Source organism: Ectothiorhodospira magna (assembly GCF_900110965.1).
Lineage (GTDB): Bacteria > Pseudomonadota > Gammaproteobacteria > Ectothiorhodospirales > Ectothiorhodospiraceae > Ectothiorhodospira > Ectothiorhodospira magna.
Window position 1 is genome coordinate 1 of record NZ_FOFO01000018.1, and the last position, 57,671, is coordinate 57,671.

Here is a 57,671-nt window from a genome sequence, read left to right on the forward strand (position 1 = left end):
CTGCCGCGATCACGGTGGCTTTATCGACGACCTTATGAACGGATTGAAAGACGATGTCGCGAATTTGCGCGTGGGTCTTATCCATTTGTCGGTTCTGGCGGTCGCTTAACCCAACGCCGCCAATCGAGCCAAAACACTGCCAAGTCTCGGAGCGCACCTGCCCGAGTCGTCGCGCCTGTTCGCGCAACGCCTCGACCTTGCCTTTGTTCAGGCGCTTGGCGTGCACAACCCGTGTCACCTTCATTCGGCGCTGGCCTCATCTTTGCCAAGTGCCTCGTTGAGCTTCTTGCGGTAGTTTCGCAATCCATACAACCGAGACGAAAAACAATGAACGATGGTCATCAAGTCCTGCACCAGTTCTTGCTCTGGCGAGAGCCGTTCTTGATTCAGCACCAAGATCTCGCAGCCATGCGTCTTGGCGTAATGCTCAAACCACTCAAAGCCTGTACTCATGATGTTTTCCATAAGTCAAGAGTACACTATCACGCATTTTTTGCAAGACTAGAGTCTAGTACCGTGCACCGGAAATACTCTGGATAATTTATGCCATCAGCGGTTTCCCGATATAGGTCCAGCGAAACGGCTTGGCGAGCGTCTGGTTAAAGAAGGCGATGAAGTCAAGGAGGCGTTGTTTGAGCTCCTTGGTGGAGGCGAAGCGCCCACGCCGGAGCAGTCGCCGGGTCAGGATACCGAACCAGATCTCGACCTGGTTGAGCCAAGAGCAGTGCTTGGGGGTATAGACGAAACGGATACGATGCGTGGGGTCCTGTAGAAAGGCGGCCCGGACTCCATGCTGGCGAGGATTCCCGTCTTTCCCTTGCGGCCGAGTTCGGTGTCGATGGCGCAGCGTTGAGCAACGAATTCCACCAGGCTGGCCGATTTATGGGTGTTGGGTGTTGAGTTGGTCACAGATGAAGATCCATTCGCCTTGTGGATCGGTGTCCACGGTGGTGGCGATGTGGGTCACGAAGTCAGCTTCGGTGCGGGTGTCGCCGATGGAGGGAGTGATCACGCGCCCGGTGGCGACCTCGAAATTGGCGATCAGGGCCTGGGTTCCGTGGCGTTTGTACTCGAACTCCATGGCCTCGGGATGGCCGGCCCGCATCGGGTGAGACGGGTGGATCGCCTCCAGAGCCTGGATGCCGGTTTTCTCGTCCACCGAGATGAGATGAACACCTTGTTCATGCAGCTGCGTTGCCTGATGGTACAGCGTACAGACCGTGCGAACCTCCTGACGGAAGGTGGCCTCATCGGTGATATGAGGATTGAGCCAGTAGCGGGTGCGATGGGGTTTGAGATCAGCCTGATTTTAAAAAACGGCCGATGCTGCTGGCCGAAATCGAGGTCACGATGCCGCGTGCGATGCTCTCGCGCGCCAGATCCTGGCGTGTCCAGTGGGTCAAAGGTGGCGGTGGCTTCTCACACGCCAGCGCGATGATCTGGCAAATCTGCTCGGACGTGAATTCACCCGGGCAGCCCGGCCGCGGCTGGTCGGACAAGACCCGTTCAACCTCGGCACGCAAACGCTTGGGTTGACCGGCCAAGGCGGCAAGCGCAGCGCTGGCCTGAGTCCAACGCCGCCGCCATTGACCGACAGCGTCCTCGCCCAGACCTACTGCGGCGGCGATCTGGGTGTTGGGTTCGCCATCGGCGGCGCGTAGCACGATCTGCGCCCGTTGAACCAGGCTGTGGGATGTTTCGCGACGGCGCGCCAAGCCTTCCAGCAGGGCACGTTGTTCGGCTGACAGATCAATCAAAGGGGCTGGGCGGGCGATCGTCTTCTACTCGTCTGAAAATGGATGGAAATCGGATCGATATTATCCATTATATTTTCAGCTTTGAGTACTAGGCAAGCACTGCAGACTTTTGTACAATTGTCAAAATGGATATCATTGCCGACACCAACATCTTCCTTGCGGTTGCTCTAAACGAGCCAGAAAGGGATCGAATCATCAGCCTCACGATCGACGCGTCAGCGTTGGCGCCTGAAATCTTGCCGTATGAGATCGGTAACGCGCTTTCTGCGATGGTTAAGCGCCGTCAACTTACGCGGCCAGAGGCTTTGGAGGCCGAGAAGGCGATTGGACGGATTCCCGTTCGGTTGATGTCCGTAGATATACATAGCTCGCTGCAGATTGCTCTGGAGCAAGAGATTTACGCCTATGACGCATATTTCTTGCGGTGCGCGCAGGAGCTGTCGTGTCCATTGCTGACCCTTGATCGTCGCATGAAGCAAGTGGCGACAGAACTCGGGATCAGGGTGCTGGAGTAAGCGTAATGAAGGTATTTACATACTCTGAGGCTCGGCAAAACTTGTCGAAAGTGCTAATCCTGGCTCAGCGCGAAGAGGTAGAAATCAGGAGAAAGGACGGCAGTATATTTTCGCTACGCGCGAAGCGTAGGGAGTCCAGGTCGCCGTTTGACGTACCTGGAGTCAGCGCGAGAGTCACAACCTCAAACATACTTGACGCGGTCCGGGACTCCCGCGAACGCTAACAAATACTATTGGCATGGGCAGACGAAGCGGAAGTAATCTGTCCGGTTCGAGCGGTTTACGGCCGGTGACTGCTCCCCGCCCTAAGCGCTGACGTGCCACGGGCGAGGCTTCCCACTTCTCAGGCAGCAGCCGGCGATGTGCCGGGCTTACGCAAGCCTCCATGGGCAGAGACGGACAGCCCTTCCGCCTTCAACTTTACTATGCCTTCATGCTTGATGTTCAGCGCCGCGTTGATATCCCGGTCATGTTGTGTGTGGCAGGCCGGGCATTCCCACGACCGGACGTTCAACGGCATGGCATGGCGTCCCTTTTGTGCTGGCAGACATGGCAGGTTTTGGAGCTGGCAAACCACGGGGCGATCTTGACCAGATGCTTGCCCTGCTCCTTGGTCTTGTAGTCCAGCTTGGTGATCAAGGCATACCAGGACGCATCGCCGATGTGCTTGGCGAGTCTGGCGTTTTTCATCATGTTGCCGACCTTCAGCGTCTCGACGATCACCGCTTGGTTGTCGTCAACGATCTGTCGAGAGAGCTTGTGCTGGAAGTCGTGGCGGGCATTGGCGACCCGCTCGTGGGCCTTGGCGACGAGTAACCGTGCCTTCGGGGATGATTCGGTCTTACCGCCCTCCACGCATCGGCCAGGTTCCCGACCGGATAACTGCTGCTTGGCCCAGTTCATCAATTCGAGGCAGGCAGGCCACGGCTCAGTGAGTGTTGGCCGCAAAAGCACCGAGAACGAGTGCTGGCAGGCGTGGTCAGCACTCATCGGCCATTTCGGCGCCGATGGAGAAGCTGTAAGCCTTTGATTTGATATGAAATGGCGCGCCCGACTGGATTCGAACCAGTGACCCCTGCCTTCGGAGGGCAGAAAATATTGGCACATATGGATGGGCACATATCGACGTTAATCGATTTCAGATCAGCCAAAAACCGACAAGCCATTGATATGCTTGAAACTTAAGGAAACAATTCCCGAATCCTGGCCTCACTCACGTAACGGCGGTTGTCGCCACCCTTGTGGTACGACAGGCGCCCCCGCTGCATCAGGCGATAGAGCGTCTTCACGCTACATCCCGCCTGTGCGGCAGCTTGCTGCAATGTCAGCGAGGCCGGGACACTGTCAGGGGGAGTCCCTACCTGTCCCATACCAGTGTCCTCCGCTGTCCTGGGACACCCCTGAACAATTGAGTGCCCTCTTCCTGAAAGTCCGCGTACCGTGTTGCACCGAGCATTCCATGCAGCTGGGACACTGGCCCACCGTGTCCCGGACAGACCCGGGACACGGTCATAACCTGTCCGGGACAGTCCAGGACCACTGCACGGTCATCGGGTGACAAAGGGATCAGAATGTTCATGCCAACCCGTCCCACCGACACATCCGCCGATGCAGTTGATCCGCCAGTTGCGGCATGCAACCGTTGACTGCCTCACGCTGGATACGGTGAACCTCCCGCGACACCCAGGTCCGCAACGCCTCGCTGTTGGAGGTCTCCGATCCATCTCCCAGCACCGCCACCAGATGATCTCCGGCTGGAATTCGGAAGGCGGATTCCAGGCAGGCCGCCAAGCGCTCAATCTGATGGCTATTTGGGTGTTTCTGGGGGAGCGGATCCACCCGTTTTCGCCCGGCGTGTGCACTACCGGTCATCGGACACCCCCTCAGGCAACTCAGGTGCAGACGGGCTGTATTCGCCATCAGCCGTTGCCCCCTCGGCATGGCCAAAGTTGGAACGCAGCAGCCGCTCCATGGCCGAGCCATCCTTGCGAGTCAGATTGGGCACATACCGCGAATAGACCCGAAACAGCATCTCGGTGGTGGTGTGGCCCATCTGCCTGGCGATCCATTCCGGACTCTCGCCGGCCGCCAGCCAGAGGGTTGCCGCGGTATGGCGGGTTTGATACGGGCGCCGCCGGCGCAAGCCCAGGTGCCTGAGCAACGGATGCCACACGCGGTAGGTCACGTTATTCGGGTTAAGGGGCGTGCCATCCCGGGAACAGAAAACAAAGGGATGCTTCCCGCTGACCTTGTGCTGTTCGCGCAGTGCGTTGCACACCATCTCCGACAGATCCACCGTCCGGAAGGACCCATCGTTCTTGGTGTAGACCAGTTCACCCTTCACCCAAGCGTTGCGCACCAGGATCTGACGGCGCTCGAAGTCCACGTATTGCCATTGCAGGCCATGAACCTCGCTGGTTCGCAGACCGGTGAAGAAACGCACGATGAAATACGCGCGATAGTCCGGCCGCACCGTGTCGATGATCGCCTTCACCTCTTCCAGCGTGAACGGCTCGACGTCGGTGCGGGGCACCTTGAGCGACTTGATCCCGTGATATGGCGAGGTAAACTCGTACCGGTTGGCCGCCTCATTGAGGATCATGCGCAATGGCGTCATGATGTGGTTGATGCGAGTCGCCGACAGACTCTCTTCTTTCCGGCCGGAGACTTTGGCGAGTGTCGACCGGAAACTGAGGATGTCTGCCTTCTTGATGCGGCCAACCTGCAGCTCCCCAAAGTTGGGCAGCAGGTACTTGTCCAGGGTGAGGCGTACCGTGTCGATGTGCGTCTTGCGCCACTGAATCCGCATCTCATCGAACCAGGTCTGGGCAAACTCCGAGAACAGAGGCGTTTCCAGAACTGCTCCGGTAGCGGTCTCCTCCTCCCTGAACTTCTCGGCATTCGAACTCCCTGGGAAATAACGGGCATACTCGAAGGTGCCCAAGGTGATCTCCGCCTCGATGCGCTCCAGGATCAGCCTGACCTTCTTGCGATTCGCCGGCGTGTCATCCAGGGCCGTCTGCTCCCTGCAGCGCTTCCCGCGAAAGCGGAAGTCCATGAACAGCTTCCCCGTCTGGGGACGTACCCTGACGCTACCCATTGCACACCTTCCCGTTGGCCATCGGCAGCGACATCCCGCTACTGCGTGAGTGCTTGACCATGTCCCGCTCGATGGCCTCCCAGACGTACAACGTCTTGCGGCCCCCGAAAGGCCGCACGTAATGCACACCCTCCAGCAGAACCGAGTCCTTCAGCCGCTCCCTGATGGTGCGGGGGTCATACTTGATGCGTTCGGCCAACTCGGCCGTGGTGAGGTATTCCTGTGACATCGCAGCTCTCCTATTGGTAAGATAAGCGCCTGAAGAGCAAGAAGCCCGCTCAAAGGGTCTTTTTGATCTCTTGGAGAGCAATATAGCGCCTAACAGAGCCTCCTGCAAGTTTTTTTGACCTGCAGGAGATCAATTTGTTTTTGGAGGGGTCGTGATCAAGTGCAACCTGTCCCGCCTGATGGGCGAGCGGAAGCTGAAAATCTCGGATGTAGCCCGCGATACTGGGATCAATCGAGGAACGATTACTCGGCTCTATCAAGAGACCGCCACCCGGGTGGAGCTGGAGGTGGTGGACGCGCTATGCCGGTACTTTGACTGCGAGGTGGGGGAGCTTTTCGAGTATCGGGCTTGAGAATGGGCCGGAGCTCCAAGTAGTTGGAGCGGTCAAAGAACCAAGTCAGCTACAGACGCTCCCTTCTCCCCCTCGGGGGAGAAGGGCTGGGGATGAGGGGCGGGGCAGGCACTGTGCTGGCCCTCGCCCCTCATCCTCTCCCCAGGGGAGAGGGGGTTGTGATGCATGAGCGTTGGCCCTGGGTTCCCGCCACCCCACCCAAGCCACGATGCCTCAGGGAGTAGTACCCGCACTCCCCGACGAATATCATCCCATCAGAAGCACACGGTGTACCTCGTCTCTGAAGTGGACCCCATCCACTGGACCACCACCTTTCTGGCTCTCCCATGCCCTGGAGTTTGCCAACACCGCACGCAGCAGCATTGCCCCCTTGTCTCGACACATGCGGTTCCCCGCCCTCAAGACTGCGACGCTGACGGGATCTCTTCACGGCGCCCGCGCTGGAGTTTTAAATAGCGCAATTCCAGGCCACCATTTCACCCAATATTTTCCAAGCTTTTAGCGCAAAAATACAGCGCAATTTTGTGGGGACGTCATGACCGCTCACCGCTATCCTTGTCAACAGATTGGGTGGTGTGTGCGAAGCAGCGCGCAGTCGGCGGTCGCGCGAGTAACACCGACAGGGTGGGCGGATGCAATACCTTCATCCGTGACCACTCCCCGAACGCGGGGTTAGGCGTGACAGCCCGGAGAGACGGGCCATCACTCACGAGTTGGAGGCCTTATCCATGCAGACCATTACCCGGGTTTTCCATGATGTAGCAAAATTGAAGCGCGACGACATATTCGCGGATCAGACCCTTACGCCGATAACCGCGTTGGATGATGCTCGGACACCAGCACCCGGCTGGGTTGGCCCCTCCTACCGGCCTGGCGGCATCGTCTTCATTGGGATCAATCCTGGTGGAGGTGGTGACGCTTACCGTCGAAACCCTACCGATGACCTTCTGTACGAAAAACTTCGTGCCTTCCGTGACGCTTCTCCATCATCGGTGAACCCCGCCTTCGAAGAAGCAAATAAAGCATGGATTTCAATACAGAAAACCCACTCGATCTGGCGAGTCATCAATGCAGCACTTCAAGCCGCCAGACTGGACGTGAATACAGTATCCTTCATCAACATGCTTCCATTCCGAACCAGGGAAGATAAATTACCTAATGTCTCAACGATGGAACGGGCTTGGCAGCTTGCAGCACGAAAACAGATCCAAGTATTAGAGCCGGGAGCAGTCGTTTGCCTTGGCTATAAGGCGACTCATGCCTTGGAGCGCTTCAGTCATCATGACCATATTCCACGGATTTTTTCTCTCAAACGAGCCAGGGGTGACACGCACATAACCGAAGAAGCCCGGCAAGTGCTTGCTGAATTTAGTGACTGGTGTGAGTCCCGCTATCATGGAGTCTAATATGGCAAAAGTCATCACACTACCCAGAAATGGAATACAAAAAAGAACTCAAAAACGCGGCCCAAAAAAATTACATGACACCAAAAACCCGGATGAAGAAAACTCGGAAAATAGAGACCCAATACTCGTAAAGCTCGAAGAATTAAAAGAGCGACATGGGGAGTGCTACGGACGTTGGAGAGTCAATAAGCGGGATCGAAATGACAGGGTTTTTCTTATCCAGATCGCACGAAACCTTTCGTCGATATTAGACTGGTTGCCGCGCGGCAAGCGGGGCGCCGTGCTTGAAAAAGCCAAGTCTGAAGGCTCAGCCAGAACAGGTGATGCCAACAAATATGTCACACGTGTCACAGTGAAGGATCCCGCAGGTAATCCGGAACTTTTAGTAAAACCATTAACGCCCGCAGTATCCAAATATATCGCCATAGCAAAAGCGGCGGGGGATGTCCTAAAGCATGTTCCCGGAAACACAAAAGGACCGAACGACTGCCTCAAGAGACTCTTTCGTGGTACCTATCTTGATGAACCCGGGCATGAGTCGCCCACCAAGGTACCAATCTGGGCAGATCATTTGGCGGAAATGCTGTCTGGCGTCTGCACAATGGTGGCCGAGGGACATAACGTAGGCCACCTTTTCGACAAAATGACCGAAGCAAATATTTTTGCAACAGACAATGGCAAGAGTCCTGAGTTCAAGATCAGCGATTGGCTATCGGAAACTTTCGACAAACATAGCCTGCGTTCCTATGAACCAATTGATGGCCATTTTTTGCTATTTGAAAGCACAGAAGAAGGGATGCCCTTGGCCGGATTACCTATTTTCGCCCCACGTACATTGCTTTTTACTGAAACACACGACATAGACCTAACATCATTAGAGCACGTTCACAATTCCAGTATTGGAGATTACGAGAACTCATGCCCAAAGACCATCACGGATGGCCGCCTGACTATGCGGCTCGAAACATGGCTTGGTATTGCGCCAGTAGCCAATGGCTACGACGAGCCTTGCGATATCTGGCCTGTCTTGATGCTCAAACCCTCACTGACACTGGAGCTGGAAGGATATACTTATGCGGTGGGACGACTGGGCGCTACAAATCACTCGCTCCACATCGAGGCGTCATGGAGTAATGACAGTACCAGTGCATGGAAAACCGAGGACCAAGATGTCCGCACCATCATGGATCTGGAAACACACTTCATCTACTGGTTCGAGCTCTATGGCAGGAGCCAAGTATGCCTGGGCTGGGATGACGAATTCAAATTCAGATGCGATGTAGATAGCGGTCTTTGGTGGGGTACCATGGTCAACGGAGAAAATATCGTACGTATTTTTGATAGACCAAGCCAACTTCCAACTTTTGATATACGCTTCCCCATACCAGAAACCATATCCTGGCTACATGACATTGGAGATTTCGTATGTGCTTCGGCTGCACCATTAGATACGGTCGAAACACGACTTCCTCCGGCGGAGACCATCGCGAGAGATCTATGTCTAAACTTACTGCATGATGGTCCTAATGGCCACATTACTGCGGGCCTCGAAAGCGATGCCGTCCGCATCAAAGCCATTTTTGAAGACATGGAGAACAAGGTTTGTGGAGCATTTCACCATGCGTCATCCAGGTTCTTCAAAGATTTGCGGGACTACGCAGACAGGAAGTCAGATCATTCAGAGGATTGTTGATGTATTGACGGACCCAATCTCCCCGGTGCGCTCCGATCCATTTATCCAGTGACCCAACAGATCGGGTAGCGCATCACGGACGTCGGCAAACCGGGTAGCGCACTCCCACACCACAAGCACCCTCCACCCGACGGCCAGAAGGGCATCCCGATTACGGCGATCCCGCGAGACATTGGCCGGCAATCGGATCGCCTGCTGACTTTCCACGAGAGTCCAGACCTTTAGAGCACCGTCCGCCGGGTGGGAGGGCGTGACTCAAGAAAAGAAGGCGATGGTATTAACCCGGCAATCAAACAAATTACTTTACTTCGTTTTTAATCTTTAAAAAATCATAAACTTACAACGCTCGATACAGATATGAATGGTTGCCGGGCTAATAGTCACTTCCCCTTCGACAACGCCACGGCGTGGCAGAAATATATCCTTCAGGGTTACGTATTCCCCCAGACTAAGTCGTGTACGGGCATAGGTCTCACCTGAACTCATGAAGCCATTCGACAAAAACCTTTAAAATCATAAACCTAGCCCACCTCCCGCTTCATCCAAATAGCGTTCGTTTTTAGCCAAGCGATTTATTTATGTAAACCGCTCACAGATTCAGGTTTCAGAGAAAGGCTCTGCCACCATACTACCCACCAGGACGCTATTGCCGATTCCGTAATATCTGCAGATACTGTATATTTGTACAAATCCTCGCAAGCTTGCCGAACATCACTCGGCCAGGCTCCATTTTTTCCTTTATTATCAAATCATTAGGAACAAACACCATCTCTCGATTGGGTGTCACACGCATCACTTCGAAGAGCAGGTGCTTCGGTCAGAAAATTTTCTGGACATGTGTTCTCGAGCTTGTCCAGCGGGAGTTGAGAAGATATCCTTAGTCTGTGAAAAACATTTCTCCGCCCATCTATTTAGACCACAACGCCACGACCCCCCCCCTTCCCGAGGTGGTTCGAGCGGTGACTGAGGCGCTATGCGTAGCTTACGGCAATCCCTCGAGCGGGCATCGGCAGGGGGAGGCGGCGCGCCGACTCCTTCTCGACACACGCGCGACATTGCAACACTGTCTCGACGCGCCGGAGGAGCACTTCATTTTCACGGGTAGCGGTACTGAAGCGAACAACCTTGCGATGCGCTCCCTCGCCCGTCATGCCAAAATCATTATCACTAGCAAGGTAGAGCATTCATCAATCCTAAGTAGCGCTGACCAGGTACAAACTACTGAGGGTAAATCAGTTGAGTACATCAGAGTCAACCCGAATGGCGTGGTGGATATGAGGGCAATGCGTCAGCAGCTTGCTACTCACCCGGAAGCTGCAGTCTCAATCCAGTGGATTAACAACGAAACGGGCGTGTTTCAGCCCATCGACGAAATCGTCGCTTTAGCACGAGATCACGGCTCACTCGTGCACATCGATGCAGCTCAAGCCGTAGGCAAAACAAATGTGTCCCTACGGGCTTTAAATCCAGACTTTTTAACCCTCACTGCCCACAAATTTAATGGGCCAGCCGGGGTAGGCGTACTTTATGCACGTCGACCGGACTTCATCGACCCCATCTGCGTCGGTGGCGGACAGCAAGGGGGGCGACATGCAGGCACCGAAAACATCGCCGGAATCGCTGGTCTGAAACGTGCACTCGAGCTTCGTCATGCTAGCCTGAAAGAAGTCATTGCGCACATGCGCACTCTACGTGACACCTTCGAGCAAATCGTGCTCCAAGAATGCCCTTGGGTGCGCATCAACGGAAAACATGATGAACGCGTCTGCAACACATCTAACCTGCTTTTTGACGGGATCGACGGCCAAGCTTTAGTCGGTCGACTCGACAGCAAAGGCATATATTGCTCACAAAGCTCTGCCTGCACGACTGGTAGACCAGAACCATCCCATGTATTACGAGCTATGGGCCTCAGTGAATCACAGGCCTACGCCAGCGCGCGCTTCTCCTTCGGGATCACTAATACACTTCAAGAAACGGAGTTCGCTGCTCGCAGCGTAGTCGAAGAAGCCGAGTATCTAAAGAGGATTTTTGCATGAGATTTGGCGGACACGAAACCTTCCCCATCCGCGAAGGCTGGCTACACAAGGGGCTAACCTTGATCGAGGCTGATCCAGCGGCCTTTAAGGATCCCTTCGTGGCCGACACGCTTGGGGTGGGCCGAAACATGGCTAAGTCCATTCGGCACTGGCTGATCGCGACCGGACTCGCCGGAACGCAAAGCCGCCAAAATGGCAACCAAGGTAAGGTCTTGAGCCCAACCAGGATCGGTTACCTAGTATTAGAATACGACCCTTATTTTTTACACATTGGTACATGGCTTGCGCTCCACGTCAATCTCGTAAATAACCCAGACGAAGCCCAGACGTGGAGATGGTTCTTCTCCCGATATAGTGGGCAACGCTTCGATCGAATCGCCTGCTCGGAAGCACTCAAGCGTTTCCTGAACTCCTCTGGGCAACGCGCTCCTGTGCTGCGCACTCTACAACGCGACATTGCTTGCCTTCTATCAAGCTATGCCGTTCCCTTGCCCAATGAACACACTGACCCGGAAGACGCCTCAGAGTCACCGTTCAGACGCCTAGGACTGCTCACTTATTTCCGAGACTCTCATATGTACCGCCGCAACGAGGCCGAAGTATCAGAAATTCCTGCCGAATTACTGGGATATGCGCTGCGTGTCAGTGGGGCACTCAGTGACGGCGATCTTCCGCTGCGGGAAGCGTGTTTCGTCGAGGGCGGTCTTGGTCGCTGCCTACAACTTGGGCTTGATGCGTTCATTGATGTCGTCGAAAAAGCTGAGGCCGAGCTTCCCGCTGGCACGGTGAGGGTAATCGGCTCCGCTGGAGAGCGTAAGTTACATATCTACTCCCAGCCCGCAGCTGAATGGCTGGAAGCCTATTACCACCGCAACCTCGCTCAGGTCGCCGCATAACCATGCAAGAACAAACATCCTTCCTACGCTCAGTCAACATTGTTTTTGACGCTGATGACCCTGAGCGAATCGGGCACTATCAGCCAACATCCAAAGCAATCGCCTTTCTACGCGGGGTTAGCGGGCTCACGAATGGCAATGCTTTCTTTGTCATTGCGCCCTACGGATCAGGAAAATCCATTGGCGCTGCTTACCTCTTGCACCTCGTGGAGAATCGCATCGAGGCTAGAGACACTCTGGAAGCTATCGGAGAACGTCTTTGTCGAGTTGAGCCCGAATTGGGCGACTTCGCACTTGCTCGCCCCACGCGTTGCGGCGTCCACGGGTTCGTGCTGGCACTCGAAGGTTCAGCCCCGGATGTTGGTTTGGCCCTGCGCGACGCGGCTTATGCCTCCCTCCTTCGCCTTGGAATGAAGGCACACGCTAAGCATGTCAAGAACCTGGACATTGCTGGCATCAAAGGGGCACTTGAGATCCTCAACTATCTTAAGGAAAAGAGCACACACTCCAAAGGCGATACACGCCAACTCGACCGAATCGTAATCCTTTGGGACGAGTTCGGGCGGCATGTAGAGCAGCTCATCCGAAGTGGTCAACCGCAGCGACTAGCTGAAATCCAGACACTGGCGGAGTATGCGGCCCGATCACAAAAGATACCAATAACATTTGGCCTCCTTATGCACCAGGGCCTCCTCCAATACGCAACTGGCTTGAGCCAATCCATGCTCGCCGAGTGGCGCAAGATAGAAGGGCGCTTTGAGCCAATCCAATATGTTGATGATAGCCGTGAACTCTATCGCTTAATCGCTCGCATCATCAATGCACACAAACCAGCTGAGCTGTCACTTTTACAACCTGATACACAGATCGCGGTTCACGCCCTCAAAGTCGGACTACTGACAGAACTAGAAAACGAGTTGCCTGAACTCCTCGAATCGGCTGCCCCACTGCATCCTGCCGCCTTACATATCCTGCCGCGGCTTGCAGCTCGCGCGGCCCAGCATGAACGCACGCTTTTTGGCTTCATCCTATCCTCCGATCTAAGCAAGCCGCTGACTATCGATGATCTATATGATTATTTCACTCCGGCTATGCAGAGCGATACTGGCGTCGGTGGGACCTATCGAAAGTGGCTTGAAACCGAAAGTGCGCTGTCCAAGATAGATACTCCTCTCGAGGCATCCGCCATCAAGGCCGCGAGTATTCTCGAACTAGGGCTCTCCGGGGAGCGCAATAAGGTTACTCGCGCATTGCTGGAATTTGCACTCGGGGGCGGAAATGCCTCTGCCCACGCAATTGATGAGCTCCTAAAGCGCAAGCTCCTGCTCCACCGACGTCGAACAGATCAAATATCACTCTGGCATGGCACTGATATTGACTTGCGCAGCCGTCTAGAGGAGGAACTTGCGCGCCTTGAGGGGGATTTCGATATCCTTTCACTTCTAAATAAGGAATTTCGACCATCACCCTGGCGCCCGGTTAAGTACAATGATGAATTCAGCGTTCGCCGTTTTTTTGATTGTGAATTCATCGCCACTAAGGATCTTCTGAGTAGCAAAGACAGACTTGGGAAACGCCAGACCATCGCTGACGGCCTCATACGATATGTCGTACCCGAGAGCGAATCTGATCTCAGTATCGCATATGAAGCCGCTCTGCAGTGTACAGACCCCTTATGTATTATCGTCGTACCTCAGGAGATGCTAAACATTCGAACTACCACTGCCGAGCTTATCTGTCTTAATCGGATGCAACATGACGAAGCACTGCTTTCCGAAGACCCACTGATCAGCACCGAGCTACAACAAATGCTCGACGAAACTCAGAGCCACCTACATAGCCAACTCAAACGATTGGTACAACCTAGCGCTGAGACCACATGGTTCAGTGCTGGTCAGACGCTTGATACGCGTAACCGGGCAAATCTGCTAACTGCCCTGTCGGAGATTTGCGAGCAGATCTTCCCTAACACACCAATCATCAACAATGAGATGATTGTTCGACACAAACCATCGCCGCAAATTGTTAATGCCCGACGTAAGGTTATCATGGGCATTTTGGAACAACATGGCGAGGAGCGACTTGGGATTGAAGGGGAATTTGCGGACGCCTCCATATTTAGAACTGTGCTCATAAATACCGGATTGTATCGCAAAGTAAAAACTGGCGAATATCCTTATGGATACGCCGGCCCTGAAGCATTGCGGTGCCCAAACCTCTCGTTGGTCTGGCGAGCATTCAAGGAATTACTCACGGCACCCCAGAATAGCCCGAAGGATCTCGCTGGCTTTTTCAAAATGCTTTCACTGCCGCCCTATGGCATTCGTAGCGGTATTATTCCCATACTATTCGCTGCAGCACTCAAAGCATTTCCTTCGGCGCGCGTGTTAACCGACGAAAATGGCGATTACCTCGAAGATCTTTTGCCACGTGATATTGAGGACATTTGCCAATACCCAGAGGCGTATACGCTAACAGTGCTCAAGATTGATACGGCTACAAAGCGGTATCTGCTCCAACTCGGTAAGCTCTTCGATGTCGACGCACAAGAAAGTCCCGACGTCATACGTGCGGTGTATGACGGCATCGAAGCCTGGCGCAACCAGTTACCCCCTGGTGCACTAGAGACCTCTGAGATTCCCACCGACGTTCGACAACTACAACAAGCACTAAAGCGTGGCCTTAGCCCGGAAAAACTATTTTTCCGTCGTTTACCACAATTTGCCGGAGTCCAGCCAACCGATCATGAAGAAATCATTCGCTGGACGACAATGGCCAAGCAAGCTCTAACAGAGGTCGTAAAAAAATACCGCGATAACGTACTCACCACAATCAACGACAACCTCCAATTGCTCACTCAAGCATCCTCGGCTAATGGCACGATGGAACGGTTCGACGTGTGGCGTCAATCCTTACCATCATATGTGACAGATGAAATTTCTGGTGTTGCGAAGGCTGTTCTTGTCCTACCTTTACAGAGATTCCCTAACGAGTCTGCCTTTGCTGATGCCTTGGCTGCCATCGTCGCAGAACGAACACCTCAGCGCTGGACCGACAGCGATCTAGTACGATTTAGAAATAAGTTCTCCGATCTAGTTTCTCAGATCGAGGCGCGTGCACTTGCCCTCGACATTCACCAATCGACCGAGGAAAATCGTGCCGCGGTAGTCGAACTCTATACCCACCGCATTGAATCATTAATAGATAATCTTGCTAAGATCGTAGGGCCGTCCGATGCGCGCATGCAACTTCGCCGCATTTTAGACCGATCAGAGGAGGCATAAGATGGCGACTATTGAAGAGGCTCTTAATCGCACCAACGATCCCGATATCAAACACATTGTCAGCCTGTCAGGCGGCAAGGATTCTACTGCTTTAGCTCTTTTCATGCGCGACAATTACCCTCAACTGAAGGTTGAATATGTGTTCTGCGACACTGGGGTTGAATTACCCGAGACCGAAGAGTATTTGGAGCGGCTTGAAGCAAGATTAGGGACCAAAGTCACACGACTAGACGCATTCGCGAAACTCAAGGCTGTAAAAAAAGGTAAGCGTAACGCGTTCGACATGTGGCTGCAGGTCTATGGCGGTTATCTTCCTAGCCCACGTTCACGATGGTGTACCCGCGTGTTGAAGATTGAACCCTTCGAGCGTTATGTTGGCGCGAATACAGCTTTCAGCTACATTGGTATCCGCTATGATGAAAACCGGGAGGGCTATCAGCAACAATCCAAGAAGCCGCCTGCCTTGTCAGACAAGCCAAACATCTTGCCGGTCTATCCATTCAAAGAACATAGAATGGGACTGCGCGACATTGAACGTCTACTAGAAGAATCTGGCCTTGGCCTTCCGAAATACTATGAGTGGCGTTCCAGATCTGGCTGTTACTTTTGCTTCTACCAACAAAAGGGTGAATGGCAGGCGCTGAAGCGACACCATCCAGACCTCTTCGAACGTGCAAAACAATACGAACGTCCCATTAACGGCAAGCAATTCACTTGGGTTGAAGGTCGAAGCCTTGAAGAACTTGAAAAGGACCCGCGGAAATATGACGTCAAAGCCCCGGAAGACGTAGACGGCTGTGCAGTTTGCCATCTTTAATTTGTCAACTATGACGTGGGGCTAGTCCGCTGCGAGTTTATTCGCTATTTTGCAGCGTGCTGCATTAGGACAAAAGAGACAAAACCTATCATCTCTGTAGGTTTAAGAAAAGGAAAAATTCTAATCTGACGAATCATCGATTGGTCACGTTGTGGCGCCCATCAGTGAGATACTGACATGTTAGGTAAACGTATAGGACTTAGTACTTACCTGCATATTGAATCTGTGCCATCGCTCGAGGAACCCCTGCGTAGTATCTGGGAATACGCAATAGAAGCAGCTTCTAGCGCATTCGAATTAACCCCTGGCAAATCATTTAACGTGGTGCGTTTAGAGTCTAGGCGAGCGGGGGTTTCGGCTGAGGCTTCAGTGTCGAATAAGGAATGCCGCAATACCTTCAAGGAGGTCGCTTTGCTAAACTACCCTGACTTCTTTGATGAACCTTTTCCGGCATTAGCTGATAGCTGGCGTTATGTGCCAGAAAGCTCGGAATCTTCCTACCGTAGCTATCGCCATTCACTTAACCCACCTATCCTTCATCGCAAAGAATTACTTTTAGCTCCCGATCACCCCAGCTATGAGATCTACAAGGAGTTAAGCACAGCTGCTGAGTTGATAGGGCTCTTTGACAACTCCACTCGAATCGGCTATCAGCGACAATGGCTTGCGTTGGTGCGAGAATCTGGATACCGGATAAGTGGTCATTCTCTTGTACCGCTCACCCCCGAGGAGCGTGACCGCACCATCGAGAGTGCTGACAATTGGTGCGCCGCCCGTCAGCGTACAGCCCTGGTGCGCTATGACTTTTCAGCTCCTATTCGGAGCCTCGAGCGTCACGGTTTCCTGGATGGCAATTACCGGCTCTTCGATTATGGATGTGGACGAGGGGATGATGTTCGGGGCCTGAGGGATAATGGCATCGAAGCCTACGGCTGGGACCCTTTTTACGCCCCTGAAACAGTCCGGCTGCCGGCTGATCTAGTCAACCTTGGCTTTGTCATCAATGTCATCGAGGACTTCGACGAGCGCCTGGAAGCCTTACTGGGTGCTTGGTCATTAGCGCAGCGTCTTCTCGTTGTCGCGGTGATGCTTTCAAACGAAAACGATGCAAGAGGTTCTCAGTTTCGCGATGGAGTCAAAACTCAGCGGGACACATTCCAGAAATATTTCACTCAGAGAGAAATTAAGGACTATCTAGATCGCGCTCTAGATGAAGAAGCAATGCCAGTTGCACCAGGTGTGCTTTATGTCTTCCGCGACAAGGACCTGGAGCAACGATTCTTGCTCGAACGCTACAGAAGTCGTAGGAGACACTTATGCACACTAACTAGCGCGCGACCACTTAATCGGACTGAGCGCAATGGGCTACGGAACCGGGGGGCCGAACTTCGCTCGGCCGAGCGTTATATGGCCTATCGGGAACCGCTCGATAGACTTTGGGCGCAGTGGTTGAGCCTCGGCCGCACACCGATGAAGGAAGAAGTCATTGATCATGACGCTCTACTTCAAGGATTCGGGTCCTTTAAAGGAGCCTTGCGCTGCATTGAAATTCAACGCCGTTCCGAGATCGGTGACGAAGCGTTTGAGGCCACTTTAACAGCATCGAAGAATAGGCGGCTTGCAGACCTTGAAGCGTATTTTGCCCTTCTTCAGTTCGACCGTCGCCAGCCTTATCGAAACCTAGACCCGAGTCTACGTTGTGACATTCGCTTTTTCTTTGGTAGTTACCGCAAGGCTCAGGATGCAGGTCTACAGCGCCTATCACAGCTCGCGGACGTAGATGAAATTGCCCGAGCATGCCAAGAAGCGGCAGAGAATGGTCTCGGGCATTTAATTTGGGAGCACGGGCAGCGCCGTTCATTGCAAGTGCATAGCTCTCTTGTGGAGCGTCTGCCAGTCCTTTTGCGGATTTATATCGGAGCGGCCTCACAGATATACGGTGACTGGCGCAACGCTGACCTGGTCAAGATACATATTTGCTCTGGCAAACTTTCCCTTATGAGCTTTGACGACTTTGAGGGCAAGCCACTTCCTCGCATGCTTGAACGCGTCAAAATTAAGTTACGCCAGCTAGATTTTGACTACTTTCGTTACGGTGATGAGTATGAGCCACCATACTTGTACTGGAAGTCCCGGTATCTCAACGAGGAGCACCCTAACTATCCAGTACAGTGCGCTTTTGATAAAACGCTCGCAGAACTTGATCTACTAGACCTGTCCGGATTCGGTCCGCCCCCAGCAGTACTACATGACACCTTAAGACGTCACCGATGGGAGATCGATGGTTTTCAGCTACGTCGTTCCCTCACCCAACCACGCCTTGATGACGCGTGTGGAAGATTTCTCAGATTTCGTGACTTCATTGAATGCGGTGAAACCTGGCAGAAGTTATCAGCGGAGGCCGGTTTCGACAACCAACCTAGGCGGATAGAAAGCTGGAACGCGCTAAATGATCTAGCCGAACACGTCCTTGATCCGATCATCGAGTGGTTTGGCATGATCCATCTTACTTACGCCTTTTCATCACCACAGCTCACCAAACATATCCCAGCTCGCGTAGATGCTAAGCGTGATCAACACGCCGCGTGCGAACAAAACCGCCGGGGCAAGCTCATCTGTGAAAGAGGGGGTGCTGCCGTCGACTTTATCATCAGCGATGAAGATATGCGTGACGTAGCCCACTGGGTCGCGACGAATACACCTTTCGATCGCCTCTACTTCTACGATGCTGACAAGCCGATCCACGTTAGCTATGGTCCTGAGCACAATCGTCAGGTTGTATGGATGCGCATGGGGCCCGCAGAAACGCGAGTCCCCAGGGTGGTCGCTATCAGCAGTTTGGCAACTTTAGTTACTAAGTAGCACCCGACACTTACCAATGGAGCCATTTGGCCCCGTGTAAAACCCACACCGTACGATATAAGCGCGTCGAATGTCCGCAACATCCGACGCGAGGCATATTTGAGTACTTTACAGTAGCACGCGAAGTTCTACATCGTAGGTATGCCTAGGTTCACTTCGCAGCTCGCTTTTCAATTTCATCTAATAAATTCCACAATGGCTTCTGATCTACATCGTCAAGAATCTGTATAAGATATGGAATACCAGCATTCGCCATACCTAACGCGAAATCCATGACCTTTCTTGGGCTTGCCAACCCGTCTAAATCACGGGTCATAGCGAGATAGACTGCTTGAATGTATGTCACCCTATACGGATCTGTAGATAGAATTGCTGCGGATACAACATTGTAGGTATCCTTTTCCTCGGAGGGGGAAAGTCTACCCTGCACCGCCAGGACAAAAGCACAAAACCAAAAATCTACTTGGCGCTCGAATGGCGAAATCTCCCTAGACTTACCACCTCCACCACTTAGGCAAAAACGTCTAACCTGCCCATCGAACTTTTTTGGCATTTCGATGTTGTACGATGAAAATGGATTCTCTGACATCAGGCTATCTCCACACTTCTACGCTGACAAATGCGACAATACATGTGATGATCACATTCACACCTTACAATAGTCGTGGCCTTTACCTCTGGCTTATACAGAAGCATCTTCGGATAATGTGCGGGGTTAGTTAAGGTATATACCATGCCAGCATACTTATCGATAATCCCCTCTACACCCATGATCTCGTCGTGCGTAAGGAATAATATAATCTGGTTTCCTTCCCTAATAGCATTGAGAAGAACAGATTGCTTAACATATCCTGCCATCATCCCTAGAGGAGTATCGATAATATTTGGCGCCTCAACCTCGCTCACTTTGGTCAACGCAAGAATGAAGGCCAACGTGATAGCACGCCGCGATGCTCCATTAAGATCTTGATCGGGATTGAGTATATGACCATTTGGCCCATAAACCATAATATCAAATTCTTCGGTTAGCTCCGCATGCCGGATCATCGAGAACTCTGACTTCTCCGAGTCCGACCCTATCATCGACAAAAAGATACGATTCATCTCCTTGCTAACTTTACCCAACTCCTCTTTACGCAAGCTTTCTTTTATTTCAACAAAAACTTTTTTTACTATATTCGAAACATCCCAGTTAGAAGCGGACGTGTTCGTTTTACCTAACTTCCTTCCTACCTTTTGACGGTCCTCTTCAAGCTCGGTTAGTCGCACCTTTGCTTCGCCTATCTGGTTAATCCTTGTAGCCTCCGTGCCGCGATATCTCTGCTGTTCTTCGCGAAGCTTGTCGCGCTGCTCGCGGAGCTTGATAAGTTGACTATCTTGAACTTGCTTAATGTTTTCTTCTATAACTTCAAGCTCTTCCTCTTGTTCTTGAAGACTCTTAAGAAGACTCATCAGACGTTGTGACTCTGTACTATATTTTTCTAACCAAGCCTCTCTCGCCATACCAGGCTGACTACTCCTGATTCTATAAAATAGACTAGACGCCGCCTCCTGAATAAGGTCAGATTCGCGACTCGCCTCAATTGCGGCAGCGATCTTGCGCCTCTTCTCATCGCCCGCCGGAGAGCCTGAACGTAAATCGGATCCGCAAAAGCAGTAATCACGATCTAGGAGCTCTTCTAGTATTGGGACGTTCACCTTTGGCAGCTGCTTGGCTTGGTTAAGGTCATTAAGTATTTCCTTGGCACCTTCGATTTCTTTCTGAAGAAGCGCCATTGCCATCTCATGACATGACGCTACTCGGCTAATTTCTTTATAAGCAGACTCAAGGGAATTCAGATTCCTTTTTATCGCCCCCTGAAGCTTCTGCTTCTCTTGAACGAGCTTATCTTTATCGCCTAACGTTAGGGCCTCATCGATTTCTGAATCTTTTATCTTTAACCCTTTATTTATATCTGCTAGAACAACTCTACATTCATCAAGCTCTTTACTCCAGGCATCGATATCCTCTCCTAGCCCCAGGATCCGATCATCAATTTTCTCTAACTCCTTAGCGTAATCCTTATTGTCGATTTGCTGTGCAAACTCCGTCGACACCGCTGATAAGTGAGAAATAGTTTTATCAATAATATTTAGACCTAGAAGCGCTTCAATCGCATTGGCGACTCGCTTGCGTTTAACCCCTTGCGAAGCTGCGGCCTCTATAAATGACATGGCGCTGTCGCCGTCAGTAAAGTAGACGTCCTTTAGAGATTCCGGTAATGCGCTGTGTATGGTAGCGTGCACGTCATTGTCGTTGACTTTCTCAGTGCCATTGGGCGTAACTTTCCAAAGCGTACGAACCTCACCGTTCCTAACTATAGTGTTCTCCTTAGGTGCGCCCTCACTGCAAACCCGTACTAGACGATAGGTAGCTTTCTTATACTGATGATTCCCTTTACCAAAGGTCGCCACATGTGCTAGCTCGAACTCAATCTCCACCGAGACCTGTACGCTTTTGCCATCGGACCCATCCTCGTCTGAAGGAAATAATGAATAAGCACCTTTTTGGGGTAACGCCTTTGAACCATAAAGGCACCAAATCAGAGCGTTCTGGGTGGTCGTTTTACCAGTTTCGTTAGCAGCCCTAATGACCGTCAGCCGCTTTTCTTTGTCGGTTGAGAAATCGAGATCTAGCTTCTTAAGCAGCCTAAAATTTCTTATTTTTGCGGAAATAAGTTTCATGAATCACTCCTGGCGCTCACTTCTAGCGCTCGCCGCATAATCTCATCTTTAATGTCGGCTCGCACTTTTCTACTTGATCGCTCATCAATACTTGACTCGATCAAATAAACCTTCTGACATAAATCCCTAAGCGCCGACGTGTTGTACTCGTCAAATCCGCCTCCATTTACGACATCTTCTATCATTGAATTTATCTTTTTATGCGAGATACTCATGAGCTTTCCCTCAATAAATCCATTATCTTTTCTGTCGCCCAATAACCGCCATTGGCCTCCATGTAGTTCTTACTGTTCCTAGAAAAAAACTCTACTCTGTTATATTCCCCTTCAAGCAGCGACTTGAGATCCTCATCAACTTTTCCACTAACTTGAGGCAAAATCACGAAGTCAAATATTTCCGCAAATGTCTTTCCAGTTGCCGGCGATAAACGAAGCACCCTCCCTAACCTCTGTATCCATTGTCGCCGAACGGTGTTACTAGCGAGCAAGTAGGCCTTTTCGATTTGAGGAACGTTAAACCCTTCATCCAAGACGCGCTTTGAAGTCAGAACCTGTAGTTCATCTTTGGAAAATGAATCTACTATACCTTTTAGCAAATTAGTACTAGAGGTTTCATCTGCTGTAACTTGGTGAAACCTAATGCCTAACTTATTCAAACGACAGTTGACTACTTCAAGTTGCTCTGGCTTCTTATCGGTGCAAAAGATTAGCGTTTTCGTTATTGCGTCGACATCATGAGGTAGCACTTCAAATAGCTTATTAATCTTAGACTGGGCACTTTCAATAAGAGCCCTTCTTTTGATGCAGAGCTGCTCCCACCTTTCCTTAGCGCTTGAATCTCCATCAAGGTTGGCTGCGAAGGATAGTCTCTTTATTTTTTCGGTTAATTCCTGAAACTCATCCTCCTCCTCCGCCGTAAGGTAAGTGAAATACACTTTATATTTGTATGGAACTAGACAATTACCTATAGCATCACCTAAACCGTACTCATACACGACATCGCCGAATTCCCTTTTGATAAATACGGTGCCTTCCTCATCGTACTGACGTTCATGGGTAGCGGAGAGCCCTAGCTTGAAATTAAAGATAACTGGGAAATTAACCTTGGACTTTTCGCTACCTACATTATGCACTTCGTCTGCTATAAGGAGCGACGAGACCCCCCTCCTCACGGAACCGTCTATTTCAAAGTAGCCACTAAATAGAGCGTTATAGGTAACAATCACTACTTGGACTTTAGCCACACCCAACCTTAAAGCTCGATACCCTTGCTTTATACTGGCCGATATATATTGTCGACTTTTACCAGCAGTATTTACTGGCTCGACTCCGAACTCCTTAATGTCTTTCTCCCACTGATGCATAAGGGCTTTCGTGGGAACGGCAACAACAATCATGAGATGATTTTCGCGGTCAAGTAAATTGGCTGCCGCGATTAACGCGGAGATGGTTTTACCTCCTCCTGTTGCGATCGAGACTATACCTTGGCCGGCATTTTTCAACCAGCAATCAACTGCTTCACCCTGATGTTTAAATGGCCCTTCCCGGTAAACCAGATAATCAGGGATTTTTAGGCTCATCACGTTATACTTCTCTGGACACTGAGGCGCCACGTGTTGATGATATAGGTTTTGAAAATCTTCTATGGGCGACTTGTAGTCACGCGCCAACTTTTCCAATGTTTCCATGGTTGACTTATTAACAGGTATAGTTTTAACGCCAGCTAACTCGGACCGCCATAGACAGTTAAACTTACCCTTCAATTGCTCGTAAATTTCTTCTGATTCATCGCTCAACCACGACCGACTCAGCACTAGTTGCTCAAAGTTTTCTCCGAGGCCACCGTGAGTTGCGTTGCTAGAGCCATGAATAACGACACCACCGTATGGCGTAGTGAAGAACCATGCTTTCGCATGAAATATACCGCTCTCTTTAAGTGCCAGCCTAAGCTCTATTCTACCCTGCGATACGAGTGAACTTAAGGCCGCAAGGGTATAGTTACGAAGTGATGACTCTTCGTAAACTAACCCGGGAAATAGAATTTCAAAGTAATCCTCATCGTCTTCCAGTGCGCGCTGAATAGCCAGAAGGTCATTTTGGCTTAGCTGAGGACTTATAATAAAGCGCATTACATTGGCATTACACCTGAGATAGCAAGAAATTGTTGCTGCTAGCTCCGACAAAACCCCGCTTGTGAAGTAACCTACCATGCAATCTAGTACGTGACTTTCTTTCGCAATAGGCCAAAAGATGACCCTATCGCTATCGATCTCAGATGGAAAGAAGACAGATGGCAGCGCATTAAGTTGGTTTATGCTCACCTTCGCTTACTCGCATTTTATTAATTTAGCAGCACAAACGGAGTCGTCACCATGAAGACCCACGCTCAGGCTAGTAAAACAATGGGAAATCTATTATTGATAGAGAACAAGAAAGAGCTTGCCCGATAATCTTGAGGTGCCACAGAGGCGCTCGGAATAGCATTTCCACTAATCGCGTTGATTTCCAGCGCAAGCCCACAACCCTGGGCATGCGAGAACAGCGGTCGGGATCTGCCAATGTTGGTGGAGCACTTTTTCTGTCTTAACGCATCCCGAGTTACTGTTGGGCCTTGCCGGCAGCCATAACGCATGGGCGACACCGACCATGGCCATGCACTGGAGTAATTAGATTGATTATTTGGAACTAATGACTCGAGAACGAATATTACATTCACCTCTATATTTGGACTTGATTCACATAAAGGGATCGGCGGCAATGTTCGGAGAGAGCGAATCGATAGGCGCTGGGGTCCAGAGCAGCGGCCGGCAAAGCCGAGGATAGTTGCTCGAGATGGAGTGTTGACTCGCAATTCAGACTGAGCCCCCCCTGAGCCCGTCCAAGGATACTGAAGGTTTGTATCCGCTATAGGCGGCATTAAGACCAAAAGCTGTGGAGCAGTTCGAATTCCCTTCCAACGTGGCATAACCTATGGCGCCCCCCTTAGAGCTACTGTCGGTTCCTAGTCACATCCGGCGCATCGGCACCACACGGTATACGCGCAAGGTGGTATCTCGCAATAGCAGAAAACTTCTTCCAGCACCCACAGCCGACGGCTTTGCCGAGATGCGCTCGACCAGCATTCTAGAGAGCGCCAAGCGCGAAGGCCATGCTCTCAGATGGGGCGGGACTCCGTTTCTTGGGTCGTGATCCTTGGGATTGGCCCAGACGCGGGCAGCACTCACCCAAACCCCAAAAAATCCGGGCCCATCTCGGCCACGGGCACACCCAGGGCACACGCCCAAAAGGGGGAATTCTGGAAAAAGGAGGCCTTGACTCGCTGAGTGTTGGCCGCAAACAGGCCAAAAACGAGTGCTGGCAGGCGTGGTCAGCACTCATCGGCCATTTCGGCGCCGATGGAGAAGCTGTAAGCCTTTGATTTGATAGGAAATGGCGCGCCCGACTGGATTCGAACCAGTGACCCCTGCCTTCGGAGGGCAGTACTCTATCCAGCTGAGCTACGGGCGCTTGATTGGCTAGATTAGCACATTTTATTTTTTCCGGCACAAAAAACGCTGTTCTGTGCCTGGAAACAGCACCGGCTAAAGCACCGACGAGCCGGCAGCTGCCCACCGGTACAAGATAACGCCGGCAGCCACAATAAGGGCGCAGAGGATAGCCTAAACCAAGGCAGATGCCAAGATCGAAGCGAGGAATATGCACAGCACCAAACAGTGCATAAGATCCAATGCAGACTTGTCCCCAGACAGAACTGACACGTCAAATCGCAAAATAAAAATTCTTTTAAATCAAAACCTTAAAAAGGTGGTTATTTTTTGATCAATCTAGCACAACCCTAATTCCCACGCGGCTTTGCGGCGGTTTTTAACAAGTTATCCACAGACTTATCCACAGGTTTTGTGGATAGAAAGCATTTTTCTACACAGGCTGGGGGGTTAGCGCAATCGGCAGGATGGGAGTGAGCGATACCGTCGGGGCGCCGCCAGCGGCAAAACCCATCGAAGCGACTCAGGGGCGGCTCGATGCCGCGCCTGAGCGCCGCAGGAATCTCCGACCTTCAGGCCAGGGAGAATGCAAAAAGCTGGCTTCTTTATGGGTTGAGCAGCGACAGGGCCTGGGCATGCAGCTCCGGGGTGGCTGCCGCCAGTACGCTGGTGGTATCCAGGGTCAGAGGGTTACCCTGAAGATCGGTGAAGATTCCACCTGCTTCACGCACGATCACCGCCAGTGCCGCAATATCCAGGATATTGACGTCCGATTCCACCACCAGATCAATGCGCCCGGAGGCCAGCAGGTGGTAGTGATAAAAATCTCCGTAACCCCGGGTTCGGTTCACCCGCTGGACAATCTGGGCCAGGCCCTGCCAGCCAGGACCGCTGGCCAGGGTTTTGACATTGCCGATGGACAAGGTGGCTGCTTCCAGGGTGCAGATATCGCTCACCCGGATGGCTTCCCCCGCGAGGAAAGCACCGCCGCCGGTTTCTGCATAGGCCATCTCCTCGAACTCGGGCGCATTGGATACTCCGATCACCAGTTCACCGTCACGGCGCAGGGCAATCTGGGTGGAGAAGAAGGGATAGCGACGCACGAAGCTCTTGGTGCCGTCGATGGGGTCGATAAGCCACAGACAATCCGAATCCATGCGCTCCTGCCCGGTTTCCTCTCCATAGATGCCATGGTCGGGAAAGGCGGCGGTGATGATGGACTTGATGGCCTGTTCCGATTCCAGATCGGCCACCGTCACCGGCGTCTGGTCCGGCTTGATCTCCACCGCCACCTCCTGGCGATAGTAGCGCTGGATCACCTCCTGGGCACTCAGGGCGGCGGCGATGGCGGTCTTCAGGCATGGGGTCATAATCTCTCCGCAAGGAAACCCGCGATTTCAATCACGGGAGGAATTGCGGCTACGGTCTTGCAGCCACAGGAAAAGGTGTGGGCCTTCCACCCACAGGGCCGCAAGGCTCTGCCCCGTAAAGGGCATCAGTGACGCTCAGGCTGGTCAACCCGGCTTGCTTTCACAAGCCCCCGACTTCAGTCGGGGGGCGTTGACACAGCATCAGCCGGTCACACCGACGATGGTCAGCAGGGCCAGGATGGCCACGAAGGCAATCACGCTGCGAAACACCAGACTGGAAGCCCGCTCTACCGCGGAACGGGCCGCCAGGGGCTCCTGGAGTTCTTCCTCGTCGAGCTGAATGGCCTCACAACCGGCATCCCGTAACAGGGCTTCGTTCTCGGCCACCATATTGCCCCAACTTCCCAAAAAGCCGGTACGCAGCACCGGGAAGGCCCGATCAAAACTGCCAGTGAGGGCGTAGAACAGCACCATCAGACGGGCAGGAATCCAGTCCAGTAATCCCTGCAGTTGGGTGGCCGTCTGCTGGAAGCCGTCCGGCTCGGTCCCCTGGGGGGCGCGCATCAGGTTGGCCAGACGGTACAGCAGGGCACCCACCGGTCCCAGCACGACAAACCAGAACAACACGGCAAAGAGACTGCCATTGCTGCCGGTGAGCATTTTTTGCAGCACGGCCCGTGCCCGTTCGGCGGCATCATCGGGTACCTGATCCCCCAGCAGCGTGCGGGCATGTTTCATCTCCCGCGCCTCGTCCTTCATGGCACCGGCTTCCAGGAAGGCGTCCACTTCTTTACCCAGGTTGCGAGGACCGATGCTCAGCAGCAGCACGGCCAGGGCGATGAGTATGCCCACCAGACCACCCAGAATGCCGCCGATCAGTTGTATAAGGATGACCAGCACCACCAGCGGGATGGCCACGGTGATGACCAGGGTGGCTGTGCTGCCCAGGCCAAACCGTTCACAACGGCTGCGTATCAGGGTGGTATATCGATCCAGCCAGTTGAATTTCCTTAGATTTTCGACGGTATTACTGAAACGTTCGATGAATAATGTGACCAGTATGATGAACAGTGACATGGCGGGTTTCCCGGGTTTGAAAAGGTGACTGAAGTTTCGTTTGCCGTCACTCCCGCGTCAGAACTTCCCATGTCCGGAGGTCAGGCATCCAACAATACTTGCAACCTGGACCATTCAAAACAAGGTCCTGGATCAGTCTTTCGGCCTGGCGCGATATCGGAATGCCCCACCACCGGGGCATCGGCCAGGCCAGTATAGGTCTTTTTCAGGACGGCGATGAGTCGGGCCAGCCGCTCATACTGGGCACCGGTAAAGGGATGAACATCGCTGCCTTCCAGCTCGATGCCGATGGAAAAGTCATTGCAGCGTTCCCGTCCCTGAAAACAGGACACACCCGCATGCCAGGCCCGCTGGAGAAAGGAGACATACTGCACCATTTCACCATTGCGTCGGATCAGTATATGGGCGGATACCCTAAGCCCCTGTATCTGTTCAAAAAAAGGATGTGGCTCCGGTGGCAGGGTATTGGTGAACAGCCGGTCGATCCAGGGGCCTCCGAACGCCCCCGGTGGCAGGCTGATGGCGTGGATGACGATGAGTTCCGGCATCATCCCCGACGGACGCCCATCCTGATTGGGGGAAGGCACCCGTGTTGCGATGTCCAGCCAGCCGGTGGTGTCGATGTTCATGATAAAATACCCGCCCCGCCCTACACCCTCATGGTCATGGATACCCTCAATCCGCAACAACGCGCCGCCGTCGAATATGTGGATGGCCCTTTGCTGGTGCTGGCCGGTGCCGGCAGTGGCAAGACCCGGGTGATCACGGAAAAAATTGCCCATTTGATCCGGCATCGGGGCCTGTCCCCCAGACGGATCGCCGCCATCACGTTCACCAACAAGGCCGCCCGGGAGATGAAGGCCCGTGCCGGCAAGTTGCTGTCCCGGGACGAGAGCCGGGGATTGACGGTTTCCACCTTTCATACCCTGGGCCTGGATTTCATCCGCAAGGAACTCAAGACCTTGGGCTACAAGGCGGGATTTTCCATCTTCGATGCCGCTGATGCCCTGTCCCTGCTCAAACAATTGACCCATCGTGATGGCGATGGGGTGGAAGTGGAGGTGGCCCGCCATCGTATCAGTCGCTGGAAAAACGATATGCTGACCCCGGATCAAGCCCTGTCTCTGGCAGCCGATGATCTGGAGGCTGATCAGGCTCGCCTGTATGCCGCCTATCAGCGGGCACTTAAAGCCTATAACGCCGTGGATTTCGATGATCTGATCGTGCTGCCCGTGCGTCTGCTGGAAGATCAGCCTGAAGTGCGCCAGCGGTGGCGTCATCGCCTGCGTCATTTGCTGGTGGACGAGTATCAAGATACCAACACCTGCCAGTACCGTCTGGTCCGTCTACTGGTGGATGTGGATGCCGGGCTTACCGCAGTGGGTGATGATGACCAGTCCATCTATGCCTGGCGCGGCGCCCGCCCGGAAAATCTGATGGCCCTGCAACAGGATTATCCCCATCTGAAAGTCATCAAGCTGGAGCAGAATTACCGCTCCACCAACCGTATCCTGCAAACGGCCAATCAGCTGATTGCCAATAACCCCCACGTGTTCGAAAAACGCCTGTGGAGCGGTCTGGGGCAGGGTGATCCCATCCGGGTGCTGCCCTGCAAGGATGCAGACCACGAAGCAGCCCGGGTGGTGTCGGAGATCATGAAGCATCGCTTCAAGCATCGCCTGGAATTCAAGGATTACGCCATTCTCTACCGGGGCAATCATCAGGCCCGGGCATTTGAAAAACTGCTGCGGGAAAACAACATTCCCTACAAGGTCAGCGGTGGTCAATCCTTCTTCGAGAAGGCGGAAGTCAAGGATATCCTGGCCTATCTGCGCCTGCTGGCCAACCCGGATGATGACAGTGCTTTCCTGCGCATCGTGAATGTGCCGCGACGGGAAATTGGCGCTGCCACCCTGGAAAAACTGGGAGAATATGCCAGTCGCCGCCATGTCAGCCTGTTTACTGCCTGTTTTGAGTTTGGACTGACCCAGGTACTGTCCGAACGGGCGGTGGAGCGACTGCAGGGATTTGCCCAATGGCTGCGGGACCGGGCCGGAGACGCATCCAGCGGTGATCCTGCTGCTGTTGCCCGGATTCTGGTAGAGGAAATGAACTACGAGACCTGGCTGCTGGATCAAAGTGCCAACCCTAAAGCCGCCTCAAAACGCATGGAGAACGTGCAGGAGGTTCTGGAGTGGATGGGGCGGCTGGCCAAGGAAGGCACTGGTGGGGGCAAGAATATCGGGGAAATCGTGGCTCACATGACTCTGATGGATATTCTGGATCGGGCCGGGGGGGATACCGAGGCTGATGGGGTACGCCTGATGACGCTGCATGCTGCCAAGGGGCTGGAATTTCCCTGTGTTTTTCTGGTGGGCATGGAGGAAGAACTGCTGCCCCACCGGGTCAGTCTGGAGGAGGATAGCCTGGAGGAAGAACGTCGACTGGCCTATGTGGGCATCACCCGGGCCAGACAGGCCCTAACCCTGACCTATGCCCGCCAGCGCACCCGTTTTGGCGAAAAGATGGACTGTGAACCCAGTCGTTTTCTGGGAGAGTTGCCCGAGGCACATCTGGAATGGCCCGATGCCAAGCCCCCGGACCCGGAAGAACGCCGATTGACGGGGAAGGCCCATCTGAGCAACCTGAAATCCCTGCTGGGTTGAGAGGGGCTTGATTGGGGTTTTGGCTCATGGGTTGAGTTTGAGACCCACCCGGGCGATCCGGTCGGCCGCCATCTCCCGCACCACCAGTTCCACCTCGCCACATTGCAGCCGGTCACCCACCACGGGCGAGGTGTTGAGACGGTCCAGGATGAATTCTTCCAGGGTCATATCCTTGGCGGATTCTGGCAGTTTGAGGCCGTAGATCAGGGACAGATCTCCCACCTTGGCATAACCGTTGAGCACGAATTCACCGAAAAATTTGCGTTCGGACAGGCGTTCGGGGGCAGAACTGGCCACGAACAGGCGATCCAGTACCGTCAGGTCATCGGGGGCCGCCAGCAGATAGAGGTAATCTCCCGCCCGCAGGTCCAGCATGTCCAGGGTGTCCAGGATGATCTTGTCGCGGACATGGGCCACCACCCGCACGCTGCGGGGCAGGGTAAAGCTGGTCCATTTCTCCCGTACCACCGGGGTATTGTCTGCCAATCGGTAAGCCACCAGTTCCAGTTCCTGCTGACCTGGAATGTCCAGTTCCACCCGCTGCACCACATGGGTGGTGGGTGGTACCTCCAACCGCAGCCAGCGGGCCACTGGTGTGATGGTCCAGCCCTGGACCAGCAGGGAGATGATCACCACGAAGAAGACAATGTTGAACAGCATCCCCGCTGCCTCGATCCCCGCCAGCATCGGGAACAGGGCCAGGATGATGGGCACGGCCCCTCGCAGACCCACCCAGCCGACAAAGACCTGCTCCCGCCAGGGAAAGTTGAAGGGCAGCAGACACAGCCACACTGCCAGAGGCCGGGCCACCAGAATCAGCACGGCAGCGATCAGCAGGGCATCCACGGCCACGGGCATCAGTTCCGAAGGGGTCACCAGCAGCCCCAGCATCAGGAACATGCCGATCTGGGCCAGACTGGCGATCCCGTCGTGAAAACGGTTCACATACTGGGAAGCCTGCATGGGACGGTTCCCCACCACCAGACCTGCCAGATAGATGGCCAAAAATCCGCTGCCCTGCATCACTGAGGCCAGGCCGAAAATGGACAATCCTCCAGCCAGGGCCACCAGGGGATAAAGCCCCTGGGAAATCTCCAGTCGATTGATGAGCCAGACCAGTCCCAGGCCACCGACAATCCCTACCAGGGCACCCAGACCCATCTGGCGAATGAATTCCCATAGCACGGTGAGTCCCATGTTGCCGTGACCACCCACCAGCAGTTCGATGAGCACGATGGTGAGAAAGATGGCCATGGGGTCGTTGGAGCCGGACTCGATCTCCAGGGTGGAACCTACCCGCTGTTTCAGTTCCAGTCCCTGGGAATGCAACAGGGAAAACACGGCGGCAGCATCGGTGGAGCCGACGATGGCTCCCAGCAAAAAGCCCAGCATCCAGTTGATCCCCAGCCACCAGGCGGCAAAGGCGCCGGTGATGCCGGCGGTGATGATCACGCCGATGGTGGCCAGACCCAGGGCTGGGCGCAGCCCCACCCGGAAGCTGTCGATGGGGGTACGCATGCCGCCGTCGAAGAGAATGATGGCCAGGGCCAGGCTGCCGAACAGGTGAGCCATCTGGATGTCTTCGAACTCGATCCCACCCGGACCCTGCTCCCCCAGGAGCATCCCGATGAACAGGAACACCAGCAGCAGGGGCACCCCCAGGCGTCGCGTGATGACGCTGGAGAGGACGCTGCCCAGCAGGATAAGGCTGCCAAAGAAGATGATCTGGTTAGTGAGGTCCATGCATAAACTTTATCAGCCATTATTAAAAAATGGCATGAGTTTAAGAATGTTCTGAACAGAGACCCACCTCACGCAAAAAAAAAGGGCCGGATATCCGGCCCCAAGCGTGCGAGAAGAGGAGAAATACGACACACGCCTTAAATAATAATCTTTCTCATTATCATGTCAACCCATTTTTAAATATTATTTCACCGGGGAGAATCTCTTGAGTCGCAGCGCATTGGTCAGTACCGAGACCGAGGACAGGGACATGGCCGCTGCCGCAAATACCGGCGAGAGCAATAGCCCAAAGAACGGGTAAAGCACACCGGCCGCTACCGGCAACAAGGTGGCGTTGTAGGCAAAGGCCCAGAACAGGTTCTGCTTGATATTGCCAATGGTGGCCCGGGACAGGGCGATGGCATGGGCCACTTGATGCAGATCGTCGGACATCAGCACCACCCCAGCCGATTCCATCGCCACATCCGTACCAGAACCGATGGCCAGACCCACATCCGCTGCCGCCAGGGCCGGGGCATCATTGATGCCGTCACCGACGAAAGCCACTTTGTTTCCACAGGCCCGCAGGCGCTGCACCGCCGCCACCTTGCCCTCGGGCAATACCTGGGCCACCACTTCGTCGATGCCCAGTTGCCGGGCCACGGCCTGGGCCGTGCGCTCATCGTCGCCGGTGATCATCACCACCTTGAGTCCCAGGGACTTAAGATGGGCCATGGCCGCAGCTGATGACGGCTTGGGCGGGTCGGAGATCCCCAGCAGGGCCGCCGGTTGTTGGTCCACCGCAATCAGCACCGGGGTGCTTCCCTGGGCTGTCAGGCTGGCCACAGCGTCCTGAACATCTTCCAGGTCAATTCCCGCTTCGGCCAGGAAGCGGGGCGAACCCATAAGCAGTTCATGGCCTCCCACCCGACCCTGAAGACCCAGTCCGGTCAGGGACTCAAAGTGCTCCACATCAGGCAGATCCAGCCCCCGTTGCCGGGCAGCGCGTACCACCGCCTGGGCCAGGGGATGTTCCGAGCGGGACTCCAGGGCGGCTGCCAGAGTCAGTACCTCGGCTTCATCATGATCCGCCAACACGGTGATCCCGGTCAGTTGAGGCTGTCCCTGGGTCAGGGTGCCGGTCTTGTCCAGAGCCACCACCTGGACATCCCGCAGGGATTGGAGGGCATCCCCCCCCCGAAACAGCACCCCCATCTCCGCCCCCTTGCCGGTACCCACCATGATCGAGGTGGGGGTGGCCAGCCCCATGGCGCAGGGACAGGCAATGATGAGCACCGCCACCGCATTCACCAGGGCCAGGGTGAGTGCCGGCGCGGGACCGAAAAACAACCAGACCAGAAACGTCACCAGAGCGATCCCCATCACCGCCGGGACGAAATACCGGGTCACCTGGTCCACCAGATTCTGGATCGGGAGCCGGGCGGCCTGGGCGGACTCCACCATGCGGATGATCTGGGCCAGCACGGTGTCCGAACCCACCCGCTGGGCCTTGAGGGTCATGGCCCCCTGGCCATTGATGGTGCCACCCACCACGGTGGCGCCCACTGATTTATCCACGGGCACCGGTTCGCCAGTGATCATGGATTCATCTACCCAGGACTGACCTTCCTCCACCACCCCGTCCACTGGAATGCGCTCTCCTGGCCGGACCTGAATCCGGTCACCGGGGAGAACCTGCTCCATGTCTACCTCGACCCAGTCACCGTCACGCCAGACCCGGGCGGTCCGGGGCCGCAGGCCGATGAGCCTGCGAATGGCCTCGGATGTGGCCCCTTTGGCCCTGGCTTCCAGATAGCGCCCCAGCAGCACCAGGGTGATGATCACCGCAGAAGCCTCGTAGTAGACGTGTACCGACTCCGCTGGCAAAACTCCAGGCAGGAAGGTGGCCACCACGGAATAACCATAGGCAGCAGAGGTTCCCAGCATGACCAGGGCATTCATGTCCGGGGCGCCCCGGATCAGGGCCGGTCCACCCTGACGATAAAACCGCAGTCCAGGGCCGAACTGCACCCCGGTGGCCAGCAGGAAGAACACAATATATACGCTCTGGGTCCCCAGGGCCCCATGCACCATCTGATGAAAGGCGGGGAAAATATGCCCCCCCATGTCCAGCACCAGGATGGGCAGGGTCAAAGTGGCGGCCAGAATCAGGGCGTGGCGCAGCCGGGACAGGGTTTGCTGGTGCTCGGCCCGTTCCCGGTCTTCTCGATCCGGACCGGCCTTGTGGACCCGGCTCTGGTAGCCGGCCTGGGTGATGCGTCGGGCCAGTGCTGCGGCGGAGACAGCACCGGCGAGGATATGCACCCGTGCCTGGCCGGTGGCCAGGTTGACCCCAGCCTCCACTACCCCTGGGGTCCGTTCCAGCAGGGCCTGCACCCGACTGCTGCAGGCGGCGCAGCTCATCCCGGAGACGTCCAGGATCAGGGTATCTTCGGCCACGTCATAACCGGCCTCACGGACGGCGTGGACCAAAGTGGTGATATCGGGGATATCCTGGGTGGTGACGGTGGCCTTTTCGGTGGCCAGATTGACGCTGACGGTATTTACTCCCGGCAGGGGTTTGAGGGCATCCTCCACCCGCGTGACGCAGGCGGCGCAGCCCATGCCGGTGATGGGCAGGGTCAGGGTGCGGGAAGGATCATCACTGGAACGGGACATGGGGCTTGCCGGAAAAGGGCCAGCGTCCAGATTAATACCTGAGCGGGGCCAGTGGAAACTGCCCCGGTGGTTTTTCCTTCATTCCATCCCCTCTCCCGCAAGGGGAGAGGGGCCTTTACCGGAACGCGGCGTACTTAGTTGACCCGCTCGGTCATTTCGATGCGAATTTCCACCCGACGGTTGGCAGCGCGGCCTTCCGGGGTGGTGTTGTAGGCCACCGGACGATCATAGGCATAACCGGCGGTTTGGATCATGTGGGCCGGGACACCCCGCTCCACCATGAATGCCTTGACCGAATCGGCCCGGTCCTTGGACAGGCGCTCGTTCAAGGCTCTAGGCCCGGTGTTATCGGTGTGGCCGCTGATGACGATACGCTCCACATTGTTGCCCTGGCGAATCCGCGTAACCACCCGGTCCAGCTCGCTGGTGGCAGCCGGGTTCAGACGATGGCTACCCGTGGCAAACAGCACTTCAGAACCCAGGGTTACGGTTTCATAGCGAGGGGCCGGCGGCGGCGGGGGCGGCGGGGGCGGGGTGGGTTCAGCTACTCTGACCGGCGGCGGTGCCACATAGCCGGAGCAGCCTTCGATGGCCAGGTCCACGTCCCAGCGGGGCGTGCGCACACAGTCACCGGAACCATCCCGCACCACGGTACCGCGGGGATCAGAGGCATAACCGGTATTGGCCAGGGCCACGGAGGGACCGGTCAGTAACAGGACCGATGCCAGGGCCAGACCACCGGCGAAGCTTGTTTTATGCATGTTGTATGTTCTCCTGAAAATAAAGCGGGTGATGTGGCGCTGCCACACCAGTGTATATTACCCACAAACACAAAGCCCCGCACGGGGCGGGGCTCTGCTGCCGTCGCTAAAACGGCACCTCATTGCGGTGAATCAGGCCGCAGGGCTTACATCATGCCCATGCCGCCCATGCCGCCCATGTCGCCGCCGGGCATGGCAGGCTCGTTCTTCTTGGGCAGCTCGGCCACCATGGCTTCGGTGGTGATGATCAGACCGGCCACGGAAGCGGCGTTCTGCAGCGCGGTACGGGTCACCTTGGTGGGGTCCAGGATGCCCATCTCGATCATGTCGCTGAACTCACCGGTGGCGGCGTTGTAGCCCTGGCTACCCTTGAGCTCGCGCACCCGGTTCATGACCACCGCCGGCTCTTCGCCGCAGTTGGCCACGATCTGGCGCAGAGGCTCTTCCATGGCACGTCTGGCGATGGCGATACCCATGTCCTGGTCGTGGTTGAGGCCCTTGACCTCGCCCATGGCTTCCAGGGCGCGCACCAGGGCCACACCACCGCCGGGGACCACGCCTTCTTCCACCGCGGCACGGGTGGCGTGCAGGGCGTCTTCCACCCGGGCCTTCTTCTCTTTCATTTCCACTTCGGTGGCGGCACCCACCTTGATGACAGCCACGCCGCCGGCCAGCTTGGCCACGCGCTCCTGCAGCTTTTCCTTGTCGTAGTCGGAGGTGGCGTCTTCGATCTGGGCGCGGATCTGCTCCACCCGGGCCTTGATCTCGTCGTGCTTGCCGGCGCCATCGATGATGGTGGTGTTTTCCTTGGTGACCACGATGCGCTTGGCCATGCCCAGGTCGTCGATGCTGGCCTTCTCCAGGGACAGGCCCACTTCTTCGGAGATGACCTGGCCGCCGGTGAGGATGGCGATATCCTGCAGCATGGCCTTGCGACGGTCGCCGAAGCCGGGGGCCTTGACGGCGGCCACCTTGACGATGCCGCGGATGGAGTTGACCACCAGGGTGGCCAGGGCTTCACCTTCGATGTCCTCGGCAATGATCAGCAGGGGCTTGCCGGACTTGGCCACCCCTTCCAGCACCGGCAGCAGATCGCGGATGTTGGAGATCTTCTTGTCGTACAGCAGCACGAAGCAGTCATCCAGCTCGGCGCTCATGTTCTGCTGGTTGTTGACGAAGTAGGGGGACAGGTAGCCGCGGTCGAACTGCATGCCTTCCACCACTTCCAGGGCGTTTTCCAGGGAGGAACCTTCCTCCACGGTGATCACGCCTTCCTTGCCCACCTTCTCCATGGCGCTGGCGATGATTTCGCCCACGGACTCATCAGAGTTGGCGGAGATGGTGCCCACCTGGGCAATGGCCTTGCTGTCGGTGCAGGGCTTGGACAGGTTGGCCAGTTCGGCCACGGCGGCGATCACGGCCTTGTCCACACCACGCTTGAGATCCATGGGGTTCATGCCGGCGGTGACCGCCTTCATGCCTTCGCGGACGATGGCCTGGGCCAGCACGGTGGCGGTGGTGGTGCCGTCACCGGCCACGTCGGAAGTCTGGGAGGAGACTTCCTTCACCATCTGGGCGCCCATGTTTTCGAACTTGTCTTCCAGTTCGATTTCCTTGGCCACGGACACGCCGTCCTTGGTCACGGTGGGGGCACCGAAGGACTTTTCCAGCACCACGTTGCGGCCCTTGGGACCCAGGGTGACCTTCACGGCATTGGCCAGGACGTTCACGCCCTTGACCATGCGGGCACGGGCGTCATCACCGAAGCGGACTTCTTTCGCGCTCATACTTGTCTCATCCTCTAAAAATGTATTCTGTGGGGAGCAGGGCTGGATCAGCCTTCGATGACGGCCATCACGTCTTCCTCGCGCATCACGAGGAGTTCCTGACCGTCCACCTTGACCTCGGTGCCGGAGTACTTGCCAAACAGCACCTTGTCACCCACCTTCAGGTCCAGCGGGCGCACATCACCATTGTCCAGGCTCTTGCCCTTGCCCACGGCAACCACTTCGCCGCGGATCGGCTTCTCGGTGGCGCTGTCGGGGATCACGATCCCGCCGGGGCTGGTGCGCTCTTCTTCCATGCGCTTGATGATCACCCGATCATGCAACGGACGGATATTCATGGGCCTTGACTCCTTAGAAGCAGGTTTTGGATTGACTGTGTCTGATCCCAGGGGCTGTTAGCACTCCCCCTTGGTGAGTGCTAATAATAGGGACGAACCTGCGGATGTCAAGGGGGGGAATGCTATTCCCGATCCCGGCTCTGCTCCGGTGATGCCACTTCCGGGCGTACCGGCTCTTCCCGTTCCCATTCCCCGTCGATGGTGCGTCCCCCTCTTCCCTGTTCGGGGGGCTGTTGATCATGGGGCCGGGCCTGATATCGGGTCTGGGCCGCAAAAATCCCGCGACGGATCATCAGGATTGCCAACGTCTGACGGGTGAGCGGCAGCAGGCAGGCAAAGCCAATGGCATCGGTGAAAAAGCCGGGCGTCAGCAGCAGGGCGCCGCCGATCACCAGAAAAAGGCCCTCCACCAGCGCCTGGGCCGGTAGCTGCCCCTGATCCATACTGCGCTGGATTCGGGTCAGGGTGGCGATGCCCTGCTGCTTAAGCAGGAAGGCACCAATCACGGCGGTGAGGATCACCAGGCCCACGGTGGCCCAGATGCCGATGATGCCGCCCACCTTGATCAGCACAAAAATTTCGATCAGGGGGATGGTGAAAAACAGCAGCAAAAAAATGGGAAAGACAGGCATGATGGCAATATCCATAACTGATGTGGGATGGAGGATGGCAGCAGGTACAGGTCACTTTTGCCCAGCAGTTCGACCTGGACGAAGGCCATGCCTTGCTGGAACAGCTGGGCAATCCGCTGCCGGAAGTGAATCGGGAGGTGACTGGTTCCAGCCACCTCCGACCAATATGATGCACCAGTGTCAGCGGTGCCTCCATCACACCATGGCTTACTTCAGGTCAAAGCGGTCCGCATTCATCACCTTGACCCAGGCCTTGACGAAGTCCTTGACGAACTTCTCCCGGTTGTCATCCTGGGCATAGACTTCGGCATAGGCCCGCAGGACCGAGTTGGAACCAAACACCAGGTCGACCCGGGTGGCGGTCCACTTCACCTGGCCGCTGTTGCGATCACGGATTTCGTAGAGGTTGTTGCCGACTGGCGCCCAGCGGTAGCCCATGTCGGTGAGGTTGACGAAGAAGTCGTTGCTCAGCACCCCCACCCGGTCCGTGAACACGCCATGCCGGGTGCCGCCATGGTTGGTGCCCAGGACGCGCATGCCGCCCACCAGCACCGTCATTTCCGGGGCGGTCAGCCCCATCAGCTGGGTGCGGTCCAGCAACAGCTCCTCGCTGGTGACCACATAGTCCTTCTGCTGCCAGTTGCGGTAGCCGTCGTGGATGGGTTCCAGCACGGCATAGGACTCGGTGTCGGTCATCTCCTCGGTGGCATCCCCACGGCCCGGTGCAAAGGGCACGGTGATGTCCACGCCGGCATCCCGTGCGGCCTTTTCCACCGCCGCCGTGCCGCCCAGCACGATCAGGTCGGCCATGCTCACCGGCTTGCTCAGGCCGGACTGGATGCCTTCCAGCACGCCCAGTACCTTCTTGAGACGTTCCGGCTCGTTGCCTTCCCAGTCGCACATCGGCGCCAGACGAATCCGGGCGCCGTTGGCGCCGCCCCGGCAGTCGGAACCACGGAAGGTACGGGCACTGTCCCAGGCAGTGGCGACCAGCTCGGAAACGCTCAGGCCGCTGGCGAGGATCTTGTTCTTGAGGTCGGCGATTTCGCCATCATCCAGGGTGTAATCCACGGTGGGGATGGGGTCCTGCCAGATCAGGTCCTCCTGGGGCACGTCCGGACCCAGGTAACGGCTCTTCGGCCCCAGATCGCGGTGGGTCAGCTTGAACCAGGCCCTGGCGAAGACCTCGTTGAAATACTCAGGATCCTTGTAGAAACGCTCGGAGATCTCCCGATAGATGGGGTCCTTGATCATGGCCATGTCGGCGTCGGTCATGATCGGGTTGTAGCGGATGGACGGATCTTCCACGTCCACCGGCTTGTCTTCCTCCTTGATATCGACAGGTTCCCACTGCCAGGCACCGGCCGGGCTCTTCTTCAGCTCCCATTCGTGCTCCAGCAGCATCTTGAAGTAGCCGTTGTCCCACTTGGTGGGGTAGGTGGTCCAGGCGCCTTCAATGCCGCTGGTGATGGTTTCACGGCCACAGCCCTTGCCCTGGGGGTTATGCCAGCCCAGGCCCTGTTCTTCGACGCCGGCCCCTTCGGGGTCCGAGCCCAGCCTGGAGGCATCGCCGTTACCATGGCATTTGCCCACGGTATGGCCACCGGCGGTCAGGGCCACGGTTTCCTCATCGTTCATCGCCATGCGGGCAAAGGTGATGCGCACGTCATGGGCGGTCTTGAGTGGGTCGGGATTGCCGTCCACCCCTTCCGGGTTGACGTAGATCAGGCCCATCATCACGGCGGCCAGGGGGTTTTCCAGGTCGCGCTCGCCGGAGTAGCGGCTACCTTCGCCGCCGGACTTGGCCAGCCATTCCTTTTCGGAACCCCAGTAGATGTCTTTTTCCGGGTGCCAGATGTCCGCGCGGCCACCGGCAAAGCCGAAGGTCTTCAGACCCATGGACTCGTAGGCCATGTTGCCGGCCAGAATGATCAGGTCGGCCCAGGAGAGCGCATTGCCGTACTTTTTCTTGATCGGCCACAGCAGGCGACGGGCCTTGTCCAGGTTGACGTTGTCGGGCCAGCTGTTGAGCGGCGCAAAGCGCTGGTTGCCGGTCCCGGCCCCCCCGCGGCCGTCGGCAATGCGGTAGGTGCCGGCGGCGTGCCAGGCCATGCGGATCATCAGGCCGCCGTAGTGGCCCCAGTCGGCGGGCCACCAGTCCTGGCTGTCGGTCATCAACGCCCGCAGATCCCGCTTGACGGCTTCCAGATCCAGCTTTTTGAATGCCTCGGCATAATCAAAATCTTCGCCCAGAGGGTCGGTCTTGGTGTCATGCTGGTGAAGGATGTCCAGATTCAGTGCATTGGGCCACCATGCCATGGTGGAGGCACCACTGGCAGTATTGCCGCCATGGATAACCGGGCATTGACCGGGGGTGTGACTGTTGTTTTCTGCCATCTCTCTCTCCTGCTGGTGGTTTGTGGATATCTGTGACCTGCTCCAAGCCTGTTGTCCCCAAAAGCAGATACCGGGACTTGACTGGCTGCCGATGATGCCTTGATATCATCGGAGACGGTCATCTTGATCAGGGCTTGACCCTGGACAGGGGCAGCTCACCAGAATCTGTTTTAGAATGAGTTTATTTCTTATATCTGATTTTTCCACACCATTCAATTCTGCTGGAAGACATCCCGAGTCCCCGAGTGCCCAAGATTCTCCATCCTAACATCCACACAATCTATCTGGTTGTGATCATCAGCTCGGCTTTGCTGACTGCCAGTTTTTACTGGGTGGGCTTCAAGCCGCTGGCGGATCGGCTGCGGGAAGGACATGCCCTGGAGATTGCCCACGGCCTGCAGTCAACCCAGTGGCTGGTGCAGGGTGTGCTGGACCGACATTTTGCCCTGGCCCATCAGACCGCCAGCCGCTCGGCGATTCGGGAAAAACAGGTGGCCTATCTGGAGGGGCAACATACCCTGGAAGCCCTGCAGACCTTTACCGCCCCCAAACTGGAGGATGCCTTGCGGGCCAACCAGGAGTTGCTGGGTATTCACCGCAAGGACCCTTTGGGCCAGGATCTGGTGAGCGTGGGGGTTCCCCTGGATCCAGCCATGACACTGCACTGCCCGCAGCCTGGTCAGACCCAGCTTCAGATGCTGGGGCCTGCCTCCCTGGGAGGGTTGACCACCCTGCTGTACTGTTCCCCCATCAAGCACCCGGAACAGGGGTTGGCAGGCTGGGATATATTGGTCATGGATGCGGGGGCCTTGTACCGGATTCTGGAGCAACCCCAGCGCCACGACCTGCGTACCATGACCTTTAGCATCACCGATCATGCAGGGCATATCCTGTTCTGGCCCCAGACCCTGGAACATGCCCATTCCTGGCAGGTGTTGCTGGATTATCTTGAACAGGACAAGGCCACGGAAGGGTTCATGATTTCGGTCATTTCCCTGGCCCGTAGCAATTGGCAGGTGGTGGCGGTGGTGGACGAGCAGCGTTTTTTTGCCGAAACCAACCGTCAATTGATGATTCTGCTGGGGGTGGTCGGGGGGATGGTCTTGCTGGTGCTTGTCCTCACCGTTCTGGTGCTGCGGCCCATTATCCGGGCTTTGGTCCGGGCCAGGGAACTGGGACGGGAAATTCAGCTGGATGGCATGACGGGCCTGTATCACCATGCTTATATGCAGCAGTTACTGAGCCGGGAGATTGCGCGGGTCCGCCGCTATGGCAATGCCTTTTCCGTCTTGATGTTCGATCTGGACCATTTCAAACGGATCAATGATACCCACGGTCATCCAGTGGGGGATCAGGTGCTGTTGCAGATCGCCGATACCGTCAGGCAACTGGCCCGGAACTCGGACCTGGCCGCCCGTTATGGCGGTGAGGAATTCATGCTGATCATGCCTCAAACCCACGAGGATGGGGCACTCATGATGGCCCAGCGATTACTGGAGGCAGTGAATGGGCAGCCGTTTGTCACGGCCGCGGGACCGATCCCGGTGACCATCAGCATTGGTGTGGTCACCTGCCCGGAGGGGGGTTCTCCGCCCAGCCGGGAACAGCTGATCCAGGAGGTGGATAGTGCGCTTTACACGAGCAAGCGCACCGGTCGCAACCGCATTACCCAAAAGGTGATCGGGCAGGGCGAGGGCGTTAATCCTCCTTGAGACGCAGTTCCTTGGGCAGGGAGAAGGTCACCTTTTCCGGGCGTCCTTCGTGTTCCACAATGGTGTCCACCCCCAAGGGGTGCAGATGAGCCAGCACCTGCTGCACCAGCAGTTCCGGTGCAGAGGCGCCGGCACTGACACCGATCCGCTGCCGGCCTTCCAGCCACTGAAGCTGAATGTCTTCGGCACCGTCGATCAGATAGGCTTCCACCCCCAGCTTTTCGGCAATCTCCCGCAGCCGGTTGGAGTTGGAGCTGTTAGGGGAACCCACCACCAGAATCAGGTCGCATTCGGCAGCCAGAACCTTGATGGCATCCTGCCGGTTCTGGGTGGCGTAGCAGATGTCGTCCCGGCGCTGGCCCTGAATATGGGGAAAGCGCGCCCGCAGGGCGTCCACGATACCCTGGGTATCGTCCATGGACAGGGTGGTCTGGGTCACGTAGGCCAGGGTTTCTGGGTGTTTCACCTCCAGCCGGGAGGCGGCTTCCACGTTTTCCACCAGATAGATCTCGCCCCCCTGGCTGCGGTCATACTGGCCCAGGGTGCCGTCCACCTCGGGATGACCGCCATGGCCGATGAGCACCACTTCCTCGCCCCGGGCGGCATGGCGGGCCACCTGCATGTGGACCTTGGTCACCAGGGGACAGGTGGCATCAAAGACCCGCAGGCCCCGGCGATGGGCTTCGTCGCGCACGGTGCGGGGCACGCCGTGGGCGCTGAAAATGACCGTAGCCCCATCCGGGACCTGATCCAGTTCCTCGACAAAAATGGCGCCCTTTTGCCGCAGTTCATTGACCACATAGCGGTTATGGACCACTTCGTGACGCACGTAGATGGGGGTGCCGAACAGATCCAGCGCCCGTTCGACGATCTCGATGGCCCGGTCAACACCGGCGCAGAATCCGCGGGGATTGGCGAGGAGGATGTGCATGGTCAGACCCGGTGGGTATGTTGGCAGGGGGGACGAGTGTACAGGATCACGAGGCTTTGGGCGGAGGCTTGGTCCCCTGCAGCAGGCTGACGGCAATCAACCAGACAGCACCCACGGTGATGGCGCTGTCGGCGATGTTGAACACGGGCCAGTGATAGCCGGCGTAGTGCATGTCGATGAAGTCGATCACATGGCCGTGCCAGATCCGGTCGATGACATTGCCGATGGCGCCGCCGACGATCAGGGCCAGGCCCGCGGCGGTGCCGGCCTCTTCCCGCTGGAGCCTGGCCATCCACCACACCAGGATGATGCTCACGCCAATGGCCAGCACGGTGAAGAACCAGCGCTGCCAGCCGCCGGCTTCACTGAGGAAGCTGAAGGCCGCCCCCTGGTTGTAGACCAGGGTGAAGTTCAAGAACGGCAGGATTTCCATGGGTGCAAACTGCACCAGCTGGTACTCCGCGATCCGCTTGGTGATCTGGTCCAGGACGATCACGGCAAAGGACAGCCACAGCCATTTGATCATGTTTTTGTTCTCTGTTGGCGCCCCTCTCCATGGGAAGGAGAGGGGGGTGAGGGCAATATGTGGATCAGGCAAAGGCCCGGTGTTCCCCCGTGCCAGCCACATTCTCCACGCAGCGTCCGCACAGTTCCGGATGCCCGGCATCGGCACCCACATCCGCCCGGTGATGCCAGCAGCGGGGGCACTTGGGATGTTCGCACCGGGATACCCGGATGGCCAGGTCATCACCCTCCGGGAGGCTGACGGTCACGGTATCTGCGGGGGCCAGGTCGCGGCCCTGGACCCGGGCATAGGAGGTGATCAGCACAAACCGGAGTTCATCCCCCAGACGGGAGAGGATGTCTTTAAGCGGGCCATCGCAGTACAGGTCCACCTCCGCATCCAGGGCGGCGCCGATGCCGCCGTCGGCCCGCAGCTTTTCCAGTTCCCGACTGACCAGCTGACGCACTTCCAGTACCCGGTGCCAGTCGGCGGCGCTCAGGGGGCCGTCCTCCGGCAGCGGGGAGAGGTGTTCATACCAGGTGGTGAGCAGCACCGAGGCCGGACGCTCTCCGGGGATGTGCCGCCAGATCTCCTCGGCGGTGAAGCTCAGGATGGGGGCCAGCCAGCGGGTCATGGCCTCCACCACGTGGTACATGGCGGTCTGGGCCGAACGACGGGCGCGGCTGTCCGCCTGGGTGGTGTACTGGCGGTCCTTGATCACGTCCAGGTAGAAGCTGCCCATCTCCACCGAGCAGAAGTTGTGGACCCGCTGGTAGATCTGGTGGAACTGGTAGCGCTCATAGGCCTGGGTCACCTGCTGTTGCACCTTGAGGGCCTGGTCCACCGCCCAGCGATCCAGGGGCAGCATCTGTTCCGGCGGCAGCAGATCCCGGGCCGGATCGAAGCCGTTGAGGTTGGCCAGCAGGAAGCGGGCGGTATTGCGCATGCGCCGGTAGGCGTCGGCAGTCCGCTTGAGGATCTCGTCGGACACCGCCATCTCGCCGCTGTAGTCGGTGGCCGCCACCCACAGACGCAGGATGTCCGCCCCCAGGGTGTCCATCACCTTCTGGGGCGCCACCACGTTGCCCTTGGACTTGGACATCTTCTGGCCCTGGGCGTCCACCGTGAAACCATGGGTCAGCACCGCCTTGTAGGGGGCTTCGCCCCGCATGGCCACGGCGGTGAGCAGGGAGGACTGGAACCAGCCCCGATGCTGGTCGGAGCCTTCCAGGTAGAGGTCCGCCGGCAGTCCCAGCCCGGCCCGGCGCTCGGTCACGGCGGCATGGGTGACGCCAGAGTCGAACCATACATCCAGGGTGTCGCCGAGCTTGTCGAAGCGGTCTGCGTCCTCCCCCAGCAGCTCTCGCGGGTCCAGACTGAACCAGGCCTCGATACCGGCCTGTTCCACCCGCTGGGCCACCGCCTCGATCAGGGCGGGGGTATCCGGGTGCAGGGCGCCGGTTTCCTTGTTGACGAACAGGGGGATAGGGACACCCCAGTGGCGCTGGCGGGAGATGCACCAGTCGGGGCGGTTGGCCACCATGCCCTCGATGCGGGCGCGGCCCCAGTCGGGCACCCAGCGCACCTTGTCGATGGCGCTCAGGGCGGTTTCCCGCAGTTCCGCCTTCTCCATGCTGATGAACCACTGGGGGGTGGCGCGGAAGATGATGGGGGTCTTGTGGCGCCAGCAATGGGGGTAGCTGTGGCGGATCTTCTCCATCTTCACCAGCATGCCCCGGTCTTGCAGCAGTTGGAGGATATGGCCGTTGGCCTCGTTCACGGATTGACCGGCGAACAGCTCGGTGGTGGGCAGGAAGCGACCGTCGCCGCCCACCGGGTTATCCACCGGCAGGTTGTAGCGACTGCCCACCACGTAGTCATCCTGACCATGGCCGGGGGCGGTGTGAACGGCGCCGGTCCCCGCTTCCAGGGTGACGTGATCGCCCAGGATCACCGGTACCTGGCGGTCATAGAAGGGATGCTGCAGCAGCATTCCCTCGAACAGGGCGCCCCGGGCATGGCCGACGATGCGCCAGTCCTCGAAGCCGTAGCGCCCCATGGCGGTGTCCACCAGATCCCGGGCCAGCAGCAGGCGCTCGCCGTTGACCGCCACCAGGGCGTATTCCAGTTCCGGGTGCAGGGCCACCGCCTGGTTGGCGGGCAAGGTCCAGGGGGTGGTGGTCCAGATCACCACCGAGACCGGACCGGTGGCGGCGTCATCCAGCACGGTGAGGCGCCGCAGGACGTCCTCGTCGTCCAGGGTGCGGAACCGCACGTCGATGGCGGGGGAGGTCTTGTCCTCGTATTCCACTTCCGCCTCGGCCAGGGCGGAGCCGCAGTCCACGCACCAGTGCACCGGCTTGTCGCCCTTGAGCAGGTGCCCTCGCTCGATGATGGTCCCCAGGGCGCGGATGATGTCGGCCTCCACCGGATAGTCCATGGTCAGATAGGGGTTGTCCCAGTCGCCCAGCACCCCCAGACGCTTGAAGTCCTCCCGCTGGCGATCCACCTGCTCATGGGCATAGGTGCGGCAGGCCTGACGGAAGCTGGCGGCATCGGCACCCCGGGCGGCCTTGCCCAGCTTGCGTTCCACCTGCAGTTCGATGGGCAGGCCGTGGCAGTCCCAGCCGGGGACGTAGGGGGCATCGAAACCCGCCAGGGTGCGGCTCTTGACGATGATGTCCTTGAGAATCTTGTTGACCGCGTGGCCGATGTGGATGTCGCCGTTGGCGTAGGGCGGGCCGTCCGCCAGGACGAAGCGGGGACGCCCCGCGCTGACCTGGCGGATCTGCCGGTACAGGTCCTGCTGCTGCCAGTCCGCCAGCATCTTGGGTTCCCGCTGGGCCAGGTTGCCCCGCATGGGGAAATCGGTCTGGGGCAGGTTCAGGGTATCTTTGTAATCAGCCAATGTCGTATAACCTCAGTCGGTCCCGTGTGGCGCCGATGATGTGGGGGCCGCAAAAAATTGCCGGGCCTGTGCCGCATCCAGGGTGATCTGGGCGCGCAGGGCATCCAGTGAAGGAAAGCGTTGTTCATCCCGCAGGTGGTGCAGCAGATCCACCTGCAGGTGACGGCCATAGAGATCCCCGTCGAAATCAAACAGGTGAACCTCCAGCCGGTTCTGCATGCCCCCCAGGGTAGGACGGGTGCCTGCGTTGGCCACCCCCTGCAAGGGTTCCCCCGGCAGACCAAAAACCTCCACCGCATGGACCCCGCGTATTGCCATGGGGCTTGGCCCCAGCAGCAGGTTCGCCGTGGGAAACCCCAGGGGCTTGCCCTGCTTGTCGCCATGAACCACCCGGCCACTGATACGGTAGCGGCGCCCCAGCAATTTTTCCGCCTCTGTCATCCGGCCCAGGGTCAGGGCCCGGCGAATGCGGGTACTGCTGACCCGTTCCCCATCAATAGGAAAGGTATGCATGTGGGTCACCTCAAAGCCGTGGACCTTGCCGGCTTCCTTGAGGGTCTGGAAATCTCCGGCACGTTGCCTGCCGAAACGGAAATCATCCCCCACCACCAGATAGCGTACCCCCAGTTGCTCCACCAGCAGGATGCGGATGAAATCCTCCGGACACATCCGCGCCAAAGCGGCATTGAAGCGCAGGCATAGCAGGCGATCCACAGAGAAACGCCGCAGAGCCAGGCATTTGTCCCGAAAACGCTGCAGCCGGGGCGGCGCCCTGCCGCCGGTAAAATATTCCCGGGGCAGGGGTTCAAAACTCACCACCGTGGTGGGCAGGCCCAGTTCCGCCCCCTTTTCGGCCAGTTGTCCAAGTACGGCCTGGTGACCCAAGTGGACGCCGTCGAAATTGCCGATGGTGACTACCGAGCCACGGTGGCGGGGCCTGAGATTGTGGGCACCGCGAATCAGTTCCATGGGAGTTGGTCGCAAAAGTGTTGAGTATACTCAGGAGGGGCCGGGCTTTGACAGGCTTGCGGGGTCATTTCAGCAGGAAGGCTCTGGGGCGGACCCCCAGGGCAAGCAGGGCCGCGCCATAGCTGACCGCCCCCAGACCGATCAGGCCCAGCAGCATCAGCACCCGTTCCCGGGCGATCCAGGCACTCCACTGGGACAACTCCGGGGTCAATATCAACAGCAGCCCCGTCATCAACCCTGCCGCCAGCAGCAGTCGCCACCACAGCCCTATCCAGCCCGGCAGGATGTGCAACACCTGGTCCCGCCGCAGGCCCCGATAGAGCAGGGCGGCATTCAGGTAGGCCGACAGGGCGGTGGCCAGGGCCAGGCCGGCATGGGGACCGGGCCAGTCCATCCAGACCCAGGGCACCACGATGACCAGGTTCAGCACCATATTGGCCACCATGGCAATGATGCCCACCTTCACCGGTGTGGTGGTGTCCTGCCGGGAAAAATAGCCCGGAGCCAGAATCTTGATGAGGATGAAGGCCGGCAGGCCCGCGGCGTAGGCCATCAGGGACATGGCCGCCATGCGGGTGTCGCTCTCCAGGAATTCCTGGTACTGGATCAGGCTGGACAGGATCGGCGCCGCCAGCAGGATCAGGCCCAGGGCGCAGGGGATGGCAATGAGCAGGGACAGCCGCAATGCCCAGTCCAGGGTGCGGCTGAAGGCCATGGGGTCTGCCCCGGCATGTTCCCGGGACAGGCGGGGCAGGATCACCGTGGCGATGGCGATGCCGAACAGGGCCAGGGGCAGCTCCACGAACCGGTCGGAGAAATACAGCCAGGTGATGGAACCGGCGGCCAGGAAGGAGGCGATCAGGGTGTCCACCAGCAGATTGATCTGCACCACCGACGTGCCGAAGATGGCCGGCAGCATGAGCCGACCAATGCGCCGGACTCCGGCATGGGCCCGTTTCAGGCGCGGGCGGGGCAGCAGGCCCACCCGCATCAGGAACGGAATCTGAAAAGCCAGCTGCACCGCGCCGGCGATGAACACGCCCCAGGCCAGAGCCACCACCGGTTCTGCAAACAGGGGGGCGCCCCAGATGGCGGCGGCAATCAGAGACAGGTTCAGGAACACGGGAGTGAAGGCGGGCACGGCAAAGCGCCCCACGCTGTTCAAAATACCGCCGGCCATGGCGGTGAGGGAAATGAACAGCAGGTAGGGGAAGGTGATGCGCAGCATCTCCGAAGCCAGGGCATGGCGGCCATCTTCGCCGTGAAACCCCGGCGCAAACAGGCTGATGAGCAAGGGCGCTACCAGCACCCCCAGCAGGGTGACCAGAAACAGCACCAGGGTGAGGGCGCCACTGACATGATCCAGCAGATCCTTGAGTTCCCTGGCCCCGCGCTTTTCCCGGTATTCGGCGAACACCGGCACAAACGCCTGGGAAAAGGCCCCTTCCGCGAACAGGCGGCGCAGAAAATTGGGGATGCGAAAGGCAACGAAGAAGGCGTCGGTGGCCCCGCTGGCGCCGAAATTCACCGCCAGCACCATGTCCCGCAGATAGCCGAACAGGCGGGAAATCAGGGTCATGCCGCTGACCACGGCGGTGGATTTGAGAAGTCGACTCATGGGGGTGAGGGGTGACAGGGACCGGGGCGATACGATACAGGATTGCAGACCGGGTTTGGCAGGCCCGCCAGGGGCGTGGTTGACAACCCCTTGCATTCCATGCACACTTCCACGCCTTTCCGGAACTGACCCGATTTTTCAGGAGATTCACCTTGGCTAACATCGCCTCCGCTCGCAAGCGTGCCCGCCAGGCCGAGACCAATCGCCAGCGCAACATGGCTACGCGTTCGCGCTTTCGCACCGCCGTCAAAAAGGTGCTGAAGGCCGTGCGTGCCGGTGACAAGGACGGTGCAACATCCGCCTACCAGGCTGCCGTGCCGGTGATCGACAAGACCGTCACCAAGGGTATCATCCACGCCAACAAGGCGGCCCGTCACAAGAGCCGTCTGAACGCCCGCATCCGCCAGATGTGATGCCGGTGGGCCGGTACGCCGGCCATCGTGATGGATCTCTCGCAAAAAGCCCGGCATCAGCCGGGCTTTTTGTTTACACCAGCACCAGATTATCCCGGTGGATCAGTTCCGGTTCATCCACATAGCCCAGGATGGACTCGATTTCTTCCGCCTTGCGGCGCATGATCCGGCGGGCCTCGTCCGCAGCATAATTCACCAGCCCCCGCGCCACTGCCCGTCCATCCGGGTCCAGGCAGGTGACCACCTCGCCCCGTGAAAAACGACCTTTGACATGGGTGACCCCCACCGGCAACAGGCTACGCCCGGCCTCGCGGATCACCCGGGCGGCCCCGGCATCCAGTATCAGTTCACCCTTGGACACCAGTTGCCCTGCAATCCACTGCTTGCGGGCCGCCATGGGTTCCCGGTCCGGACGCAGCAGGGTGCCCAGCGCCTCGCCGGCGGCGATCCGCTCCAGCACCGCCGGGTTGCGGCCAGAGGTGATCAGGGTGTGGGTGCCGGAGCGGGCGGCGCGGGAAGCGGCGGTGAGCTTGGTGGCCATCCCGCCCCGACCCAGACGACCAAAGGTGGGGGCCACCAGCTTGAGCAGTTCCGGGTCTGAAGCCAGCCCCTCGGAAACCAGTTGAGCATCAGGCCGGCTGCGGGGGTCCCGGTCAAACAGACCCTGCTGGTCGGTGAGGATCACCAGCAACGAGGCTTCCACCAGATTACAGACCAGCGCCGCCAGGGTATCGTTGTCACCGAAACGAATTTCTTCCGTGGCCACGGTGTCGTTTTCATTCACCACCGGAATCGCCCCCAGACGCAGCAGGGTACGCAGGGTGCTGCGGGCATTGAGGTAACGGCGCCGGTCTGCCAGATCTTCATGGGTGAGCAGCACCTGGGCGGCATGCAGGCCATGGCGCTGGAAGCGGCTTTCGTAGGCCTGCACCAGGCCCATCTGGCCCACAGCGGCAGCGGCCTGCAATTCATGCAGGGCATGGGGACGCTCGATCCACCCCAGGCGGCTCATCCCTTCGGCCACCGCACCGGATGACACCAGCACCACTTCATGACCGGCCTGGGTCAGCCGGGCCACCTGTTCGGCCCAATCCTCCAGAGCCGGCAAATCCAGACCACGACCTTCGTCGGTGATCAGGGCCGAACCAATCTTGACAACCCAGCGACGGGCCTTACCCAGTTGTTGACGTGTCGGTGCCATGTTCTTCCAGATATCTCATCACATGTTGCGCCAGGGCTTCAGTTCCCACTCCGGTGGCTGCAGAGAGGGTGAATACCGGGCCGGTCCAGTTCAGGGCATCCACCAGGGCCTGACAGCGGGCCTCCCGTGCTTCGGCGGGGATCAGGTCAATCTTGTTGATCACCAGCCAGCGGGGGCGTGTCAGGAGTTCTGGATCGTATTGCTCCATTTCATGCTCGATAATCCGCACGGCCCGCTCCGGGGTGTCGTCCGGGTTCGGCGGGTCGATATCCACCAGATGCAGCAACAATCGGTTGCGGGACAGGTGCTTGAGGAACTGGATACCCAGGCCAGCGCCCTCGGCGGCGCCTTCGATCAGGCCAGGAATATCCGCCATGACAAAACTCTGCAGTGGACCCACCCGCACCACCCCCAGGTTGGGGTGCAGGGTGGTGAAGGGATAGTCGGCCACCTTGGGGTGGGCACCGGAGACCTGGGATATCAAGGTGGACTTGCCCGCATTGGGCAATCCCAGCAACCCCACATCTGCCAGCACTTTCAATTCCAGGCGCAACTGGCGGAATTCTCCGGGGGTGCCGGGTTTGGACTGGCGTGGGGCGCGATTCACCGAACTCTTGTAGCGGGTGTTCCCCAAGCCATGAAAGCCCCCCTGGGCCACCAGCAGGCGCTGACCGTGCTCCACCAGATCGCCGATGAGTTCATCGGTTTCTGTGTCGTAGCACAGGGTACCCACGGGGACAGGCACATCCAGATCAGCGCCGGACTGGCCGGTCATGTTGCGACTGCGGCCATTGTCTCCCCTTTGGGCCTCATAAAAGCGCTGGAAGCGAAAATCCGCCAGGGTGTTCAAGTCGTGGGTGGCCACCAGATAGACAGAACCGCCGTCGCCGCCGTCGCCGCCGTCGGGGCCGCCGAAGGGGACATATTTTTCACGGCGAAAGCTGACGCAGCCGTTGCCGCCGTCACCGGCTTTGACCTTGATGGTGGCTTCGTCGACGAATTTCATGGGATGACCGGGTTCAGGTTGGGATGGAGATGGGGGCGAATGATGATTGAGGATGATAGCCCCGTCTGTCGGGCCTGTCAGGTCGATGGTGGGGGCGGGTACGAAAAAAGCCCCGGAAACCGGGGCTTTTCGAGGGTGTTTCTCGACCCTGCGGGTGGCCGGTCAGGCCGGTACCACGCTCACAAACTTGCGATTCTTCGGACCCTTGGTCTCGAACACCACCTTGCCATCAGCCTTGGCAAACAGGGTATGGTCCTTGCCGCAGCCCACGTTCACACCAGGGTGAAACTGGGTGCCGCGCTGACGGACCAGGATGTTGCCCGCCAGTACGATCTGACCGCCAAAACGCTTGACGCCAAGGCGTTTGCTTTCTGAGTCGCGGCCGTTACGGGTACTGCCGCCTGCTTTCTTGTGTGCCATTTCAAGTTACCTCTATATCAACCGGAGATGGAAGTGATCTCCACCTCGGTGAAATGCTGGCGATGCCCCATGCGCTTGCGGGAGTGCTTGCGACGACGGAATTTGATGATTTCCACCTTGTCGGCACGTCCGTGGGACTTGACGGACGCGGTCACCTTACCGCCTTCCACGAAGGGTGCGCCAACCTTGACGTCTTCGCCGCTGCCCACCAGCAGGACGTTGTCGAATTCCACGGAGGCGCCGGATTCCGCGTCGAGCTTCTCGACCCGGATCACGTCACCCTGGGCAACCCGGTACTGCTTGCCACCGGTAGCGATAACCGCGTACATCTTGTTGATCTCCAAAAAGGGTCGAATCCAAAGAGGCGGGAGTTTACCTTGAGCGCAAGCACGGGTCAAATACTCAAATCATGAAAATCCGGGCCACGCCTTGACAGTGAACGGCTTGCTTCCTAGCATGCCCGATGTTTCCTGCCCGAGCGAACGATTACCTCCCATGGACCTTGACCCGATTCGCGACCTGATCGCCGACGACATGAAGGCGGTGGATGCCTGTATCCTGGAGCTGCTGTCCTCTCCGGTGGTGCTCATCAACCAGTTGGGCCACTACATCATCAGTGGCGGCGGCAAGCGGCTGCGGCCCATGATGGTGCTGCTCTCCGCTGGCGCCTGCGGCTATCAGGGACGACATCATATCGAACTGGCAGCAGTGATCGAATTCATTCACACCGCCACATTGCTCCATGACGATGTGGTGGACGCCTCGGAACTGCGTCGGGGGCGGGAAACCGCCAATGCCCTGTTCGGCAACGAGGCCAGCGTCCTGGTGGGGGATTATCTCTATTCCCGCTCCTTCGAGCGTCTGGTAGCCATCGGCAACATGCGCGCCATGCAAATTCTCTCCCACACCACCAGCACCATTGCCGAGGGTGAGGTGATGCAACTGATCAACTGCCACGACGCGGACACCACGGAAGCGCGTTACATGCACGTGATCCAGTCCAAAACAGCCAAGCTGTTTGACGCCGCCAGCCGTCTGGGGCCGGTGCTGGCAGAACTGCCAGACCCGGCAGAAGCATCCCTGGCGGCCTACGGCATGCATCTGGGCACGGCCTTTCAGCTCATTGACGATGTGATGGACTACAGCAGCAGCAAGGAGGAAATGGGCAAGAACATGGGTGATGACCTGGCCGAAGGCAAGCCCACCCTGCCGCTGATCCATGCCATGCGGGTGGGGCAGCCCGAAGATGCTGCAGTGATCCGTGAGGCCATCGAGCAGGGAGGGCGTGACCATGCCGATCGGGTGTTGCAGGTGATTGAGTCCACCGGTTCCATCGAATACACCCGCCAGGTGGCCGAAGCAGAGGCTCACCGGGCTGTGGAAAGTCTGTCGGTGCTGCCCCCCAGCCCCCATCGGGAGGCCATGGCGTCCCTGGCCCGCTTTTCCGTAGGCCGGGTCTCCTGACCCTGACCCAGGGGGCAATCCGGTGTTGGACTTTTTGCGTATCTCGTAGCACAATACGCAGCTTCCCTGGGCCAGCGGCCCAGGCATCAGTTTGCGGAGTGTAGCTCAGCCTGGTAGAGCACCGTCTTCGGGAGGCGGGGGTCGAAGGTTCGAATCCTTTCACTCCGACCAGTATGGAAAAAGCCCTGACACGAAAGTGTCGGGGCTTTTTTTTGTGGCCGTGGTAATGTGGCATCCGTGTTCCATAGCTCCTGTTTTACCATGCAACCGGCCCCCTCCTTTTTTCATCGATGGATATTTTTTTGCCTGCTGGCCCTGGTGGTCTGGCTGGCCGGCTGCACCACCGTGCCCACTTCCCCCGTTCCTGGGGATAGCGCTGCCCTGAATCAGGCGCTGACCGATCAGGACTGCAAGGCAGCGGTGGCTGTTCTGGAGACCTGGCCGCCTCCTGTCCCGGCGGATGCCCGTCTGGAAACCGCTTTTCTTTGCTTGATATCCGATCAGCCGCTGCTGGCTTTTGAGCATAGCGGGCATTTCATCCGGGCATTTCCAACCCATCCAGACCTGGACTATGGCTTTTATCTGCGGGCCATGGCCCGTTATGGCAGTTGGAAAGCCTTGCAGGAAGGCACCCTGGTGCCGCCGGACCAGGATCGGGCCCTGGCCAGAGAAGCCTTTATCCTGTTTCGGGAACTGGTGCAGCGTTTTCCCGATTCCCGCTATCGGGATGAGGTGGCTGGTTATTTGATGGATTTGCGGGAAGGGCTGGCGGCGGTGGAGGTCCGGCAGGCCAGAACCCTGTTGGCCCAGGGGGATGCCCGTCAGGCTCTGGCGCGGGCTGAGTACGTCCGGGAACATTTTGGCACCACCCAAACCCTGGCCGATGCCCTGGCCGTGATGGTGGATGCCCATCAGGCCCTGGGACACGACGAGGCCGCCGCCCGCGCCCGGCATTGGCTGGAAGTCCGTTTCCCTGACCGGGCGGGACAGCAGTCACCCTGAGGGATCAGGCGTCTCCGTGTCCCAGCACGGCGGTGTGCTGCTGCCGGGCAAAGTCCAGCATCCGCTGGGTAGACCGCAAGGCGCCTTCCCGCACAGCGGGGTCCACCTGGACGGCGTTGCCGCCTTCTTCCAGCACCTGAAGCAGGTTGTGCAGACCATTCATGGCCATCCAGGGACAATGGGCACAGCTGCGGCAGGTGGCGCTATGGCCGCCAGTGGGCGCCTCGATGAAGGTTTTATCGGGGGCTGCCTGACGCATCTTGTAGAAAATACCACTGTCGGTGGCAACGATCAGGGTGGGATGGGGCAGTGTCCGGGCGGCCTGGATCAGTTGGGAGGTGGAACCCACGGCGTCAGCCTGGGCAATGACCCCGGCGGGGGATTCGGGATGCACCAGCACGGCGGCTTCCGGATGCGCCTTTTTCAATTCTTCCAGGCCCCGGGTGCGAAATTCGTCGTGGACCACACAGGTGGCATCCCACAGCACCATGTCGGCGCCCGTGGTTTCATTGATGTAATGCCCCAGATGCCGGTCCGGTGCCCAGAGTATTTTCTGGCCCTGGGCCTTGAGGTGCTCCACCAGTTTCACCGCAATGCTGGAGGTGACCACATAGTCGGCCCGGGCCTTCACCCGGGCGGAGGTATTGGAGTAGACCACCACGGTACGGTCAGGATGGGCGTCGCAGAAGGCTTCAAATGCCTCTGCCGGACACCCCAGGTCCAGGGAGCATTCCGCCTCCAGGGTGGGCATGAGTACGGTTTTTTCCGGGCTGAGGATCTTGGCGGTTTCGCCCATGAAACGGACTCCCGCCACCACCAGGGTGGAAGCCGGGTGTTCCTGGCCAAAACGGGCCATGTCCAGGGAGTCGGAGACACAGCCGCCGGTATCCTCGGCGATCCGCTGCAGGTCTTCATGGACATAGTAATGGGCCACCAGCACGGCATCCCGTTCCTTGAGCAGGGTCTTGATCCGCTGGATCACCGCATCGCGCTCGGCGCCGGTGAAGCGGGGCAGGTGGCTCTCCACCCAGGCGGTTTCGGGTACCTGGAACTGGCAGAGGGGTTGGGGGGTGGCTACGGTCATGAACTTTGGGTCCCCTTGGAGATGCAGGGTGTGAACTGAACTCAATGGCTGTTAAACGATCCTGGCCCAATCCAATGTCCAAAGGGTCGATTCAGAGGGCGCAATCGGGCGGGCCGGTTCCCATTGCATTTGGACCAGAAGATATTATGCCTGTTCAGCGGCCCTGTCTGGTGGAACCTGGGGCGACTGTCAGGGTTTTTATCCAGATGGAGGCATATTTGCTTATGAACAAACCCGAGACCTCTCCTTCCAGAGGCCGTCGCTGGCGGCGATTGGCCATCGAATTGCTGATTGTGGTGCTGATCTTTCTGGCCCTGAAAAGCTGGCTGCAGCGGGACATGATCAGCGGCGAAGCCCCGGATTTTCAGGCCCATCTGCTGGACGGCACCCCGGTGAGTCTGGCGGATTACCGGGGCGCGCCGGTACTGGTGCATTTTTGGGCCACCTGGTGCGGGATCTGTCGCCTGGAACAGGGGAGTATCGAGGCCATCAGCCACTCTTGGCCGGTACTCACCGTGGCCATGCAGTCCGGTGATGCCGACACCCTGGCGGCCTACATGGCAGAGCAGGGCTATACCCAGGCAGTGATCGCCGATGAGGATGGTGCCCTGGCGGCCCGCTTTGGTGTGGGTGCGGTGCCGGCCAGCTTTGTGGTGGATGCCGAGGGCCATATTCGATTCCGGGAGCGAGGATTGACCACCGGCTGGGGGTTGCGCCTGCGACTGTGGTTGGCCCGGATACTGTGACAATCCCGGTTCCGCGGGCAGGCAATCCCTCCGTCGGGCTGCGACAGGACTTTAAATCAGGTTATATTCCCTCTCAAAGATCCGGGACCATGCTCCTCCGGGGCCGCGACCGGCATGGCGTCCGTGGGCGCTGAATGAACATGGGGCGTCAGACCCCGGCAAGAGGAGTATAGACATGCACGAGCGCAGCGATGTGATTTCGCCGGAGGCTGCGGGCAGCTTGGCAGGATTATTCAGGGAGCGGGTCAAAAGAACACCGGATGCAGTGGCCTTTCGTCAGTTCGATACCCCATCGGCCTGTTGGCAGACTCGAACCTGGGCATGGGTGGCTCAAGAGGTGGCCCGCTGGCAGGCGGCGCTGCTCAAGGAAGGATTCAAACCGGGGGACCGGGTTGCGGTCATGCTGCGCAACTGTCAGGAGTGGGTCATCTTCGACCAGGCTTCCATGGGGCTGGGTCTGATCACCGTTCCCCTCTATACCGATGATCGACCCGACAACATCGCCTACGTGCTCCAGGATGCCGATGCCCGGATGTTGCTGCTGGGGGGCAAGGCCCAATGGCGCCGGCTCCAGGAGGTGCGGGACCGGTTGCCGACGGTGCAGCGTATTGTCTCGGTAGAGCCGATACCCACAGGGGATTTCCCCGACGACTCACGTCTGGTGTCTTTGGAGGACTGGACCTCGGGGCTGGACGGCGAACTGATCACCCACGAGATAGCCGCCGATGATCTGGCCACCATCGTGTATACCTCTGGCACCACAGGCCGTCCCAAGGGGGTGATGCTCTCCCATCGAAATATTCTCTTCAACGCCCATGCGTCCCAGCAATGCGCCCCCATGGGCAAGGACGATCTGTTTCTTTCCTTCCTGCCCCTTTCCCATACCCTGGAACGCACTGCCGGCTGTTACATGCCCATGATGGTAGGCGCCCAGGTGGCCTATGCCCGCTCCATTCAGGGTCTGGCGGAGGATCTGCTGACCCTGTGTCCCACGGTGATGATTTCCGTACCCCGTATTTATGAACGTATCTATGGCCGTATCAACGCCGGGCTGGAGGAAAAATCTCCCCTGGCCCGCAGGTTGTTTTTAACCACGGTGAATATC

The 57,671-nt window shown here is 57.5% G+C and carries 49 protein-coding genes, 3 tRNA genes and 2 pseudogenes (1 of these 54 running past the window's edge); 18 read left to right on the top strand and 36 right to left on the bottom strand.

The features are described 5' to 3' along the window. The 5 genes and pseudogenes from BMX62_RS13125 to BMX62_RS08360 all read right to left on the bottom strand — a co-directional run. Nucleotides 1-244, bottom strand: a pseudogene (locus BMX62_RS13125) (zinc ribbon domain-containing protein); the annotation flags it as partial. Further along, nucleotides 241-420 (bottom strand): annotated as a pseudogene (locus BMX62_RS08350) (IS607 family transposase); the annotation flags it as partial. The pseudogenes BMX62_RS08350 and BMX62_RS13125, both read right to left, overlap by 4 nt. A 121-nt stretch (nt 421-541) precedes the next feature. Then, the gene (locus BMX62_RS13315) at nt 542-880 is read right to left on the bottom strand and encodes a transposase (protein ID WP_338011474.1); all 339 of its coding nucleotides are present in this window, start codon (nt 878-880) and stop codon (nt 542-544) included. Then, nucleotides 881-1,159, bottom strand: coding sequence for a hypothetical protein (locus BMX62_RS13320; protein WP_338011473.1), 279 nt, complete (start codon nt 1,157-1,159; stop codon nt 881-883). A 139-nt stretch (nt 1,160-1,298) separates the two neighbouring features. Then, nucleotides 1,299-1,757 (bottom strand): helix-turn-helix domain-containing protein, encoded by a 459-nt coding sequence (locus BMX62_RS08360; protein WP_238375919.1) that lies wholly within the window; start codon nt 1,755-1,757, stop codon nt 1,299-1,301. 125 nt (nt 1,758-1,882) lie between these two features. Between BMX62_RS08360 and BMX62_RS08365 the strand changes: the two genes are divergently transcribed. Continuing rightward, nucleotides 1,883-2,272, top strand: a complete 390-nt coding sequence (locus tag BMX62_RS08365) for a type II toxin-antitoxin system VapC family toxin (RefSeq protein WP_090207285.1) — start codon at nt 1,883-1,885, stop codon at nt 2,270-2,272. 343 nt (nt 2,273-2,615) lie between these two features. Here BMX62_RS08365 and BMX62_RS13265 read toward each other — a convergent pair whose 3' ends face one another. The 7 genes from BMX62_RS13265 to BMX62_RS08400 all read right to left on the bottom strand — a co-directional run bounded on the left by BMX62_RS13265 (nt 2,616) and on the right by BMX62_RS08400 (nt 5,601). Beyond that, a complete protein-coding gene (locus BMX62_RS13265) occupies nt 2,616-2,792 on the bottom strand; it encodes a zinc ribbon domain-containing protein (protein ID WP_274377165.1) in 177 nt (58 codons plus the stop codon). Further along, complete coding sequence (locus tag BMX62_RS08375; RefSeq protein WP_274377166.1) at nt 2,783-3,175, bottom strand: RNA-guided endonuclease InsQ/TnpB family protein; 393 nt, start codon at nt 3,173-3,175, stop codon at nt 2,783-2,785. The genes BMX62_RS13265 and BMX62_RS08375 overlap by 10 nt, the downstream gene beginning before the upstream one ends. Nucleotides 3,176-3,314: 139 nt before the next feature. Beyond that, a tRNA-Ser gene (locus tag BMX62_RS08380) sits at nt 3,315-3,391 on the bottom strand. 62 nt (nt 3,392-3,453) lie between these two features. Continuing rightward, nucleotides 3,454-3,642, bottom strand: coding sequence for a helix-turn-helix domain-containing protein (locus BMX62_RS13270; protein ID WP_090207292.1), 189 nt, complete (start codon nt 3,640-3,642; stop codon nt 3,454-3,456). Nucleotides 3,643-3,847: 205 nt separating this feature from the next. Then, a complete protein-coding gene (locus tag BMX62_RS08390) occupies nt 3,848-4,111 on the bottom strand; it encodes a hypothetical protein (protein WP_090207476.1) in 264 nt (87 codons plus the stop codon). Nucleotides 4,112-4,133: 22 nt separating this feature from the next. Next, nucleotides 4,134-5,372 (bottom strand): tyrosine-type recombinase/integrase, encoded by a 1,239-nt coding sequence (locus tag BMX62_RS08395; RefSeq protein ID WP_090207295.1) that lies wholly within the window; start codon nt 5,370-5,372, stop codon nt 4,134-4,136. Continuing rightward, nucleotides 5,365-5,601, bottom strand: a complete 237-nt coding sequence (locus BMX62_RS08400; protein ID WP_090207298.1) for a hypothetical protein — start codon at nt 5,599-5,601, stop codon at nt 5,365-5,367. The genes BMX62_RS08395 and BMX62_RS08400 overlap by 8 nt, the downstream gene beginning before the upstream one ends. Nucleotides 5,602-5,752: 151 nt before the next feature. Here BMX62_RS08400 and BMX62_RS08405 point away from each other — a divergent pair, with 151 nt between their 5' ends. The 8 genes from BMX62_RS08405 (at nt 5,753) to BMX62_RS08445 (ending at nt 18,950) form a co-directional block, all read left to right on the top strand. Then, a complete protein-coding gene (locus BMX62_RS08405) occupies nt 5,753-5,953 on the top strand; it encodes a helix-turn-helix domain-containing protein (RefSeq protein WP_090207301.1) in 201 nt (66 codons plus the stop codon). Between the two features lie 728 nt (nt 5,954-6,681). After that, a complete protein-coding gene (locus BMX62_RS08410; RefSeq protein ID WP_143339711.1) occupies nt 6,682-7,359 on the top strand; it encodes a uracil-DNA glycosylase family protein in 678 nt (225 codons plus the stop codon). Nucleotide 7,360: 1 nt separating this feature from the next. Continuing rightward, on the top strand, nt 7,361-9,052 hold the full coding sequence (locus BMX62_RS08415) for a hypothetical protein (RefSeq protein ID WP_143339713.1): 1,692 nt from the start codon (nt 7,361-7,363) through the stop codon (nt 9,050-9,052). 884 nt (nt 9,053-9,936) lie between these two features. Then, nucleotides 9,937-11,091: a cysteine desulfurase family protein gene (locus tag BMX62_RS08425; RefSeq protein ID WP_090207309.1), complete on the top strand. Its 1,155-nt coding sequence runs from the start codon at nt 9,937-9,939 to the stop codon at nt 11,089-11,091. Further along, complete coding sequence (locus BMX62_RS08430; RefSeq protein WP_090207312.1) at nt 11,088-11,987, top strand: DUF4007 family protein; 900 nt, start codon at nt 11,088-11,090, stop codon at nt 11,985-11,987. Before BMX62_RS08425 ends, BMX62_RS08430 begins: the two co-directional genes overlap by 4 nt. A gap of 2 nt (nt 11,988-11,989) precedes the next feature. Then, entirely contained in the window at nt 11,990-15,271 is a 3,282-nt protein-coding gene (locus tag BMX62_RS08435) for a hypothetical protein (RefSeq protein WP_090207315.1), read from the top strand. 1 nt (nt 15,272) lies between these two features. Next, a complete protein-coding gene (locus BMX62_RS08440; RefSeq protein WP_090207319.1) occupies nt 15,273-16,088 on the top strand; it encodes a phosphoadenosine phosphosulfate reductase family protein in 816 nt (271 codons plus the stop codon). A gap of 369 nt (nt 16,089-16,457) precedes the next feature. Then, a complete protein-coding gene (locus tag BMX62_RS08445; RefSeq protein ID WP_238375920.1) occupies nt 16,458-18,950 on the top strand; it encodes a DNA phosphorothioation-associated putative methyltransferase in 2,493 nt (830 codons plus the stop codon). A gap of 151 nt (nt 18,951-19,101) precedes the next feature. On the opposite strand, the gene BMX62_RS08450 is transcribed toward BMX62_RS08445, so the two are convergent. The 7 genes from BMX62_RS08450 to ampD form a co-directional block, all read right to left on the bottom strand. Next, a complete protein-coding gene (locus BMX62_RS08450; RefSeq protein WP_090207325.1) occupies nt 19,102-19,539 on the bottom strand; it encodes a hypothetical protein in 438 nt (145 codons plus the stop codon). Next, nucleotides 19,539-21,674, bottom strand: a complete 2,136-nt coding sequence (locus BMX62_RS08455) for an AAA family ATPase (RefSeq protein WP_090207327.1) — start codon at nt 21,672-21,674, stop codon at nt 19,539-19,541. The genes BMX62_RS08450 and BMX62_RS08455 overlap by 1 nt, the downstream gene beginning before the upstream one ends. Before the next feature lie 211 nt (nt 21,675-21,885). Further along, nucleotides 21,886-23,994 (bottom strand): DEAD/DEAH box helicase, encoded by a 2,109-nt coding sequence (locus tag BMX62_RS08460; RefSeq protein ID WP_143339715.1) that lies wholly within the window; start codon nt 23,992-23,994, stop codon nt 21,886-21,888. A 1,109-nt stretch (nt 23,995-25,103) separates the two neighbouring features. Next, a tRNA-Arg gene (locus BMX62_RS08465) sits at nt 25,104-25,180 on the bottom strand. 583 nt (nt 25,181-25,763) lie between these two features. After that, entirely contained in the window at nt 25,764-26,528 is a 765-nt protein-coding gene (locus tag BMX62_RS08470) for an inositol monophosphatase family protein (RefSeq protein WP_090207337.1), read from the bottom strand. A 201-nt stretch (nt 26,529-26,729) separates the two neighbouring features. Next, nucleotides 26,730-27,605, bottom strand: coding sequence for a regulatory signaling modulator protein AmpE (gene ampE / locus BMX62_RS08475; protein ID WP_090207342.1), 876 nt, complete (start codon nt 27,603-27,605; stop codon nt 26,730-26,732). Nucleotides 27,606-27,685: 80 nt separating this feature from the next. Further along, nucleotides 27,686-28,234, bottom strand: a complete 549-nt coding sequence (ampD, locus tag BMX62_RS08480) for a 1,6-anhydro-N-acetylmuramyl-L-alanine amidase AmpD (protein WP_090207346.1) — start codon at nt 28,232-28,234, stop codon at nt 27,686-27,688. 36 nt (nt 28,235-28,270) lie between these two features. On the opposite strand from ampD, the gene rep reads away from it, so the two are divergent. Then, the gene (gene rep, locus BMX62_RS08485) at nt 28,271-30,271 is read left to right on the top strand and encodes a DNA helicase Rep (protein WP_090207479.1); all 2,001 of its coding nucleotides are present in this window, start codon (nt 28,271-28,273) and stop codon (nt 30,269-30,271) included. A gap of 24 nt (nt 30,272-30,295) precedes the next feature. On the opposite strand, the gene BMX62_RS08490 is transcribed toward rep, so the two are convergent. The 6 genes from BMX62_RS08490 to BMX62_RS08515 all read right to left on the bottom strand — a co-directional run bounded on the left by BMX62_RS08490 (nt 30,296) and on the right by BMX62_RS08515 (nt 38,190). Next, a complete protein-coding gene (locus BMX62_RS08490; RefSeq protein WP_090207349.1) occupies nt 30,296-32,014 on the bottom strand; it encodes a potassium/proton antiporter in 1,719 nt (572 codons plus the stop codon). A gap of 183 nt (nt 32,015-32,197) precedes the next feature. Continuing rightward, on the bottom strand, nt 32,198-34,672 hold the full coding sequence (locus tag BMX62_RS08495; RefSeq protein ID WP_090207353.1) for a heavy metal translocating P-type ATPase: 2,475 nt from the start codon (nt 34,670-34,672) through the stop codon (nt 32,198-32,200). Between the two features lie 134 nt (nt 34,673-34,806). Next, nucleotides 34,807-35,433 carry an OmpA family protein gene (locus tag BMX62_RS08500; RefSeq protein ID WP_090207356.1) on the bottom strand — a complete coding sequence of 209 codons (627 nt, stop codon included), beginning with the start codon at nt 35,431-35,433 and terminating at the stop codon, nt 34,807-34,809. Nucleotides 35,434-35,579: 146 nt separating this feature from the next. Then, a complete protein-coding gene (gene groL, locus BMX62_RS08505; RefSeq protein ID WP_090207361.1) occupies nt 35,580-37,220 on the bottom strand; it encodes a chaperonin GroEL in 1,641 nt (546 codons plus the stop codon). Between the two features lie 47 nt (nt 37,221-37,267). After that, nucleotides 37,268-37,558 carry a co-chaperone GroES gene (gene groES, locus BMX62_RS08510; RefSeq protein ID WP_008931806.1) on the bottom strand — a complete coding sequence of 97 codons (291 nt, stop codon included), beginning with the start codon at nt 37,556-37,558 and terminating at the stop codon, nt 37,268-37,270. 122 nt (nt 37,559-37,680) lie between these two features. Then, nucleotides 37,681-38,190 (bottom strand): FxsA family protein, encoded by a 510-nt coding sequence (locus BMX62_RS08515; RefSeq protein ID WP_090207482.1) that lies wholly within the window; start codon nt 38,188-38,190, stop codon nt 37,681-37,683. Between the two features lie 20 nt (nt 38,191-38,210). Here BMX62_RS08515 and BMX62_RS12840 point away from each other — a divergent pair, with 20 nt between their 5' ends. Further along, nucleotides 38,211-38,360 carry a hypothetical protein gene (locus BMX62_RS12840; RefSeq protein WP_156055384.1) on the top strand — a complete coding sequence of 50 codons (150 nt, stop codon included), beginning with the start codon at nt 38,211-38,213 and terminating at the stop codon, nt 38,358-38,360. A gap of 37 nt (nt 38,361-38,397) precedes the next feature. Here BMX62_RS12840 and katG read toward each other — a convergent pair whose 3' ends face one another. Then, nucleotides 38,398-40,587 (bottom strand): catalase/peroxidase HPI, encoded by a 2,190-nt coding sequence (gene katG, locus BMX62_RS08520; RefSeq protein WP_090207364.1) that lies wholly within the window; start codon nt 40,585-40,587, stop codon nt 38,398-38,400. 245 nt (nt 40,588-40,832) lie between these two features. On the opposite strand from katG, the gene BMX62_RS08525 reads away from it, so the two are divergent. Further along, the gene (locus tag BMX62_RS08525; RefSeq protein WP_090207368.1) at nt 40,833-42,299 is read left to right on the top strand and encodes a GGDEF domain-containing protein; all 1,467 of its coding nucleotides are present in this window, start codon (nt 40,833-40,835) and stop codon (nt 42,297-42,299) included. Here the strand turns inward: BMX62_RS08525 and ispH are convergent. The 5 genes from ispH to murJ all read right to left on the bottom strand — a co-directional run bounded on the left by ispH (nt 42,286) and on the right by murJ (nt 49,230). After that, nucleotides 42,286-43,230 (bottom strand): 4-hydroxy-3-methylbut-2-enyl diphosphate reductase, encoded by a 945-nt coding sequence (gene ispH / locus BMX62_RS08530; protein WP_090207372.1) that lies wholly within the window; start codon nt 43,228-43,230, stop codon nt 42,286-42,288. The genes BMX62_RS08525 and ispH overlap by 14 nt on opposite strands. A 46-nt stretch (nt 43,231-43,276) precedes the next feature. Next, entirely contained in the window at nt 43,277-43,756 is a 480-nt protein-coding gene (gene lspA, locus BMX62_RS08535) for a signal peptidase II (protein ID WP_090207375.1), read from the bottom strand. A gap of 64 nt (nt 43,757-43,820) precedes the next feature. Continuing rightward, nucleotides 43,821-46,643 (bottom strand): isoleucine--tRNA ligase, encoded by a 2,823-nt coding sequence (gene ileS, locus BMX62_RS08540; RefSeq protein WP_090207379.1) that lies wholly within the window; start codon nt 46,641-46,643, stop codon nt 43,821-43,823. A 12-nt stretch (nt 46,644-46,655) separates the two neighbouring features. After that, the gene (gene ribF / locus BMX62_RS08545; protein WP_090207384.1) at nt 46,656-47,612 is read right to left on the bottom strand and encodes a bifunctional riboflavin kinase/FAD synthetase; all 957 of its coding nucleotides are present in this window, start codon (nt 47,610-47,612) and stop codon (nt 46,656-46,658) included. Between the two features lie 64 nt (nt 47,613-47,676). Beyond that, entirely contained in the window at nt 47,677-49,230 is a 1,554-nt protein-coding gene (gene murJ / locus BMX62_RS08550) for a murein biosynthesis integral membrane protein MurJ (protein ID WP_090207486.1), read from the bottom strand. Between the two features lie 152 nt (nt 49,231-49,382). Here murJ and rpsT point away from each other — a divergent pair, with 152 nt between their 5' ends. After that, complete coding sequence (gene rpsT / locus BMX62_RS08555; RefSeq protein ID WP_090207388.1) at nt 49,383-49,643, top strand: 30S ribosomal protein S20; 261 nt, start codon at nt 49,383-49,385, stop codon at nt 49,641-49,643. 73 nt (nt 49,644-49,716) lie between these two features. On the opposite strand, the gene proB is transcribed toward rpsT, so the two are convergent. The 4 genes from proB to rplU all read right to left on the bottom strand — a co-directional run bounded on the left by proB (nt 49,717) and on the right by rplU (nt 52,599). Further along, nucleotides 49,717-50,844, bottom strand: coding sequence for a glutamate 5-kinase (gene proB, locus BMX62_RS08560; protein ID WP_090207393.1), 1,128 nt, complete (start codon nt 50,842-50,844; stop codon nt 49,717-49,719). Next, entirely contained in the window at nt 50,816-51,850 is a 1,035-nt protein-coding gene (gene cgtA, locus BMX62_RS08565; protein WP_090207396.1) for an Obg family GTPase CgtA, read from the bottom strand. Before cgtA ends, proB begins: the two co-directional genes overlap by 29 nt. A gap of 162 nt (nt 51,851-52,012) precedes the next feature. Continuing rightward, nucleotides 52,013-52,270, bottom strand: a complete 258-nt coding sequence (rpmA, locus tag BMX62_RS08570) for a 50S ribosomal protein L27 (protein WP_090207399.1) — start codon at nt 52,268-52,270, stop codon at nt 52,013-52,015. A gap of 17 nt (nt 52,271-52,287) precedes the next feature. Further along, on the bottom strand, nt 52,288-52,599 hold the full coding sequence (gene rplU, locus BMX62_RS08575; protein WP_090207490.1) for a 50S ribosomal protein L21: 312 nt from the start codon (nt 52,597-52,599) through the stop codon (nt 52,288-52,290). A gap of 166 nt (nt 52,600-52,765) precedes the next feature. Between rplU and ispB the strand changes: the two genes are divergently transcribed. The 3 genes from ispB (at nt 52,766) to bamD (ending at nt 54,736) form a co-directional block, all read left to right on the top strand. Further along, nucleotides 52,766-53,734 (top strand): octaprenyl diphosphate synthase, encoded by a 969-nt coding sequence (gene ispB / locus BMX62_RS08580; protein ID WP_090207402.1) that lies wholly within the window; start codon nt 52,766-52,768, stop codon nt 53,732-53,734. Nucleotides 53,735-53,828: 94 nt separating this feature from the next. Then, nucleotides 53,829-53,905: transfer RNA gene (locus BMX62_RS08585), tRNA-Pro, on the top strand. A 90-nt stretch (nt 53,906-53,995) separates the two neighbouring features. Further along, a complete protein-coding gene (gene bamD / locus BMX62_RS08590) occupies nt 53,996-54,736 on the top strand; it encodes an outer membrane protein assembly factor BamD (protein WP_090207407.1) in 741 nt (246 codons plus the stop codon). Between the two features lie 4 nt (nt 54,737-54,740). On the opposite strand, the gene nadA is transcribed toward bamD, so the two are convergent. Next, nucleotides 54,741-55,820 carry a quinolinate synthase NadA gene (gene nadA / locus BMX62_RS08595; protein WP_090207410.1) on the bottom strand — a complete coding sequence of 360 codons (1,080 nt, stop codon included), beginning with the start codon at nt 55,818-55,820 and terminating at the stop codon, nt 54,741-54,743. A 224-nt stretch (nt 55,821-56,044) separates the two neighbouring features. Between nadA and BMX62_RS08600 the strand changes: the two genes are divergently transcribed. Both BMX62_RS08600 and BMX62_RS08605 read left to right on the top strand, forming a co-directional pair. Next, a complete protein-coding gene (locus tag BMX62_RS08600; RefSeq protein WP_090207413.1) occupies nt 56,045-56,566 on the top strand; it encodes a protein disulfide oxidoreductase in 522 nt (173 codons plus the stop codon). Nucleotides 56,567-56,741: 175 nt separating this feature from the next. Further along, nucleotides 56,742-57,671, top strand: partial view of an AMP-dependent synthetase/ligase gene (locus BMX62_RS08605; RefSeq protein ID WP_090207415.1) — the 5' portion only. Its footprint extends 891 nt past the window's final position; the window shows 930 of its 1,821 coding nt (coding positions 1-930); its start codon is at nt 56,742-56,744; the stop codon falls past the right edge of the window.

Bases quoted from the DNA above. Each gene is read 5' to 3' on its own strand.
- murJ (WP_090207486.1), bottom strand. From the start codon at position 49,230: ATGAGTCGACTTCTCAAATCCACCGCCGTGGTCAGCGGCATGACCCTG.
- ribF (WP_090207384.1), bottom strand. From the start codon at position 47,612: ATGGAACTGATTCGCGGTGCCCACAATCTCAGGCCCCGCCACCGTGGC.
- groL (WP_090207361.1), bottom strand. From the start codon at position 37,220: ATGAGCGCGAAAGAAGTCCGCTTCGGTGATGACGCCCGTGCCCGCATG.
- groES (WP_008931806.1), bottom strand. From the start codon at position 37,558: ATGAATATCCGTCCGTTGCATGATCGGGTGATCATCAAGCGCATGGAA.
- BMX62_RS08455 (WP_090207327.1), bottom strand. From the start codon at position 21,674: ATGAAACTTATTTCCGCAAAAATAAGAAATTTTAGGCTGCTTAAGAAG.
- katG (WP_090207364.1), bottom strand. From the start codon at position 40,587: ATGGCAGAAAACAACAGTCACACCCCCGGTCAATGCCCGGTTATCCAT.
- rep (WP_090207479.1), top strand. From the start codon at position 28,271: ATGGATACCCTCAATCCGCAACAACGCGCCGCCGTCGAATATGTGGAT.
- cgtA (WP_090207396.1), bottom strand. From the start codon at position 51,850: ATGAAATTCGTCGACGAAGCCACCATCAAGGTCAAAGCCGGTGACGGC.
- BMX62_RS08515 (WP_090207482.1), bottom strand. From the start codon at position 38,190: ATGCCTGTCTTTCCCATTTTTTTGCTGCTGTTTTTCACCATCCCCCTG.
- lspA (WP_090207375.1), bottom strand. From the start codon at position 43,756: ATGATCAAATGGCTGTGGCTGTCCTTTGCCGTGATCGTCCTGGACCAG.
- ispB (WP_090207402.1), top strand. From the start codon at position 52,766: ATGGACCTTGACCCGATTCGCGACCTGATCGCCGACGACATGAAGGCG.
- BMX62_RS08395 (WP_090207295.1), bottom strand. From the start codon at position 5,372: ATGGGTAGCGTCAGGGTACGTCCCCAGACGGGGAAGCTGTTCATGGAC.
- BMX62_RS08490 (WP_090207349.1), bottom strand. From the start codon at position 32,014: ATGGACCTCACTAACCAGATCATCTTCTTTGGCAGCCTTATCCTGCTG.
- rplU (WP_090207490.1), bottom strand. From the start codon at position 52,599: ATGTACGCGGTTATCGCTACCGGTGGCAAGCAGTACCGGGTTGCCCAG.
- BMX62_RS13265 (WP_274377165.1), bottom strand. From the start codon at position 2,792: ATGCCGTTGAACGTCCGGTCGTGGGAATGCCCGGCCTGCCACACACAA.
- ampE (WP_090207342.1), bottom strand. From the start codon at position 27,605: ATGTCACTGTTCATCATACTGGTCACATTATTCATCGAACGTTTCAGT.
- nadA (WP_090207410.1), bottom strand. From the start codon at position 55,820: ATGACCGTAGCCACCCCCCAACCCCTCTGCCAGTTCCAGGTACCCGAA.
- BMX62_RS08415 (WP_143339713.1), top strand. From the start codon at position 7,361: ATGGCAAAAGTCATCACACTACCCAGAAATGGAATACAAAAAAGAACT.
- BMX62_RS08410 (WP_143339711.1), top strand. From the start codon at position 6,682: ATGCAGACCATTACCCGGGTTTTCCATGATGTAGCAAAATTGAAGCGC.
- BMX62_RS08440 (WP_090207319.1), top strand. From the start codon at position 15,273: ATGGCGACTATTGAAGAGGCTCTTAATCGCACCAACGATCCCGATATC.
- BMX62_RS08400 (WP_090207298.1), bottom strand. From the start codon at position 5,601: ATGTCACAGGAATACCTCACCACGGCCGAGTTGGCCGAACGCATCAAG.
- BMX62_RS08375 (WP_274377166.1), bottom strand. From the start codon at position 3,175: ATGAACTGGGCCAAGCAGCAGTTATCCGGTCGGGAACCTGGCCGATGC.
- rpmA (WP_090207399.1), bottom strand. From the start codon at position 52,270: ATGGCACACAAGAAAGCAGGCGGCAGTACCCGTAACGGCCGCGACTCA.
- ispH (WP_090207372.1), bottom strand. From the start codon at position 43,230: ATGCACATCCTCCTCGCCAATCCCCGCGGATTCTGCGCCGGTGTTGAC.
- BMX62_RS08365 (WP_090207285.1), top strand. From the start codon at position 1,883: ATGGATATCATTGCCGACACCAACATCTTCCTTGCGGTTGCTCTAAAC.
- ampD (WP_090207346.1), bottom strand. From the start codon at position 28,234: ATGAACATCGACACCACCGGCTGGCTGGACATCGCAACACGGGTGCCT.
- BMX62_RS08600 (WP_090207413.1), top strand. From the start codon at position 56,045: ATGAACAAACCCGAGACCTCTCCTTCCAGAGGCCGTCGCTGGCGGCGA.
- BMX62_RS13270 (WP_090207292.1), bottom strand. From the start codon at position 3,642: ATGGGACAGGTAGGGACTCCCCCTGACAGTGTCCCGGCCTCGCTGACA.
- BMX62_RS08430 (WP_090207312.1), top strand. From the start codon at position 11,088: ATGAGATTTGGCGGACACGAAACCTTCCCCATCCGCGAAGGCTGGCTA.
- BMX62_RS08500 (WP_090207356.1), bottom strand. From the start codon at position 35,433: ATGCATAAAACAAGCTTCGCCGGTGGTCTGGCCCTGGCATCGGTCCTG.
- BMX62_RS08470 (WP_090207337.1), bottom strand. From the start codon at position 26,528: ATGACCCCATGCCTGAAGACCGCCATCGCCGCCGCCCTGAGTGCCCAG.
- BMX62_RS12840 (WP_156055384.1), top strand. From the start codon at position 38,211: ATGTGGGATGGAGGATGGCAGCAGGTACAGGTCACTTTTGCCCAGCAG.
- BMX62_RS08435 (WP_090207315.1), top strand. From the start codon at position 11,990: ATGCAAGAACAAACATCCTTCCTACGCTCAGTCAACATTGTTTTTGAC.
- BMX62_RS08450 (WP_090207325.1), bottom strand. From the start codon at position 19,539: ATGTCAGAGAATCCATTTTCATCGTACAACATCGAAATGCCAAAAAAG.
- bamD (WP_090207407.1), top strand. From the start codon at position 53,996: ATGCAACCGGCCCCCTCCTTTTTTCATCGATGGATATTTTTTTGCCTG.
- proB (WP_090207393.1), bottom strand. From the start codon at position 50,844: ATGGCACCGACACGTCAACAACTGGGTAAGGCCCGTCGCTGGGTTGTC.
- BMX62_RS08495 (WP_090207353.1), bottom strand. From the start codon at position 34,672: ATGTCCCGTTCCAGTGATGATCCTTCCCGCACCCTGACCCTGCCCATC.